Consider the following 57671-nt stretch of genomic DNA (forward strand, 5'->3'; position numbering starts at 1 on the left):
GGTGAACGGCTTCAGCAAATGGCCGCAAACGTGGGATTGTGGCCGTGCCGTAGCCGTGATGGCCACAGAGGTTATTCGCCGCACCGATTGTGGCGCCTCGATGAATGATTTTAGTGCGCAAGACCTTGCGAGCCTCATGAATGGTTTCAGCAAATGGCCACAAACAGTAGAATGTCACCGCGCTGCAGCTGCAATCGCCAAGGAGCTCACCGGCCGACGAGGCCGACTGTCTCAGTTCAGTCCCCAGGGGCTCGCGATCCTGGTGAACGGCTTCAGCAAGTGGCCCGACAGCTGCCGCGGTGGTATCGTCAGCATCGCCACCGAAGTCTCTCACCGTGCCGACCGGCTCTCTGGGTTTGATCCGCAGGGCCTTGCAAACCTCGCGAATGGTTTCAGCAAATGGCCTGACGAGACGTGCTGTGGCGAAGCCCTCCTTGTGATCGCTGACGAGATTTTTCGCCGCGCCGAGCAGCTCACTGGGTTTGATCAGCAGGGGCTGGCGAACCTCGCGAACGGTTTCAGCAAATGGCCCGAACAAGCGGGCTGCGGCGAAGCCATCGTCGCGATCGCCGGTGAAGTCCTTCGCCGGCCAGAAGGACTGGCTGACTTCAGCTCGCAGCATCTGGCGAACCTGGTGAACGGCTTCAGCAAATGGCCACAAGAGGAGGACACTCGCCGCGCCTCGATCGCGATTGTCGGTGAGGTGCTTCGCCGCGCCGACCGCATCGCTGATTTTACTCCGCAGCACCTGGCGAACCTGGTGAACGGCTTCAGCAAATGGCCGGAGGAAGCGGCGTGCCACCAGGCGATAGTGGAAATTGCGCGCCAACTCGGCGCCGGAGGCCAGCGATTCGGGGCCTTCACCACTCCTCAGCTCTGCGTTATTGCCAATGTTCTGGCGCGACATATCACGAAGGGGGAGGACTTCGGAGAGATTGCTGAGACCGGTCTGGTGAAGGATCGGTTACACCAGCTAGCCCACTACCTTCAGTATGCCGATGATAGACTGGGGCAGGCAGACGCTCTCAGCGTCGCCACCCTGTTGAAGGCGCTTGCCAAGGCCCAGCTATTTGATGACCTGAGTTTCCTAGCGCGAGCAGGGCTAGAGCGGCTCACCGTGCTGCTCCGTGCCGCTGATTTTGTCATCAACAATAACCTCGAAACCATGGGTAATCTTTGCGCCGCTTTGTTGCCGCTGGCGCGCAGCCCGCAGAAGCAACTGCACTGGCACCGGAGGCAGGCTCTAAACTTGCTGAACGACATTCAGCCGGTCGTCGAGCAAAAGATCGAGGCCCATCTCAGAGCAAGTAATGCCGAGCGCATCCGTGGACCGGCCTCCAGTCGTTGTCCCGCCTTGTCGATCTATCAAGTACTCAAAGTCCGTGTGAGCCTGGAGGCATTATACCGGCGACCGCATGTCGAAGGCGTGAAGTCCGATTTGCGGTTGAGGCAGCAAGAGCTGCGGCGCAAGACCAAGGAGATCCTAGTCAGCACGCGGGACCTCATCGAAGGCGATCTTTCCAACATGAGCTGGAACGTGATCGCGGAAATCGAAGCGGAGAGCCCAGTCGATGCGCTGGACACCTTCATGGCGCGGAACGCGGCGGTAGTCCAGGCCCAACATCCCGCGTCGGTCTTCGATGTCCATCAGGTGCTTCGAGCCATGGACCACGAGCCCAGACCGCCCGAAGGTGAGGCGGGACTCATGCGGTTGCCGGTGGTAGACATGCAGGGCCGGCGAATAGCCACAGAACCGGAGATACGCTATTCGATTTTTCATCGCCTGACCTCGGGCGCTTTGCCAGTGGTTGCGGTGCAGCTACCGGGAAAGCCGAGCGCCTTCATGCTGGCACGTACGCTCACCGTCGAGGGTGTGCCGTACCGCATGGATCTGTTCGGCGGCAGCAAGCTAAAACCGCCAAATCAGACCGTGTCGCAGGTCGCCGCCCGCCCTCCGGGTGCGGCGGCAGCCACGCCCGGCGGGGGAAAGTTGCTGGCGATTCCGTACGCCGAAACCGCACCGGGCACGGCGTTCGAGCAGCTATCGCGCGCTTGGGCCCCCTTCAAAGAGGCATATTACTACACGCAGCGCCGGGGCTTTGCGGCGCCTCCGGCAATCAACGGCCTGGGACCTCACGACTACGCGCTGGAAGGCGCCTTCAAACTGTCGCTGCTGCCGGACCGCCGGGCCATCGAGGCGCACCCCTTCAGGTTGACCGGCCCGCAAGGCTCGATTGCCTTGCGACCGCATGACGGCTGCGGCTTCATCAAGGCTTCCCTGGCCGAGCGTATGCAGGCTGTTCGCCGGGCCGGTCCACAGCAAGGTCCTGACCGGCTGCCTGCCTTTGGTGAGCGAAGGAGATCCTCCATTCCTGCATCGGCGCTGCAACATTATCCGCGCAGCGAACTGGTGGCCGATGAGGTGCGAAAGACGGCCACCAAGTGGCTCGAGAGCAGACAAGGGCGCGAGTTGACGTCCGAAGAGCTGTTTCGCACCGTAACGGCCGGACACATCGACGGTCCCGGCGCAGTTGCCGTACCGTCCAGTGATAACTGCCTCCATGTGCCGACGCTCAAAAGCGAGACGTTGACCGGGACGAGCGGTGTGCTGATCGGGCGAGCCCCCTATGACAAGCCCAACCTGCGCCCGTTCGCGGCCGAGCAAGTCAGGTCGGCGGTCGATCGCGACCCGACCGCCCTGTTTCTCGATAGCTGCACGGCCATCCAATACAGCTTTAATGTCGCCGAGAAGTCGGGACAGGAGCTGACTGCCGACGATCCGATATTTTTTGCCAAAGGCATTCTGATCGTGGTCCCAGATAAGATGTGGCCGGCCGAGTTCGCCGAGCGGGGGCTGGTGATGTCTGCGGAAGACGTCAAGTGCCATTCGAACTGGACGCAGAGCAAGGACCGCGTCAAGGTGGACACACCGGTCGACTGCGTCGGCATCCTGCAGGCGACCGAGGTGTTCGCTCCGGGGTCTTTGGTTGCTGTCCCGACCGGCGAACAGAATAAGCTTGATGGTGACTTTGACGGGGATACCGTCGTTATCGTCGGGGACCGGCCACAGCTCTATGAGCATGTGCGTGCCTTCGATCAAAAGGAGCAAGCTCGCGGACGTCGCTCACTCAAGCCGCCCAAGTCGCATAGCCCGGCGATCGCGGCGGATGGCTACCAATTCAGTCGTGGCCGCCAGATCCTCTCCGCCACGCAGAACACCCTGGAAACCTATAGCTGCCTGCAGCGAAGCTTTCTGGCTCAATCCCATGAAGGACGCCGTTGGTTTGCCGAGCGTGCAATCTTCGGCACATATGAGGGCATTCACCACGAGCTCGGGCGAGAGATCGGTCGGCTGTTGGGTCAGGAACAAGTAAGTAGCGGGGACATCCTCAACACGATCGCGAGAGCTAGGGACGAGGTTGAGGTCGCCAAAAATCCGGTCGCCCGCGAATTGGCCGAGTTGCTCGTCGCCGACCTCATGGCATGGGCAGCGAGGCCTGACCCGCAGCTCCAGCCCGACACAGTAGGCGTGAGCGGCGCAAAGCTCACTGTGAGCCCACCGTTCTGCGAGCTTTTCCCGGAGCTGGCGGAGACCTATACGGCAACTCCTCAGCCGCGAGACCGCGTCCAGCTCTTGCTCGACCATTATCCTGCGCGCATTCATCCCCGCCCGGATGGCTACAATCCCGACGACCTCGTACAAAGTGCAAACAACCTCCTGAGCCTCGGCATCAAGGTCGCCACCGACGCATATAAATCCGACACTGGCGCCCGTCTCTTCATGAGGAAGAGCGGGACACTTATGCAGTTGCTTTCACAGGCGCCGGGGCTGAGATCCGTCCCCTACGTCAAGAACATGGCGGCGCACCTCAAACACGGAACGCTCCGTGTCGATTCGGCCTTGGAAGACCTGAAGAACAATCCCACGCTGGCAGCTTCAGTCATGGAAGCCTCGCTCAAACTCGCAACAGAGGAGGGGATTCTGCCCCCACCCTCTGGCCGCCGGTCTGCCCTCGAGGATTCCGCCATGATGATCACGCTCAGCCGCGAGGAGGCCTTAGAGCGCGCCACGATTGAAGTTACCCGCGCTCAGGCCGAAGAAAGCAAAATCACCGAGGCGGCACTTAGGGTTGCCACAAGCCTGAGGACAGCGGACATCCAGGTGAATATGCCTCATCTGGAGCACCGCTTGCGATCGAAAGCCTCCATGACTGACCAACTCACAGGGATGAGCATCAGGCCATGCGACTCGCAGCTCATCAAAAACGCCGTACGCCATGTCTTCGAAGTCCCTGACAAGGATTTTACGCGCGCCTTCAAGAAAGCCATGCTTGCCTTCGACGAGCTGGGCTATGCCGAGATCAGCACGACCAATTGGTTCAGAGTACGGACCCCGACTTTCATCGGCATCAAGACCGTGCTCACCACGCCGGACAAATATCGCTTCGAGGTGGAGTTCCATACGCCAGGAAGCTATCGGGCCAAGCTTTTGAACCACGACGCCTACAAGAAGCAGGACGGGCTGCGGCAAGAAGCGGGCGCAGATGCTTTGCGGCGGGCGGAGGAACTCGCGCAGCATACTAGAAAGGTCTGCAGCAACGTCGCGATTCCCGATGACGCCGTGGGCATACCTCATTGGGGAATAGAAAAGATTCGCGGGGGAAGTGCCGCTATGGCACTTGAATTGCAAGCTGTCGCACAGCCAAGCATGCCTCAAATCGCCAGGTCCACGGAGGCAAGGGAGATTGTCGCGGCCATCGGCATGCGGCCGATCGTGCTCATCGGCATGCCATGCGCCGGTAAATCCACCATTGGCGAAGCCTTTGCGAAGCGGCTCAGGCTGCCCTTCGTCGATACAGACCAAAAAATCAAGGAAAAAACCGGTAAAAAGATATCCCAGATATTCGAGGTCGATGGCGAGGAGTATTTCAGGAAGTTGGAGGCGGATGTGATCGCTGATTTGCTCAAGACAGGGCCTGTGGTGATCGCGACCGGTGGCGGCGCGATCCTGCATGAGCAGAGCCGGCGCCTCATCGGCAAGAAAGCGCTTTCGATCTGGCTTAATACCGGGCTCGAAGTGATCGAGAAGCGCCTCAAGCATGATACGAGCCGCCCGCTGATGCAAGGTACCAATCGGAAGCAGAAGATTGCCCAACTATTCAGAGAGCGGAGGCCGTTTTATGAACAAGCCGACTTCACATTCGCCCCGTCCCACAAACGAGATAAAAAGAACGCGGATCTATGCTTGACGGCGCTGCACGCTCATATTCACGGCGAGGCGGTCGCCGCGGAGCAACCTTCCAGCACGACCGGTGTCAGGCACAACATAGTCTTTCCTTGATCGCGCCCCTCGATGAAAACTGCAGTCAGTACGGATCCATTTGCAATAAGGAAGGACCCGCGGAGCTCCCGCTAATAGCCGCTGAGGCGGGGGTTCTTGAAACTCAGGGACGAGATCGGAAATCATCGTCGCCTGCATTCGATCAATCGCGACACGCTGGCTGATCCCGGCGCTCAGCGTTCCCCTCGACGCATGCAGACATCACGGTCAGGGTGATTTATGCCTCGGCCGCCCAGCGCTTGCGCGAAACCAGCTGTGACGTTTTGGTGACCCTCGGCGCCGACACCTCGTACGGAATTCTATGCACGCGGCTCTTTTCCCGGGTCAACAAACCGGTCGCGAGCCCATGCTCTATCGAGAGTAAAGGTGAGCTTGCGAATGTTGAGCAGATCGCGGAAGCGGACCTTCTGCACGACGAGGCGACTGCTCATTGGCAGCAGTGGTTCACGAAGGCAGGCGTATCATCGTCTGGAGCGCCAAGAGGTCCGGTGTTTCAGGACTTCAATCTGCTTGCGACCGCCGCCATCGCCGGCCATGGCGTCGCGCTTTGCCCGATTGAGGTATGGAAGGCGGGAAATCACGAACGGCGATTTGGTCGTAGTCTCCGACAATCTCGGTTCTCGAAGAGGAAAGCGATCTTTTGATCAGCAAGGCGTCCCGTCAGAAGGCAGTGGCTGCCTTCTGATGGGTGGTTCCGGGATGTCGTTGATCCGGCAGAAGGCCAAGAGCACCTGCGCTCACGCGCCCCTTCCATCCGTGGCGCGGCCAGCGCTTCGTGCTATCGACACGCAAGCAGAACTGGGGCGAGGACCGCGTGATGTTCTACGACGCGGATGGGCGGCTTCGCTCGCTGCTTGCGTCATGGACGGACGTCGACGATCCCGATGTTTTCATTCAGGTCGCGGCCGGTAGGTCGTTCGTGCGTCCAGATGATCTGGCAACCCTGGCGGCATTGATCGAGCAAATCGAGCGCAGCCGTGGCGGCTGAATGCGTGTCGGGCAAATTATGCCGCCTATGTAAATCCAATTATGCCGCGATATGCGAGTGTTGATATTACCCCATGTTTCTGGACCACGGGATGCTAGAATTTGGGGCCTCGTTCAGGAGGCGGGCTGGTTGCCTGCCAGGTTCGTTGAGGAGATCGGCACGTCATTGCCGATCGCACCACGGCTCGGATTAAGTCATGGAAATTCAATTTGAGGCGAAGCGCACGAGAATGCATCCTCTATGTCGATGCGTTCTATAAAAACAATCAATTACTCAAATTGCCCAAAAAGGAATATGACTGAGTCCCGTGGCATAGCGGGCTGTTTCATAAGGAGGTTCGCGATGGGAAAGAAAATTCTGGGCGACCAGGGTAGCAACGGTTCCTTTGACAGCAATGGTGATGATATGATCCTCGATCCCACAGGAAATGACTGGATCGACGGTCGTGCCGGCAACGACTCCATCTCGGCCGGCGAGGGCAATGACCATGTCTTTGGCGACGAGGGTAACGACTACCTCTACGGCGGCCTCGGCGACGACACTGTCTTCGCGGGCGACGGTAGGGACTCTTTGACTGGAGGTGCCAGCCACGACACCTTTGTGTTCCAGTTCCACGACCCGCTTCCCGGGTCGACCGAGACTTTGGGCCGAACGTGGACCACACCGTGGATTTTGACCCAGCTCAAGATACTTTCGCCTTCGATGCGGCAGCGATGGTCTTGGAGCGAATTTCGTTAATCATGCGACGCGTGGCAATCAGGTGGACACCTTCTACAGCGGCCCCGCCAATGGCGCGAACGGCGAGCGCGCCGTAGTGATCACTGATCACAGTTTCGCCGATGGCTCGGCCGCAGCCAGGAGTATCTCGGGGGAGGCTGCAGGCGATATCACCATGACCGCGGAGTTGGGTTATGTTACCTCCGATAACCACGTGGACGACTTCGCGCATCTGGGCAACGCGCACAGTTTGCTACTCGGCCGGCTTGGGCTTGACCGCGTCGGATTTCATGTTCTGCTGATTCGGAAAACGATGCGGAGCCGCGTCACGCTCGCAAGCGCAGCGCTTTCCCTTTACGCTCACTGTCGTGACCGCTGGGCACCCCGGGAGCAGGCGCATTGTTGTTCAGCATGATGAAGCTCTGTACATCGCGTCGACTGCCGACTGAACCCTAATCGAGCCCAGTTCAAGACAAAGCATTGCCCGGCTGTTTCACAGTTCGTACGAGAAGCTGCACGAATAAGTCGTCATAAAGAACGCCACTCGTCAGTCCTCCGTCGGCAATAATTTTTGTTCCGAAAATGGAGAGACCCGCAAAATGGTTGAATCAAACTCGACAGACTTGCAGGAATTGCGCGCTGCCATCCCTGGCGGCAGGGTCCTGGAAATAACGACCACCACAGGCTGCGTCGTCGGTTGTTCTTATTGTCCCCAGGACAAGTTCGCCAGCCGGCAAAAAGCAGTATCTCGTGTGAAGCATCTTTGTCTCGAAGATTTCAAGCGATGTCTGGCGCGTGTGCCGACCCCTGTTGACATTAGCTTTGCCGGCTATTCTGAGCCCTGGCTCAATCCGGATTGCACTGAAATGGTCGAGCATGCTCACATGTCTGGCCACGGCATTCGGATCTTCACGACGCTTGCAGGAATGGACAGGAGCGATCTACGACGCTTGCAGGCGCTGCCCTTCAGGGTATTTGTGGTTCATGTTTTCGACGACGGCACGTACATGAATAGCCGCCTTGTCAGACAGAAATATCTCGACGTAGTTCGTCAACTGGTGGACTCTGATATCCCCTCAATTCGGTTCCTGGTGATGGGCGAGGTCCACCCCGATATCGTCGGAATTATTCCTGCCGGAGCGCTATGTCGCTCGCGGCCGCTGAGTAGCAGAGGTGGAAGCGTCGATGCTGAGATAGTTGAAACGCGACCGCCCATCGTCGGGGCACTGACATGTGCTGAACAACGGCAGTATCGGAATGTTCTTCTTCCGAATGGTGACGTTACTCTCTGCTGCATGGATTTCGAGCGGCGCCATGTGCTGGGCAATCTCCTGCGCGACGAATATCGAGAGCTCTTCGAGGGGCCAGTGTTCAGGGAGATCGTCGATCGCATGAACGGCAAGGATGGTTTTCTACTTTGTAGAAAGTGTGAATTTGCCGAACCGAAAACATCGGCATGCTGATGCCAATGGCGGCAAGGCGCTGTTACGTTAATAACCGGTGTCTCCCTAGGCAATGGCACCTTCAGTCGTCGCGTGCGGAATAGGGCCGGTGATCGAAGCGCTGATCGCCGGCTACGGTCTGGACGAGGCCCTGGCGCGCGCGGATGCTTACGCCAATGCCGGCGCCGACGCCATCCTGATCCATTCACGCAAGAGCGATGCGGACGAAATCCTCGCTTTCGCTAAGCAACGGCACAAGCTTCCGATTGTGATCGTGGCAACGAAATATTACCGCGCGCCGGTTTCGGCTTATCGAGATGCCGGCATCTCCACCGTGATTTGGGCCAACCATGCCATGCGGGCTGCAGTCGCCGGGATGCAGGCGGTGTGCGGCCGCATAGCCGCGGAAGAAAGCGTTGTCGGAATCGAGCCGGAAGTTGCCACACTCGACGAGGTCTTCAGCCTCTTGGGTTACGATGAATTGGCATTGTCTGAAGATCGCTGGTTGCCGAAGCATGATGACGGAACATGCTGCTGAAAGAAGCGGCACCATTCGATATCAACTTCGAGGAAGCGCACATGCTTGCGCAGCGGACAGGTTTGTTCGAATCATCGGCTGCGGCGCGCTGCGGCGAAGGCGGCTGCTGATCAAGGAACGGACATCGTCGATCTGACAGTCGGCGAGATCTGCGCCGATCTTGCTCCGACGATCCGGGACGGTGCGATGGGTGCGATCCGCAGGGGCATCAACCGCTACACCGACCCTATCGGGATGATGGAGCTTCGCGAGGCGCTCGCCCGTAAGGTCTCCGGCCATACTGGGCCAGGTCTGGCGCGCCGATGAGGTCGCCGTTACAACCGGCGCCAAACAGGTACTGTTCAACGTCGCCATGATGCTACTCAATCCTAGTGATGAAGTCATCATTCCTGCACCCTACTGGACGACATTTCCCGCCCAGGTGCTGATCGCCGGGGGAAAGCCCGTCCATGTCGAAACGCGCGTCAATGGCTATGTTCCCCGGATCGAAGATATCGAGGCCGCAATCACCGACCGCAGCCGCGCGATTGTGGTCAACACTCCGAACAATCCGACTGGCACCGTTTATGATATTGGAACTCCATTCGGCATCGGGAAGCTTCGCGTCCGCCGGAGGCCGGCGAGCGCCTTTTGGCCGTGCCTCTCGAGCACGCTGTCGGGGTGAAGTGCCCGCCTATCTGCTCCCGGCTTGCATGCAACGCAGCATTCGCATAGCTGCATTGTACAATAAGTGATTAGCCTTTGGTCAAAAATAGGCATCCTGCACGCACCAGTACCGCCGCATCGGCGGTTCCCCTCTGGAGGTTAAATGACCTTCACCTATAAGGGCCGCGGCCTTCCGCTGGCCCTCTTTTTTTGTCGCAGGGCCGCATCATAGGGCTTCGGCCATCAGGAGCCCAGCAGCCATTCGCCACCGCGCTCGACATAGGCGTCTCGCGCTTTGATGCCGTCAGGAACCTGCATTTCGAACGCGGTCAGAAGCTCGTCGATATTGTGCGCAATCAGGTCGCCAAACCGCTTGAGACCAATGCGATCGAGTCTCGGTAGTTTCGCTGCAAGCCCCGCTGAAATCCTTTGGGTCAGACTTGTCGTGAGGCGCGTTTGGGCCCGCGGCAATGCAATTCCCAAGGCATTCAAGAATGCTGCAAAATCCAGAAAGTCGAGTTCGGCCAGCCTTGTTGCTTCGCCAAGGCTGAAGGCAAAGAGATCCGTCAGATTGGGATCGAGCCGCGTGGGCATCAGGTCGTAGCGGGGCGAAACACGGATCCGGCCTGCTCTATCGTAGAGGAGCGCAAAATTCTTGGCATGAGCATCGACATTTCCGGTCATGAGGTCGAACAGGACCGCCCCGATGAACCGTTGCCTTTCCGCCGCAGGTTCGGTCGTCGCGTCGAGAATCCGGTTTATCGCGTGAGCATCGAAGCGACGGCCTTCTCGCCCGTGACGTTCGTATTTGAGGGACGGAGGAAGTCCAAGCGCCTGAGCGAAATCCTCCTGATGGACTCTCACGATCTTGTTCTCGGCGTTCAGCCGCCGGTCGAACCGTTCGATCACCAAGGCGTCGACGCCGTTGAAATTGACGACACTCGCCTCAGCGGTTGCAAAACCGAGATCTCGCGAGAGCCGAAGCGTTTCGAATTCGAGCTTGGGATCTTGCGGATGCTCCTGGTCCGGCACTTTGATGATGTGCGTGGTGGGGGCGCCCGAGCCAGTGACGGGTTCGGCATAGCTTCCGTCGGGCAGAATGGTGATTGCGATCTTGCTTTGAACGCCGGCGAGCGGTGAAGGATCTTCGGTGCCTTCGGGACGCCGCTGACGCCTGTGCAGCGAGCCAATGATGGCGTTCAGGCGATCGTCATCTATCCGTCTGTAGTCGACGTCGTGGTCGCCGGGCACTTTGACGGGGGGCTCCGAGCGGCAGGACCGAGATCGCGCCGGCGCAATCCTTCCCGAGGTAAAAAAGGAGGCCCGCAACATCGCTGCGGGCCAAGCCCTCGCGATCCATGACGCCCTGCAGGACGCCGTCTCGCTCCTGAAGCAGGTTATCGAAAAAGGGACGGGTTCTGCTGTCGTCGAAGGGCTCGTCTCCCAGCGGAAAGGACAGCGAAAGCGGAAAGGCATCGGGATCATCGAGATATGTGGCCGCATAGGCGAAGGCCAGGGCGCCACCTTCATCCCTTACGAGGTTGCCAATAGGGTCGGCAAACCCGTCAAGCCTGACATCGAGCGCAATGATATCCATGCGGTTATCGTGGCTGCGCGAATATTGAGATGCCGGCGGCGTGCGCGACCTTGAGAACCTTCTGGAACTCTAGCGTAGCCTTGCCATTCTCGAGCTCCGATAGAAAACGTCGTCCGACGCCTGCGAGATCGGCAAAATCCTGCTGCGAGAGGTTCCGCGCCTCCCTCGCTTCCCTGACAATACAGCCCAGGTCGCCGGGTATGGCAATTTCCGTTACTCGATATCGGTTCTCATCGGGCCTTGCCTTTGTCGCCTCGGTCTTTTCCTCGCTGGGCAAGCGCGCAAGGGGATTGGAAAATCGGAGATGCTGTGCCCCGGCACTCAAGGTTGGCATCGTGAGGTTTGGTGGCTTGACAGCGGTTGCGGCCTTTAGCGTCTCGCTTGCAAGCCTGACCGATGGAATGTCGATGCTCTTCAGCGTGTCCGTCAAGCTTTTGGACATTGTGGAAATATCGCGAAGCGATTTCGTGCCCGCGAGAAGGTTCGCCTTGCCAAACTGCTCCCGCAAAGCGTCGGAGAAAGGCGATTGCGCAATCATCCTGGCGAGATCAGTCGCTTTCGTCGGGTGTGGGTTTTTGTCGTCTCGATCGGCCATATCTGCTCCTGTACGGGAACATACATTAGCTCCACGACGACTTCAAAAGTGACTGACCCCGAACGGGAACACACTTTGCAGTGCACGTTCCCGAACGGGAGCACGGCGCCGAGTTTTGGATCGCAGTTGGGATTTTCGTTCCCGTTCGGGAGCAGCACTTGAACAGGGGGCAGCATCTCACGCCTCCCGTACGCAATCAAGGTCGATATCAAGCGTCGGCGCGCTGTGGGTGATCCAGCCTATGGACAAAAGATCGCCGCCGGTTTCGGCGGTCGCCGGCGTGATACTGCCCGAGACCTCGGTGATGGCACGGCCGTCGACGAGTGCCGATCCCTCCCTTAACTCGCCGGACGACATATTGTCGAGCAGCAAGACCTCGTCGAGGTCTTCGACGGATGCGACGGCGCCGAGCGTCCGCAGCGTCTGGCGGGCTCCGCCGATTTCACCGACGCCGCGCGAGGTGTCCGCCTGCACCTCCTTCAACTGTGCCGAGACCGTGGCTGCCGCGACACCGAGCGACGCTATCATTGCGGGATTGAGATCGACATGGACCTCGCGATCGATCCCGCCGACGCGGCTCAGCTGATTGGATGACGAGTTATGGGCGGCATCGAGCCAGCGGAGCGCAATATTACCTTCGGCCAACCAAGCCTGACCTGTTTTCACCGTTGCCGTCTCTTCGGTAGCGTAAACAAGAGATTGCATGCCAGTGCCCGTTGCCCCTCCCATGCATGCTGCTCCGCGTTCGGATGACGTCTATCTTCATGCAACACGCCGAGGCGTAATCACAATCGGTTGTTTGGAGCCATCGGCCCGCCGCATGGCGTTCTTCTCGCCGTAGCCAGCACCGGTCGCACTCAAAGCCGATCATCTCCCGCGACAAATGGGCATCGGCACTCTTCTCAACAAGCGAGCGCACGTTCATCATATCGTCGGTCATCGGTGGTCTTTCCATCAGGTTGGTCTTGAACAACCCGACCCTGCCGGAAAAACACTGATGGCCACCTAACCCTCAGGACCTACACCACCTGACGGGACACGATCAACGCGGAGCAGCGCTACAACTTCGGATGGGAGTATTGGCGGGTCTGTAAGGACGTCAAAGATATAGCGGGCCGCCTATGCACAAACGATTGCCACTGCGCACCACAGCCTGCCGGTGGACCGTGTGCATGCGAAAATTCAACTCGTCTGTGGCATTCGGAATGCCGAAAACTACGACCGGTCCGCGCGCCTCCTAGTGTCTGATGGTTTTTCCCCGTAGATTGCCTTGTACGCTGCTGAGAACCTTCCAAAATGAAAGAAGCCCCATTTCAGGCAAGTTTCCCTCACCGCTTGATTATTGTCGGGATCAAGCAGGTCCCGCCGCACTGCCTGCATACGAAGCGTCCTCAGATAGGCAGCAGGTGTTGTTTCCCTGAAGGCGCGAAAGCCCAGTTGTAATGTTCGACTGGTCACACCAGCCGCTTCTGCCACCATCGCAATGGTGATCGGCTGATTGATATTGGCCTGCATGTATTCGATCGCGCGATGGACATGTCGGGGAGCGATCAAGCAAGGCTTCTTATCGAGCAAATGCGATAACCTATGGGGAATGTGGTGCACCACCAGGTCGGCCAGCGCCTGCGTTAGATGCGTCATTGCTATTGGAGAGCACATGAGCGGGCCGTTGCCCCGCATGCCGTTCATTATTGTTGATGCCAGGTTGCCGATCATCTGGCCAGTTGGTGTGGCTAGCTCCAACTCCGGTAACAGATCCAGAGAGCCGTTCAACGGCACCTCAAGTGTTTGGCCGACAGTTTGCTGTATGACAGACCAATTCAGCAACAATTCGTCTATTACGTTTGATTGCCCATGCATTATAACTCCGTCAGGTTCAAAGTTATTATAGAGCACTAGCTTCCCCCTGCCGGCCTCGGCCGTGCAATCGCCATACGTCAGCCCCATCCCGCCACTTCGAGGAATGACAATCGACAAAGACTCTGCTGTTTCGGAAGTCGGCGCGATGCTGAACTGGAATTCGTTTTGGTGATATCCACTGATCAAAACTGCGTTGTCGCATGCCGCAAGATCAATTCCCCAAAGAAAATCACCAATTTGCCCGATCGGCTCGGCACTAAATGTCCCGAAAGCTCCAGCGAGAGTTTCAATCATCCCGTCGAAGGATGAACCACGAAATGAGAACTGTGGAGAGCTATTTTCTGGCAACGTCGATCCCCCAATCCTTGAAGTGCTTTTCTGGGTCACGCGAATACAGGAAGCTGTGTTTCGGCTAACGTCTCGACGTCATGATTCATTTTTCTGGTTTGCGGCCCTTTCCGACGTTCTGATGGCCAGAGTTGCTGTCCGCACCCCAACCCTGTCCAGCGAGATCCAACGCTGTTCCTGGTGGCCTCGCTTCCGCTTCGCGCTTTGCGCTCGGATGACCGGCATGTTTTGGCCGTGTATACGCTGTGACCGTCGTCTGAAGTATAACGAGCCCTCGATGAGCCGCGGATCGTCACCAGACCGCAATGCCGGTCGCGCAGGGAGCTGGAAGGCTATACCTCTTGAGCGGCGCGGAGATCCGCCTGGCTCAGCTGATGTTTGGCTTCAACGGTGTTGAGCACGTTCAAAACTGTATAGAGCCAATTGTATCGCGTCATACCACTTTGGAATTTGCGAAATTTGCGTGCTGAAGCGCAGGCATCTTTCGCGCGCCCTTCTCGCCATCTCCTCGAAATCCCTGTCATCGGCCACAAGGCGATGCATCATTTCTGCAGCTTTGACCTCGATGTCCGGCTCGTCCAGGACAACGCCGTTTAGGCCGTTTACGACCTGCCTTTTCAGACCAAAGGCGGAAGACACTATGACGGGTCTGCCCCGGAACAGAGCCTCGGTTACTGTCAGGCCGAAGCCCTCTTCGCGAGAGAGCTGAAATACCCCATGAGCATTCTGTTGCAGCCGGCCGACAATTTCCGCATTTGCCTCACTGTGCTTCATTGAGATACAGGTGAGATATACGCGCCGCCGCACTTCTTTGGGCAAGTTAGAGCACAGGGCTACGCATTTTTCGAAATACTCGCGGCCTTCCGGATCATCTGCAACACCCGAAGGATCCGGTCCCGCGATCACCAGGCGTGTATGGGAGGCTTCCTCGGACGCCGTTGCCGCAAAGCGAGCAAAGGCAGCAATGATGCGGTCGATGCCTTTCAGGCCGTCCCACCTGGACACATGCAGGAAATACCGCGAGTGAAGAATGTCCTGAAGCGTTGTGTTGGGCTCCAGTTGATGGCCGCTGAACGATACCGAATTCTCCAGCGCCCGGCCTGGTGGCCCTTCATAGTTGCGGTTCTTGGTCGAGAAGGGGCTGATCGATGGCTGTATGAAATCGATTGGGCGACCGGCATCAAACGCATATGCCTCGTCGCTCAGGACGATGCGCTGGAAGGGACGGAGGTACTCCTTCAGCAGTCCCCAGGTTCGCTCAACTGTTGGGGTGCGCTTCGGATAGCCGATGTGGCATCGCCAGATAGCCGGGTGTGGGCAAGAGTCCAGGAATTGTGCGGCTGCACACAGCGGCTGCGGATCATGAATAACCAGGAAGTCATCTCGTCCGATGATCCTTTCTAGCTCCGCGGCGCCTTGCTGCGATGCCTCCAAATAATGCGGCAGCAGCTCAATCACGTCTGCTGGGATGGTGTCGTGAAGAGAATTGTGAAGTCCTTTGGTGAACTGAAAAAAGAGCTCGCTGTTCGGTTTGAAGATGAGCCAGCGCACATGGAAACCAAGCTCCCGAAGGAGGCATATGTGGTGGGGAAGCATTTCGGCCACCCCACCACCGAACGCGGTGGAATTTATATGCCAAATACAGCGGGCGCCAATATTGTCACGAGTTGCGCTGGAGGAACGAAAGAGTTCATCGAGAAGTCCCCCATAGTCCTCCCGCTCCTCCGCGTAGTGCTCAAGTACCGAGCCTTCTACCAGAACCTCATCAAATAATGGTGTGCACGGTGTCGTGGTTACTTTCAAATTTGTGGCCCTCCTTATGGTTGGGGAAGCAGGTTCAGCGCGGCCGGTTAGCTAGGACCTCGCGAAAATTCTCGATCCAGCCCTTGGTTTCAGTGTGACCTCTGGCACTGGGGCCGACCCCCACGCAGTCGCAGCCTGCAGCGGTTGCCGCTTTGATTCCGGTTTGGGAATCCTCAAATACCAAGCATCTTTCGGGGGAGATGCGCAGCATCCGCAATAGTGCTCGATAGGGTTGCGGATGCGGTTTTCCGTGACTGACGTCCTCAGCTGCAATCATGATCCTCGGGCGGGAGATTCCCGCTGCATCGAGGCGGGCGAGGGCCGAAATCCTTGTCGAAGAGGTGACAATGGACCTCTTTTCGGCAGGGATCGAGCAATAGAACTTCGCGGCCCCCTCGATTGGTTGCAACAGCCCCATCGCTTGGATCTCATAATCGGCAATGCGAGCCGCTTCGCGTTCGGGCGAGAGACTGGGCGCAATCGCCTCCACCAGTTCAACATCCCGGCGAGCGGCCGACATCCGCATTGCGTAATCAGGACATATCTGTCGCTCCAGCGCCCACCGGCGGAGTGCGCTTTCGACCACAGCCTTCGAATCTACAAGGGTTCCGTCCAGATCGAAGGCTACGTGATCATAGTCTTCAAGCTGAAGTTCGATCGTGACTCTCACGGCTTGCCTCCGTGTATCGGAACCAATATTTCCTACTGGAAAGACATGCTTCCTCTGTGGCGTGAAACGCTTCGGCGCAGTAGTCGACCATGGATGTGTCGGTGACCTGGGCGGTTATGTCCTCGTCCTTGCGATAGTCAGCGAGTGCGAGCTCCAGCGCCGCCTGCAGAGCTCTGAAAAATGCGCTATCCATGGACGCATTGCTCATGTATGTTCCCGGGTAGGCGGTGTAGATACCGTGCTTCAGACACCTCTGAGCGAAGGCCCTTCCATGCTTTTGCGAGGGCAGAACAATATCGAACATGGTATCGCTTCCAAGAACGCGTGCAGGTATCTCGCTGCGCTCGAAAGAGATTTGGAATAGCCCCTTGAGGGCCGAGCCCCTCTCGGCGAGGCGCTCAACAATTTTTGCTTCGGCAAAGATTTCCTGTGTCAGGTTGCCGGCCACAAAGGCGCGGTTCTCGCGTAGATACGTGTTGCCGAGATAGGCTCTGTCGGCTCCCGCCATGGCGTCGGTCGTGCCGGCGACCGCGGAAAGGCCGATGCCTTGTGCAATCCCCTTGGCCAAAGTGATGACGTCCGGTGCCACGCCGTGTTTTCGGCAGTAACCACCCTCGGCGTAACGAAGTCCGCATAGCACCTCATCAACAATCAGCAGGACGCCATGCTGTCTTGCCATCCTGGAGATTTCCTGGAGCAATTCCGGAGGAAAGACCGAGGGCTCAGGCGTGAAGAAGATGCCAGCGACTCTTCCCTCATTCGCGGTCAGCTGCTGTTCCAGAATATCGAGGTCATATTGATAATCCTGGATGTGTGGATCCTTGGCCGGCGGATCGTGCGACCAGGGTCGCTGTTGAAAGATGTCGTGCCATCCGTGGAAGCCAGCCGTCAGGATAACCGGCCGGCCAGTTCGGTGGCGCGCGATCCGAACGGCCGCTTCCGTTGCACAAGATCCGGTCCTCAAAAAGAACACTCTAGGAGTGTCCGGGAACATCTTCGAAATTTTCCCGGCAAGTATCTGGCGTTGCTCGCTTACCGGTGAGGGCAGAACGTCAGTTTCTCGCTCCATCGCCTGCGCAAGCCGGGCCTTGAATACCGTGTTATTGCTGCCCAACGGCGAAGCCCCGCTGCAGGAGGTCATATCCAGATAGATTTTTCCGTCGACATCCTGCGCAATTGCGCCATTGGCGGAGCGGAATATGATGGATGACGGGGTCTCACGTTCCCATTCAGCCAAATGTCCGCTAGTTCCATGATTGAGCATCTAAGTTACCCCTTTATTTCAGCGACAGGGCCATTCTCCTCGCGTTGGCCATGATTGTGTGTGTCGGATTGCTGTTCCCCGCGAAATTCATCACGGACCCATCCATGACATAGATGTTGGTGGACCCATGGACTCTGCCGCAGATGTCTACGACGGATCGCCTGGGATCACATCCGGCGCGCATTGTGCCGTGCAGGTGGGAACTGCCTTTTGCATGGGAAGAAGGTTCTCGTTCGATGCGGCGTGCGCCCAGGTGGAGCAGGATGTCATCAGCGCGATCGGCAAGAAAACCTATTCGCGCATGGTCATTTTCCGAATTCTTGTATTCGAAACGAACGTAGGGGATGCCGTATCGGTCAGCGACGTCGTCCAGCACCAGGCGATTGTGCGACCATGGCTCGTCCCCGGCTATATAGTGCAGGCGCACGCGGCCAATGTTCTCACTCGGCGATAGCAGGTTCGCTTCATAAATGAGGCCACCAAATCTGCACGGTACGTCACTATGTTCGTAGAACTCGTCTGTATAAACGGTCGCATGCGGTCCCCAGTGCGAAGCCAATGCGTCGGAGCCGCAATCAGCCGGATCCAGGTAGCCGACGGAGTAGCCGCTGATCTTGAACGAGAGGCCGCGCCCGACAAGGTCTGAATCGTTTCCTATTCCGTGCGGGGCATGCTTACTCTTCGACCGAAGCATCAATGCCGCTGACTGTATTGCGTTTGCGCAGATGACGACCCTTTCAACTGGGATCCGAATCAGTTCCGTTGAGAACGGCACATAGCACTCCAGGGCTTCGGCCCGGCCGTCGCTGCGGATCTCTATCCGGTTGACGAAACAGCCGTAGAGAACCGAAATCGCTCCTGGCAGTCCGGAGTCGTCCAAAATGTTTCTCGCAAGCACGGATGCTCTCGCTTCCGTAGGGCATACTAGCTCGTCGCAAGCAGAACACTTGATGCATCCGCTGCTGTTGCTGGGTGCCCGGATCGCCAATGGGATCTGCCTTGGCCGTATGCCGAGTTCCTGCATCGCATTGGATAAAATCACTCCACGGGGGCTAGCCGGGTAAGATGCGTGCCCGTTCGTGCCACCGATCTCCATGAGATGCTCGATCTGCGAATAGCAGGGTTCGAGATCTTGAATGGTTATGGGCCAATCAATCTCCATATCGGTCCCAAGATATTGGGAAGCAGATAGATCCGATTGGCGGTATCTAAACGTGATCGCATTGTAGAATTGCATTCCGCCGCCGACGCAACACGCCGTCCACGGATTACCGTCAGCAGCGCCAGTGGAGGTGAGCGCCTTGCTGTATGCCGCTTGATGAGGCCCGTGCATGGCACCAGGAGAAACCAGGCCTCCATATTCCAGGACGGCCACGCGACAGCCTTTCTCCGCAAGCGTTCGGGCGACGATCGATCCAGCTGCTCCGGAGCCCACGATAACCGCGTCGAAGGTCGTGTAATTACAAGAGGCCGCCGCAATGTGTCTGATGTCCGTCACTGGCAATGGTCTCCAATCCGATATGGAGTGGCTGGCCAACGAGCGGTGTTCGCGACGCAGGCCAGGATGTGCTTTGTGCGCGCCACATAGTCGGGGACCGCGATCCCTGCGGGCGCGGTGGCCGGGTGGCGGTAGTTGGCGACGAGGCCGTCAAAGGTCCGCACGATCCAGAGGCATACCTCGTCCGGATCGGTGCTGCGGCTACGCAGGGTGACAACTTGCCAGCTGTTCCACTCGCGCGCACCGGGGGTACGGCGAACGTCCATGTACGAGACCATGAAGGGATCGCGCAGTGGCTCCCCGAGAAGATCCGCCACTCGGGGTGTAGGTATCCTGGACAGGTTCTTCGACCAATCCAGGTTGGATGCCGCCCGACGCACCGCCTCGCAAAACGAGTCGGCTGCGCCGAGCGGGAACGCAACCGGGCCCATTCCTACGTACCAGCCAATGGAAGACCGGAAGGGGGCTGTACGGGTGTGAAAGGGGACCATCGTTCGAAATTCACCCGAGCCGGTGATTTCGTGACCGACCTTGGCAAGGCAGGCGAGCAGACCGGAGAAGGAGTCTCCCCCTGCCTTACGGCAGACCCTGTCGAAGGCGTGCGCCGCGGATGCGTTGAGAAGCTCGGTGTATCCGCTTGGCTGGGCGGCGGAGCTGCCACTCACGTCGCTAACCGGTACGGGGAACTCCGGCAGACGGCCGCCCGCCTCGGCGAGAAACTGCCGCCATTGGGCGATGGATTCGTCCTCAGGGGTCAGCGTATCGGCCTCGATCCTTTCTGCCTCCGCGAAATTGAGGTAGCTGGCGGTGGGGGGAAGGGGAGGTGGGACGGTCTTGCCGTCGCGGACCGCGAGTGCGGCGGCGTACAGCGTGTGAATCTCATAGGCAATTGTGAGAATGGAGTAACCGTCCATCAGGATGTGGTCGGCGGCGATACAGACGGTTGTCGTTTCCGGACGGCTGATGGTGGCACAAATATATGCGGGCCAGTCGAGTGGGCCGACTTCGGAGTCGAAGAGTTCCTCCAGGTAGCGCGACAGTTGCTGGCCGTCGGTGAATTCCCCCGCGCCACTGTGGTGGATACTCACGGCTCCGGCCGGTAGCGTCCTGCGGCGGAGACAATCGCCTTGCGTGGAGCCAGCGGGGGGGCTGAGATGGCTGCGCAGGATTTCGTGGCGGTCTGTCCACTCGCACAATGCCGCGGCGAAGGCGTTCGCATCGAGTTCGGCGGGCAGATCGAAGACAGAGGCCAGCCAGGAAGGCGGCAGGGAAGCCTCATCGGCCGTCTCAAGTGCATGTGCGACATGTGCTTCCTGCACGTGGGACGCCCGACGTAGATCGGCTGCCCAGATGGCCTCGGACATGCGCGGGGCGCCAGCCCGCCACACGGTGACACGGCCCGCAGGCAGATCGAGGGATGACAGGTCAGTGAGTCTCATGAAATGGCGCACCTATTTGCAAAGAAGGGGAGCAAGGGGAGCACGCTGGCCAAATTCACCGCCCGCGCGGTTCGAAGCGCGAGCAATGCGGCGACCGCGCATTTTAACGCGTTGGGTTCGGGCTCGGGTCGAGACGTTCCATTACGGTCAGCGCGGACGACGACCATCACCCCGGATCCGACGAGGGAGACCGTCTGTCCCGCGAGAAGAAGGGAGAAGTCGCGGGGCGGGCCGCGTCGGGGCGCTTCGTGTGCCTCTTGCATCACCCCACCCTCCCTGGATCCAGCATCGACAGGTCGTAGCCCAGGTCGTTCAATTCCTTCCCGGCGATCCGCTCAAACTCTTCGATTTCCGTGGGCGTGAGGTCCTGTAGGTACCGTCCACGACGCCCGGTATGCAGCGGTTTACCCGCCGCTTCCGCCGCGGGATGGCCCCATGGTTTGTCGAACAGCGCGTGCTCGTGCTCCGCATGGTGCAGGACTGCCTCGTCCCATGACAGACCGAGGTGTTCCAGCATCCGCTCGACAGTCTCGCGGGGGCGGGCGACTAGGTCCTCATATCGCACTTCCAGATAACGGCCGTCAGGAGCAGCCTGACGGGGGCGGTTGACGACCTCCAGCCAGCCGTTCGCTGCCTCCGCAATAGTCCCGTAGCCCCAGTCGGGGACGGTCTTGAGGTGTGAGGCAGCCAGGTCGCGGCCGTCGCGGATTATGTGGATGAAATGGGCGCGAGGCCAGATCGCGGCGTACGTGCCGATGTCCTTAATCCTACGCTGAAGCTTCAGGCCCCATCGTCCGGCTCCGGTCTGTTCACGTCGGAATTCGCCGATAGAGTCGATGAGCCGGCAACGGTCGTCGAGGGAGGACAGAACGGTGCCATGCTCCGCCATCAGGCCGGTCACAAGCTTCCGCACGTCATCACGCTTGAGTCCGAAACGCTCGCACTGCACAACAAAGTGCGCGCCGTCGAACCAATCAGGATCAACGGTCTCCTTCGTGGCACCGGCGAGCCGTGGGTCGCGGCGGTCCATCATGTCGCACACCGCGAGGATGTGCGGACCGAGGTCGACGGGATCGGTGAAATCGATCTCCGGACCGACGACCAGACCGGGGTGCGAGTCAAGCACGACGCTCAGAAGAGTGGTGCCGGAGCGGTTCTCGCCGCCGAGCAGGACGGGCTCGGAAGGCAGGGCAAGAGGAGAAGAAATGAGACCCGACATGATTTTCCTGCTGGCCATGTGGCATGCGCACAAAACTGTACTGATAAGGATCAAGTATTGCTATTTAAGGCAACCGTAATTGGTCAGTTTATTTCGACATGTGGATAGCAATTTCGCCAAATGTCCAATCTTTTTCTTCTCCCAACGCGGATGTGCGAAAGCGGGCGATGGTTGGTTGGTGGAAGACCATCGAGGATTATCGAACAAGCGCTGTTTCGCGACTGTCGGGCGGGGCTAAAAGATAGGAACGAGGAATGACAGAAGAACAGCGCGAAGGTGCGGAGAACCGGCACGCGGCGATGCGAGTATTCAACGAGACCGTTCGAAAAGCGGCGTACCGCGGCCTGCGTGTCAACCTGCAGGTGTTCGAGCTGCGTTGTAGTGAAGGGCCTACGCCAGTTCGATCGGTGAGCGTGGCGGCGCGTGAGGAGTCTTGCAAGGTTGCAGGGACACTCCGAACAAACAACGCGCGCACTCGCATTTGCGCAATTCAGCGTCGCCGGCCGGACCTAAGTCTTACGGCGCCGGCAAAGGTCCTGGGACCATTGTGGGTTATTCCTCCGAGCGCGCATACTCCTTCCACCAGCCCTTTCGTGTTCCTGACCACCGGTGTCTGACGAGGTTGGCGCTCCAGTTCCAGAACGAGCTGAACGCGATTTTGATACCGCCTGCTTCGCATTACCCTTCTCCTTCTTCCTCGAAGGACGGGATTTAGCGCCCGGTACCTGAGTCGCACCGAACGATGCCAAAACAGTCGCCAGCTCGTTAAGGCCCTCGATGCTGATCTGCCGTGGCCCCAGTGTCATACCGCTGCAGTAGCTCTCGTCGAACATCCAGTTCGGCCACTCGCGAGAAAGATCAGGCCGTTCATCGGTGTAGATGCATGTCAAACTCTTGCCACGCCGGAAGGGCGAGACTTGCACGGTGCACCCGAAGATCGGGTGCCAACGATAAGCGATCCTCGCAAAACGAAAACCGTATGCAGAATGTCGGTTGTTGGCTGCGTATATCGAGAAAGACAATCCGGATCCGGTGGCCCGCGTGGTGGCGCAGATCGTGACGGCCGTGGATATGTTGGCTGAGGTGCCTGCCAGGGGTCGGCCGGGTCGTGTCAAGGGCACCCGCGAATCGTATTGGCGGATATTCCCTACCTCATTCCCTACCGCGTCAGCCGGGACATTGAGATTCTCACCGTCATGCATGCGCTCCGGCGCTGGCCGGAGACGTTTTGACAAACGCTTCGTACATCAGTCCGTGTTTTTGACAAAATGCGCCCGGCACATCGACGTCACGTTTGCGCGCGACCTCTGGCTCGATCCGCCCGAGGAATGGCGGCAAGACATCGACCAGACGCTCTTGCCCGGCGGATATTTCAAGCAGTTCATCTTCTACCATGAGGGCGTCGAAGACCGTTCTCACGGATACGATATCAGCTGGACAAGATGTCGGAGCCTTGGCGAACGGCCACAAGAGCGAGCGGCATGTGTTATCCCGGCGGATAGATATTCTTCGGCATGCGGCTGTGGCTGCAGCGGCAAGAGGCGAAGGCAGCGTTTGTGAAAATCTACGCCTCGCGGCCGGAGCGTATCGTCCTCATTCCGCGCGCCATCCTGAAGTGCAGATCAGGTGAAGCCTATCAGCACGCCGCCGACCGCAGAGACGAAGATCCAGGGCGGGGGACCTCTAGGCCATGAGTACGATCTGGTCGACGGCTGCCGCCGTTTCTTCGAGCGACGCGGCTTGTCGCTCGGTGCGACCGGAAAGCGCCGTAGCGCCTGCCGCCATCTGGCGGCCGCTTCCCTCAATCGTTGATGATATCGTGCGGATCTCGACAAGGGTTTGCCTGAGTTCGGCGACGGTGGCGTTGAAATCGGTACGCAGCTTGTCGAGTTCAGGGGCAAAGGGTGTTTTGATCGTAGCGGTCAGTTGATCCTTCGCCATGGCGTCGAGCCCGCCCGCACCGCGAAGGCGATTTCGGAATCGCGGCGGGGTTTCTCCGCCTCGTTGCGGTCACGCTCGGCATCGGCTGCGGCGGCGTTCCTGTTCGGATTGCCGTTCGCGGACGATCTTCGCCTTCGCGCTGGTCTTTTGAAGACGTCGAGGGCGCGCGCCATCTCGCCGATCTCGTCGGCGCGGTTCTGATTGCCAACGGCCGTGTCGAGCAAGCCGCCGGCGAGGTTGCGCATCGCCTGGGTGAACTGGCCGATCGGTCCCTTCAGCGTCAGCACCAGAGCCGCACTGGAACGAGGGCGATGATCACGCCCAGCGCCATGGTGCCGATGGATGGGACGTTGATATCCTGGCTCTGGCGGCCGGCCGCACACTGCTGCAGATCGGCGAACAGCGAAAGCTTCCTGCCGATGTGGTCGATCTCAGCGGCGGCAGCCTGGAATTGCTGCGCCCGCTTGCCGGTGGCGGCGACGAGTTCGGTGGCGGCCTGCTCGATCCTGTCGAATGACGGCGCGGGTTTTGCCGACTGCTCGCAGGGAACGGCGAGGCCGCCCGCCGAGGAGCTCAGCGCAAAGAGTACTTTGCGGCATTCCGCGAGATGCGTCGCCAGCGTCGCCTGCTTTTCCGCCGCGCGGTCGCGCATGAACTCGGCAAGCGCGATGCGCGTCAGGTAGATCGCATCGGTGAGATGCCGCGATCCTGCATCACGAGCCCGGCCTTGGCGAGAGAGGCGCCGACCTCATCGAATGGCGGACACGTCCTGTATCTTCAGGGTGGCCGCCGCGTCGAGCGGCTGCTTGAGCGCCTTGAACTCAGCGAAGATATCAAGGAGATTCTGGATGTTTTCCGGCGGGCGCCCCTTATCATCGACGAGCGCATTCAGTGCTTAGCGTTAGCAGAGAAAGCCTTGCCGAGCGGCTTGGAATTCTTCGGCAATGCGACTGGCAGCACCTTCTGGTGGACCTTCAGCTCGTCCATCGCCGCGGCGAGCTGCCGAAAAATTTCACTGTCATTCTTGCGTGCAGCAAAGGCATCTCCCAGCGCAGCCACGAAGCGCGTCGCCGAGAGGATCTTTTGAGCCTCACGCAATCTCTTCTTGGCATCATCCTCCTCTGACGTGATCGATGTATCGAACGCGGTGGCGGCGGTCAGCAGATCAGTCTGGTTGTGGCGATGACGGCGAGGCATCCTCGATGCCCGCCTCGATCCGCGCCTCGTCGGCATGTAGTGCCCAAAGATCCTCCATCGGGCCGTTGATCTCAGCGAGTGCTATGGATGCGCTGTCGAGCTCCGCCCAGCCTCCGGACCGAGGCGTTAGCCGCCCGGGCCGCGTTGAGCGCGGCGCGCTGTTCCTCAAGCCTCTTAAAGATGAGCGCCCGGTCTTCCTCGGTCGTCTGATCGAGAAAGCCGATCATCGCGGCCTAGACGTCCTTGAAGCCACGCCGCGACGTCGTTTGATATCGCATACGGTTCTGCAGCAGTCCCGATGCCAGTATCCCCGTGACGCCGACCGCCGTGGTGCTCAAGATGAACGGCGATACCAACAGCATCACCTTGGTTCGGATTTTGAAGCGCGAGAGGAGACGATCGACCCAGCCCATGAGATGTCCCGAATTTTTATGCGTACACTGCAGCATGACGCGTATCGATAGGCAGGGAGAGATCACCATCTCTCGCACGCCGAATGGATCGGATTGCTGCTCCAACGGGAATGGAGCTCCGCCAACATCCGCGGATCCCGCTATTACCACGAGCAGGAACGAATCGATCGCCGCTTTGATGCTCCCCTCCTTACCGGGACCGCCGTGATCGGTCGCGAGGAATCCGACCCCCGCAACACCGCCATTGCGCCGCATAAGCGGTCCAGCGCGTCGCCGAACGCTTCTCGCCAAGCTTTGACGACATTGTCGCCTGGGGCCACTCTCGTCCCCCGGTTTTAGGAAGCGATCGGTGTAACGGCGGGCGACCGCGGCTGCGCGCTCTTCCTTCGTGGGGAAGTGGTGAAATGGACGCTGGAACCGCCGACCGGCAGTGAGGACCAGGCGATGGACACAATGCAGGATTGGAACGCCTATCGCCACGCATTGATTGGCCGTGTTGGCGACTTCGCCAAGCTCAGCCCGGACGTGCTGTCTGAACCAGATTGAGGGCAGCGGCAACAAGACCGGGAAGCTCGAGCCGAAGATGCACAAGATTATCGCACTCGCCGTTACGGTCACCACGCGTTGCGACGGCTGCATCGCCGTACATTCCAAAAAGGCGATCCAGTTGGGTGCGGCCGAGGGCGAGATCGCCGAGGCGGCGTCGCGATAGCGCTCAATGCGGATGCTACGCTGATCTATACGGCACGCGTGTTGCCATCACAAGGTGATGCTTCAAGACGGGCGCGTGCTGTTTGACCTCGCCCGTTGTGACAAGCCCTTTCTTTGACGAGACTGGCAACTAGTCGATATCTCTTGGCACACCGTTGAAATACGGTCAATTCGCAATGCGCTAAACTAACCCGGCATGGCGGTCGCGGATGAAGTACATAGCTTTCACCTCCGGTCGCCCTTGGACAGCGTCACAGCCAGATCGGAAAAAGGGAGGTCCCTATGCTCGAATCAATCGCTACCGACGAACCGGATCAGGCTGAGTCCCGCTTTCGTCCCCACACCTCGCATTGGGGCGTGTTTTCGGCCCGGATGAGCGGCGATCAGCTCGAGGTCAGGCCGCATCCGGGTGATCCTGACCCGAACGAGATCATCCAGAATTTTCCCGCGGCACTCCGCCATCGTGCCCGCATCGCGCAGCCGATGGTGCGCAAGGGCTGGCTGGAGCACGGCCCAGGTCCGGATGATCGACGCGGGCGCGACGAATTCGTGCCCGTAACGTGGGCAACGGCGCTCGACCTGCTCGGCAAAGAGCTCGTCCGCGTCCGCGATGGCTCCGGCCCCGGCGCTATCTTCGGCGGTTCCTATGGATGGTCAAGCGCCGGCCGTTTCCACCACGCCCAGAGTCAGATCCACCGCTTTCTCAATGTTGCCTGTGGCGGCTATGTGCGTTCGGTCACCAGCTATTCATCCGGCTCCTCGCAGGTTCTGATCCCGCATATCATCGGCGATCACGAGGGTCTGACCAAACGCAACGTCTCCTGGGAGCAGATTGCTGAGCATAGCGAAATCGTCGTCGCCTTCGGCGGCATGGCACTCAAGAATTCGATGGTTGCCGGCGGCAACGTCAGCAAACATGTCGAGCGCGGCGCCATGCAGCGCGCGGCCGATCGCGGCTGCAGTTTCGTGCTGGTCAGCCCTTTGCGGTCCGACCTGCCGGACGAGGCGCACGCCGAATGGATCTCTTGCGTGCCCGGCAGCGACACCGCATTGATGATGGCCATCGTCTACACGCTTGTTGTCGAAGGCAAGCACGACCACGCTTTCCTTGAACGTTACACCTCGGGCTGGCCGATCTTCGAGCGCTACTTGCTCGGAGAGGTGGACGGCCAGCCGAAGGATGCCGAGTGGGCGGCGGCCCTTACTGGAGTGCCGGCTGACGAGATCGTCGTGCTCGCCAGGCGCTTGGCAGGCAAACGCGCGCTGATCGTCATCTCGCATTCGCTGCAGCGCGCCGAACATGGTGAGCAACCGGTCTGGATGGGGATGGTGCTTGCCGCTGCGCTTGGTCAGATCGGACTGCCCGGTGGCGGCTACGGCTATGCGCTTGGCGCGATCGCGTATTACGGGCGCCGTTACAACGCCGTGCCGATCCCGACGCTGTCACAGGGGCGCAATGGTGTCAGCGACTTCATCCCTGTCGCGCGCATTGCGGACATGCTGCTTCATCCCGGTGAGACCTATCGCTTCAACGGCGAAACCCGGACCTATCCCGAGGTCAAGCTCGTCTATTGGGCCGGCGGCAACCCCTTCCATCATCACCAGGACCTCAACCGCCTGCGCAAGGCCTTCGCTCGCCTGGACACACTGGTCGTCCACGAACTTGCCTGGACGGCGACCGCGCGCCATGCCGATTTTGTCCTGCCGTGCACAATGACGCTCGAGCGCGAGGACATCGGCGCCAACTCCAACGATCCGCTGCTTGTGCCGATGCATCCTGTCGCGGCCCCTTATGGCGAAGCACGCGACGACTACGCCATCTTCGCCGATCTTGCCGAGCGGCTCGGCGCGCGCGATGCCTTCACGGAAGGCCGCAGCGTCCGGCAATGGCTGGAGCACCTCTATGAGCAGACCCGCGTGGGGCTCGCGGAGAAGGGTCTGCCGGCGCCAAGCTTCGCAGAATTCTGGGCAGGCGAGGGATGCCTCATTCCGCAGCAGCCGGATGATGGCGGTTATCTGCGGGCTTTTCGCAACGATCCCGACGCCAATCCGCTACCGACACCAAGCGGCAAGCTGCAGATCTATTCCGAAACGATCGCGAGCTTTGGAGAGGCCGATTGTCCAGGACATCCCACTTGGCTCGGCTCCGTCTATGTTCCGACGGAGACGACGCCCTTCGTGCTGATCTCCAACCAGCCGCGCACCCGGCTGCACAGCCAGCTCGATTTCGGCGGCCACAGCATTGCCTCGAAGCATCGTGGCCGCGAGGTGGCGACGATGCATCCCGAGGATGCGGCGGCGCGCGCTATCTGCGAGGGTGATATCATCACGTTGTCGAATGAGCGCGGCGCCTGCCTTGCCGCCGTTACCCTTTCGGACGGCGTCCGGCGCGGCGTCATCCAGCTTGCGACCGGCGCATGGTATGATCCGGCCGATCCAAATGAGGAGAAGCCGCTCTGCGTGCACGGCAATCCGAATGTGCTCACCCGGGATATTGGCACCTCGGCCCTGGCACAGGGCTGTTCGGGCCAACTGACGAATGTTCGGGTCGAGCGCTTCGACAGAAACCTCCCAGAAATCCGCGCCTTCGATCCGCCGGTCTGATTTGCGGCCATCGGCGAGCCCCATCCAGGCGTCGTCCCTAGTTACGAGCCTTGGGTACGGCGCCATCAGTCGGCGAGCCGTCCGCGGTGAGATGCCTGCGCATATAGGCCTGCGGGCTGCTGCCCATCTCCGTGCGGAAGGCAAAGACGAAGGCGGAAGTCGAGCCGTAACCAAGCTCCATCGCCACCTGGGTGACGCCGAGTCCACCGCCCAAGAGCTCGATCGACCGGAAGAGCCGCAGGCGCCGCCGCCACGAGCGCAGGCTCATGCCCAGTTCCGTGTTGAAGCGGCGCGCCAATGTTCGCGGCGACATATTCAGCACCTCGCCCCATTCTTCGGGGCTTCTGTCATGGGTCGGGTCGAGATAGAGCGCCTCGCACAACTTGGTCAAAGCTGCGCTTTTCGGCCAGGGCAATGCCGAGGGCAGGGGCTGTACCCGCACAAGCTGGTCGAGAATGAGTGTCGTTACCCGGCTCGAATAGCCGTCGTGGTCTTCCTGACCCTCGAGTTCCGTGGCCTCGATGATCAGAGCCTGCAGCAAGGGCGACATCATGAAGATCGTCGGGACCGTCGGGCGGTTGGCTCCGGCTTCATCGGCAATCCATAGACTGCGAAACACGGCGCCCAAGAGCGACCCGACCCGGTGCACGACGCCGGTCGGCAGCCAAACGGCCTGATCCGGCGTGATCACGAAAGATTCCGCTTCCGTATAGACCGTCAGCACGCCGGAGATTGCATAGACCAGCTGGTGCCAGGTGTGCGAGTGCTCCGGAAAGTAATGGCGCGCGGGGATTGATTGCGCGCGCACCGTGATGGGCTCAGGAGGACGAAGTCCCGAAGGCGTCGTAATCGGCTGCCAGTTCATGGTGATGCTCCACTTTGGCGGCTATTCTATACGGATTGTCAGTCCGTTGAAATACAGCCAAATGTCATTGCGCTAACTTGCCCTCACATCAACTGCCAGACGCCTTTCGACCGACGTGGACCCTTCACGCCGGATCCATGTCCTCATGCCCAGTGAAGCCGAATGTCAGAAGTCATCGCAGAAAAAGTGCTCGAAACGCCCTCATACTACGACGCCGCGCGCGCAAACCTTGCGAGGCTGACGATTGCGCAGGCACTGGGCGGCGCGAACTCGGCGGTGGTCTATTCCACCGGAGCGATCGTCGGCAACACGCTCGCGCCCACCCCGGCACTCGCCACCATGCCGATATCGATGTTCGTCGTCGGAATGGCGCTCTCGACACTGCCCGCGGGCGTGATCGCGCAACGTTACGGTCGCCGTACGGCTTTTCTGGTTGGAACGAGCTGTGGTGTGCTCGTCGGTATTCTGGCGGCGATCGCGGTGGTGATCGGTTCCTTCTGGCTCTACTGCGCCGCAACGCTCTTCGGCGGCGCCTATGCCGCGGTGGTACTTTCCTTCCGCTTCGCGGCGGCCGACTGCGTTCCGGCTGAACGGCGCCCGCGTGCATTGTCCCTCGTCATGGCCGGCGGTGTCCTGGCCGGTGTGATCGGGCCGCAACTCGTCAATCATACCATGTATCTCTGGACGCCACACCTGTTCGCGGCGAGCTACCTTGCCCAGGCGGCCGTGGCGGCGCTTTCGGCTCTGCTGCTGATCGGCGTTCGGCTTCCGACGCCGACCAAGGTAGAGGCTGCAGGCGGCCGCCCCCTTGGTGTGATTGCCCGCCAGCCGCGCTTCGTCACGGCTGTGATCTGCGGGGTCGTCTCCTACCTGCTCATGAACTTTCTGATGACCGCGGCACCCTTGGCGATGCAGCTCTGCGGTCTGAGCCAAGAGTCCTCCAACCTCGCCATTCAGTGGCATGTGGTTGCCATGTATGCCCCGAGTTTCTTCACCGGGCGTTTGATCACCCGTTTCGGTGCAGCCAGCGTGGTCATGACCGGCCTTGTGTTGACGGGCATCTCCGCAGCCGTCGGGCTGACGGGGGTCGATGTGGCGCATTTCTGGATCACCCTCATCGTACTCGGTGTCGGCTGGAACTTCGGTTTTCTCGGTGCGTCCGCCCTGGTGCTCGAATGCCACCGTCCCGAGGAGAAGGCGCGCGTGCAGTCGCTCAACGACTTTGCCGTGTTCGGAACGATGACCCTCGGCTCGTTCCTCTCCGGGGGGCTGCTGACGGCCTACGGCTGGAACACCATCCTCGCGCTGTCCTTCATTCCCCTCGTGCTGGCCCTTCTCGCACTCGGCGGGACCTATGTGCGCGGTGCGCCGGGGGCGCGATGACTGAGCAACCGGATGAAACCTGGCAGGAGTGGTCGCAATGAAAGTAACCAAAGTCGAGACGCTGGAAATCGACCTCTCCGGAGAAAACGGCATCGCGCTCTGGCGTCCCATTTTCGCGCGGATCCACACCGATGCGGGCATCACCGGACTCGGCGAGGCTTCGCTGGCGTTCGGCACGGCGTCCGAAGCGGTCGGGCCGATGATCCGCAAGCTCGCCGAGCGTTTCGTGTTAGGGCATGACCCGAACGACACCGAAACCGTGTGGGAGCAGATGCTGCGCCAATCGTTCTGGGCGCAAGGTGGCGGACCGGTGATCTTTGGCGCCATGAGCGCGCTCGATGCGGGCCTTTGGGACATTAAGGGAAAGGCCGCCGGGCTGCCGGTGCACCGCCTGCTGGGGGCGAAGACGCCAGACCCGCTTCGCTGCTATGCCAGCCAATTGCATTTCGGCTGGGAGGCGGAGCACAGGATGCACGATGATCCCGCCGAATATCGTGAAACCGCGCGACGAGTGCGGGAGGAAGGCTATGACTGCGTCAAGCTGTGCCCGGTCTATGTCGCGGCAGGTGGCGGACGTGCACGGCATCGCAGCCTTCTGACACCGCAAAACCGCAAGCTGGCGCAGGCGCGAATGGAAGCCGTCCGGGAGGGGATTGGGTCGGACGTCGATATCATCATCGAATTGAACGGGCTCACCTCGACCGCGTCCGCACTTCAGATCGCGAATATGTTCGCCGAATTCGGCGTCCTGTTCATCGAGGAACCAACCCATTACAACAGCCCCGAAGCCCACCTGAAGGTAGCGTCGCGCTCCCCGATCGCGATGGCGACCGGGGAGCGACTCTACACGCGTTGGGGCTTCCTGCCCTACCTGCAGGCCGGCGCCATCGACATGATCCAGCCCGATATCGGCCTCGTCGGTGGGATTTCCGAAGGCATGAAGATCGCGCATCTCGCGCATGCCTATGACGTCGGTGTCCAGGCGCATGTCTGCGGCTCACCGCTCTCGACGGCAATCGCGCTCCAGTTCGAAGCGGCCATCCCCAATTTCGAGATCCACGAGCACCACACCTTTGCGCTCAAATCCTGCAATCGCGACCTGTTCGAGGAAGACCTCCAGCCGGTCGATGGCCGGTTGGCGGTGCCGACGTTGCCGGGTTTCGGGATGACGCTGAGGAAGGATGCCGAGGCGCGCATGGAAATAGCCGCGGTCAGCCTGAAATAGGCGATGCGGCAAGAAAAAACAGGAAGAATGAACAGAACTCAGAAACAGCACTCAAATTCAGTTTAGGCAACAAAACCAATGGGGAACGAAAATGAAGAAATCTCTATTCCTGGCAACGCTCGGCGTAGTTGCTCTTCTGTCCGGTACCGCTACGGCGGGCACGCTCGATGAGGTGAAGGCGCGCGGCAAACTCAACTGCGGCGTCAGCTCGGGTACGGCGGGTTTTTCCACTCCCGATGCCAAGGGCGTCTGGCAGGGCTTCGACGTCGCATTCTGCCGGGCCGTCGCCGCAGCCGTGCTCGGCGATCCGATGAAGGTCGAGTTTGTGCCGACCACCGGACAGACCCGATTTACTGCCCTTGCCTCCGGCGAGATCGATGTGCTGTCGCGGGCGACCACCTGGACCTTTTCGCGCGACACCGACCTGAAGCTCACCTTCGCCGGCACCAACTTCTACGACGGGCAGGCCTTCCTGGTGAAGAAGGAACTTGGCGTGTCTTCCGCCAAGGATCTCAACGGCGCCACTGTCTGTATCCAGTCCGGCACCACCACCGAGCTCAATCTCGCGGAATATTTCCGCATCAACAAGATGAGCTATGAACCGGTACCGGTCGATTCTAGCGCCGAAGGCGAGCGCCAGTATCAGGCAGGGGCTTGTGACGTCTACACGAGCGACGGCTCCAACCTCGCCTCCGTCCGCGCCAGCTTCAAGAACCCGCCGGACCACGTCATCCTCCCCGAGATCATTTCCAAGGAACCGCTTGGACCGATCGTTCGCCAGGGGGACGAGCAGTGGGCGGATATCGTGCACTGGACGCTAAGCGCGCTGTTCGCCGCCGAGGAACTCGGCGTGACCAAGGCCAATGCCGACCAGCTTGCAGATGGCTCGGACAATCCGGAAATCAACCGGCTTCTCGGCAAGGAAGGTGACCTCGGCAAGATGCTGGGGCTTGATGCCGACTGGGCCAGGCGCGCCATCGCGGCCGGCGGAAACTACGGTGAGATCTTCGCTACCAACCTCGGAGACCAAACGCCGATCCGCCTGGAGCGCGGGCTCAACGCGCTCTGGACCAAGGGCGGCCTGATGTACGCGCAGCCGTTCCGGTGAGAACTCCTTGAGGCGCGCGGTTTGAAGACGGCGCGCCATTCCTGACAAAACGCATGACCGCGCTGCATCCCGCCGTCACCGGCATGGGGAATGCTGCAACGTACTTGCAGGGATTTCGCCAATGGCAAACGCACTCACATTTCCGACGCGGGAGCCGCACCAGGCTTTTCGTCTGAGCATGCTGCTCAACGATAGCCGGTATCGCTCCTATACGATCCAGATCTTCGTTCTGATGTGCCTCATGCTGGGGATCGCGTGGCTGGCGGACAACACGGTTCGTAACCTGGCGCTCCTGGGCAAGGATTTCTCCTTCTCCTTTCTGTGGAGCACCGCCGGCTACGACATCAACCAGCGGCTCATCGCTTACGACACGCAGATGACCCACGGCCGTGCCGCCCTCGTGGGGCTTTTGAATACCGTCGTCCTGGCTGTCCTGTCCTGCGTCCTGGCAACGATCATCGGCGTGATTGCAGGTGTGCTGCGGCTTTCAGGCAACCCGATCGTGGCGCGGCTGATGACCGTCTATGTCGAGCTCTTCCGCAATATTCCGCTGCTGCTCTGGATCCTCGTCTTCGGTGCGATCATGAGTGAAGCCGTGCCGGCGCCGAACGCCTTCAAGGGAGAGAATGCTACGGCAAGCATGATCTTCGGCGCGGTGGCAATTACCAATCGCGGTGTGTTCATTCCCGAGCCGCTGTTTGCCCGTGATCTCGGTACGCTCAATCTCGGAATCGTTGAGCCCAGCCTGAACGCTCTTGTAATCCTGTTAGTCGTCATCGGGTGTGTCCTCGTCAATCGGGCGCTGATGCGCCGTGCCAGCCAAGTGCAGAGCCAGACCGGCATCAGGCCCGCGACCTGGTGGAAGAGCGCCATCATCCTCGCCGCCCCACCACTTCTCTTGCTCTGGGCATTCGGCTTTTATCTTGGCTATCCCGAACTGCGTGGCTTCAATTTCCAGGGCGGATTGCAGCTTCGAAATTCGCTGATCGCAATGTGGCTCGGGCTCAGCATCTACACCGGCGCCTTCATTGCCGAGAATGTGCGTGCAGGCATCCTGGCCATCTCGAGAGGGCAAACCGAAGCCGCCCATGCACTCGGCCTTCGGCCCGGCAAGACGATGCGTCTGGTGATCCTGCCGCAGGCGCTGCGGGTCATCGTGCCCCCCTTGATCTCGCAATATCTCAATATCACCAAGAACACGTCGCTCGGCTTGGCGGTCGGTTACATGGACCTGCGATCGACGCTCGGCGGGATCACCATCAACCAGACCGGCCGCGAACTCGAAGGCATGCTGCTCATCATGCTGATCTACCTGTCGCTGAGCCTCATCATCTCCGGGTCGATGAACGTCTACAATGCCCGCGTCGGGCTGAAGGAGCGTTGATATGATTGACCGCAACCCTGCCTTTGTCCGCGGCGAAATGCTGCCCGCCCGTGAGCCGCCCGCCGGTGAGACAGGCCTGCTTAAGCTGCTGCGCGAGAGTTTTTTTAAAGACTGGCTGAGCGCGCTTCTGACGGTGACGTCACTGATCGTGCTGATCTGGATTGTACGATCCGTCTCGCCGTGGCTCATCGATTCTGTCTGGAACGCGAACTCGCTCAGCGAATGCCGCCAGATACTCGGCGGCGCGGAGGGCGCCTGCTTTGCGGTCATCCGTGATCGCTGGACGCAGCTTCTGTTTGGCTTCTACCCACCGACACAATATTGGCGGCCGGTGCTCGCCTTCGCGTTGATGCTGCTCGCGATGGCGCCAATTCTCTTCCCGCCCGTGCCGCGCAGGCTCCTCTGGTTCAGCGCCGCCTTCCCAGGCCTCGCCTATTGGCTGATCTGGGGCGGAACGCTCTGGCTTCCCGTCTCGGCGTATGCAGGACTTGCCGTCGGTGCAATCGTGTTGCGGCTCGCGACGCGGCTCGGAAGCGGCGTTGCTATCGGGCTGGCACTCGCCGGCGCGCTCGTCTGGTGGTTCTTCGCTTCTGGCGCAGTCACAACGGCGCTCGGCCAGCTTCTCCCCCTGTCGCTCGCCCCCGTCACCTCGCGCGAAATGGGAGGTTTTCTGCTGTCGATCGTCATCGGTGTCACCGGCATCTCCTTGTCGCTGCCGCTCGGTATCGTTCTGGCGCTGGGGCGACGCTCGAAAATGCCGCTCGTGAAAACCCTCAGCGTCGTGTTCATCGAGTTTATCCGCGGCGTGCCGCTGATCACGCTATTGTTCACGGCCTCGCTGCTACTCAACTATTTTCTGCCGCCGGGCACGACCTTCGACCTGATCTTGCGGGTGATCATCATGGTGACCCTGTTTGCCACCGCCTATATGGCCGAGGTGATCCGCGGCGGCCTGGCAGCCCTGCCGAGGGGACAGTACGAGGCGGCCGAAGCCTTGGGGCTGGACTACTGGAAGGCGCAGAGGCTCGTGATCATGCCGCAAGCGCTCAAGATATCGATCCCTGGGATAGTCAATTCCTTCATCGGCCTCTTCAAAGACACGACCCTCGTTGTGTTCATTGGCCTCCTGGACCCGATCGCGCTTTCCAATTCGATCCGGGCGACGACCGACTGGCAGGGGATCTATTGGGAGCTCTTCATCTTCATCGGGGGGCTGTTCTTCATCTTCTGCTTTTCCATGTCGCGCTATTCGATGCATCTCGAACGCCGCCTCAAAACCGAACACCGCTAAGGAGGCCATCACGATGGAACTCAACTATGAAACCGAGATCGACCGCAGCCGCATGCGGGTGTCGGACGAGGTCGCGATCCGGATCGCGGACATGAACAAGTGGTACGGGACCTATCACGCGCTGCGCGACATCAACCTCACTGTGCGGCGTGGCGAGCGCATCGTCATCGCCGGCCCCTCCGGGTCGGGGAAGTCGACGTTGATCCGCTGCATCAACCGCCTCGAGGAACATCAAGGCGGCAGAATCGTCGTTGACGGGATCGAACTGTCGTCGGACCTGAAGAACATCGACAAGGTGCGATCGGAAGTGGGCATGGTGTTCCAGCACTTCAATCTCTTCCCGCACTTGACCATTCTCGAGAACTGCACGCTCGCTCCCATTTGGGTACGCCAGATCGCGAGGAACGAAGCGATCGAAACGGCGATGCACTTCCTGGAGAAAGTAAGGATCCCGGAGCAGGCCCATAAATATCCGGGACAGTTGTCCGGCGGCCAGCAGCAGCGGGTGGCGATCGCCCGTTCGCTCTGCATGAAGCCGAAGATCATGCTCTTTGACGAGCCCACTTCGGCGCTCGACCCTGAGATGATCAAAGAGGTGTTGGACACGATGATTGAGCTGGCTGAAGAGGGCATGACGATGCTCTGCGTCACCCACGAGATGGGGTTTGCCCAGGCCGTGGCCAATCGCGTGATCTTCATGGACCAGGGCCAGATCGTCGAAGAGAACGATCCGCACGACTTCTTCAACAACCCGCAATCCGAGCGCACCAGGCTATTCCTCAGCCAGATTCTTCGGCACTGACTTTGTCGCTCTCTCGCGGCGGCCGGCGTCCGCTCGGCAGTCCCGGCGGCCCGTAGGAGAGTGCCTGCCCGTCGCCTTCCTCACGCCGCTGTCGGCCACGCCATTCATTCCACTACGAGGTTCCTATGAATTGCCATGCCCACGCAAACTGCCTTGATGAACTAGTCGACCGCCGCGGCTCGAATTCATTGAAATGGGACAGTGTCAAGGCGTTCCTGCCTGCGGAAGCGGCGGCTGCCGATCCCCTGCCGATGTGGGTCGCGGACATGGACTTCCGAGCCCCTCAGCCGGTCATCGATGCGCTCACGGAGGCAGCGCAGGCCGGGGTGTTCGGCTATTCCTTCGGCGCGCGTGAAAGCTACATCGCTGCCGTGACCGGCTGGCAACAGCGTCGCTTCGGCTGGAAGGTCGCGGCCGATTGGGTGGTGCCGGTCTCCGGCGTGATCACCGCGCTGAAAACCATCGTGCAGGCCTTTTCGGCGCCCGGCGACACGGTTCTGATCCAGCCACCCGTCTACGCGCACTTCCACGACGATGTGCTGATCAATGGGCGCTACCCGGTGAGCGCGCCGCTGATCCGGACCGAGACCGGCTATCGCTATGACGCGGCGGTGTTCGAGGCCGCGATCCGTCCGAACACGAAGATCTTCATTCTCTCCAATCCCCACAATCCGACCGGGAATGTCTGGACGGAAGACGAACTCAGCAGCATGGGCGAGATTTGCGCCCGCCATGGAGTTCTCGTTGTGTCCGACGAGATTCACCAGGACCTGATCATGAATCCCGCTTGCAGGCATGTGCCATTCGCCAGTCTGTCCGACACTTTTGCTGAGAACTCGATCACCTGCACCGCACCCTCCAAGACCTTCAATTTGCCGGGGCTGCAATGCGCCAATGCCTTCATTCCCAGCCCGCGTCTCAGGGCGGAATTCCAGCGTCAGTTGGAACGTAATCTCTATCCGAAAGTGAACGCGATGGGCATGGTTGCGGCCGAGGCGGCCTATACCCACGGCGAGGCGTGGCTTGAAAGCCTCATTGCTTACGTGCGGGCAAACCACGCGCGCTTCGCGGCCGAGGTCAACGGGCTGAACGCTGGTCTGAAGGTGCTCCCGGCGGATGCACTCTATTTGGCATGGATGGACTGCCAGGCTTTGGGAATGGATGCCGCGGCACTTGAGACCTTCATGCTGACCAGGGCGCGGCTCTGGCTCGACAGGGGGCAGAAGTTCGGCCTCGAGGGACACGGCTATATGCGCGTAAACCTCGGCTGCCCGCGCGCAACCGTCGATGAAGCGATTTCCCGCCTGAAAACCGCCCTCGCGACGATATGAACCGCGCCGCGAGAGGCTGGCCCGCGAGGGGCCCGATCAGTTCGGCATCGTGAGCACATCAGCGTGTTGAAGCGGTGCGTCCTTGATCCAGATCTCGCCGCCTTCTGGTCCGGCGGTTGCATTGAGCGGCTCGCCGGCGGGCAAGCGACCCCAGCTCTGCGCTTCCAGCTGATCGGAGCCGACTTTAAGCCTGCCGAAAAGCACCAGAAATTCGAGACCACGGCGATTTTCGACCGTGATCATGGCATTGGGTAGCCAGCGCTCGATCGAGACGCGTTCCTCGCCATCGTCGAAGAGGACGCGCGCGCTCTCGGCGCCTCGGCGCAAGGGCACGGTCTCGCCTTCGCCGGGCTGGTGGACGATCTGCGTGTCGTCACCCTCGCGGTATTGCCAGAGCCGCACGAAGATCGTGCAGCCGCTTTCCGACGCTGGCACATGTGAGGTGCCTGGAGGGTTGCGGAAATAGCACCCCGCCGGATAGTCGCCGTGTTCGTCCTGGAATGTGCCCTCGAGCACGAGGATTTCCTCGCCGCCTGAATGAACGTGACGCGGGAAAGCGCTTCCCGGTGCGTAGCGCACGATCGTGGTGGCGCGCGCAACTTCGCCGCCGACGCGGTAAAGCATACGGCGATCGACGCCGGCTGACGGGCTGGGGATCCAGTCGAGTTCAGCCGAATGGACGATCACCGGTTTTGTCAGGTCTTCATTGATCCGCATTGGTCTGGTCTCCTATCGTCAGCACGATCCGGAACTTCGCGTCACCGGACCTCATTTTCTGCACGGCCTCTTGGGCGCGCTCCAGCGGCATGATTTCGATCATCGGTCGCACGCCAGCCAGAACGCTGAAATCCAGCGCCTTCTCATTTTCGAACGGAGAGCCGGTGATCGAGCCGATAACGCCACGTTCGGCCCCCACCAGGTAGCCCGTCGAAACGGGGAGCGGATCCTTGCCGACGCCGAGCACGACGAGGCGACCCTCCGGTGGAAGGGCGGGCATCAGTGCCGAGACAGCCTCCGGATTGCCGGTCGTGGTCAGGATCGCCTTTGCGCCGCCCATGGCGTTCAGGATTTCTGCGGCATTCTCCTGTTCGGTGTCGATATAGCGATGGGCCCCGAGCCCCATCGCATCCATGGCGATGTCGGCGCCTCGACCGACCGCGACCACCCGGAAACCCATCTTGCTGGCATATTGCAGCGCCATGTGCCCGAGCCCGCCAATGCCAAGTATGGCAACGGTATCGCCGGCCTCGGCGCCAGACTTCTTCAGCGCATTGAAGGTCGCAATGCCGGCGCACAGGATCGGTGCGGCTTCCACGGACAAAAGCTCTTTCGGGATCGAGACGAGCCCTGTTGCGCGTGCGATCATCATCTCGGCATAGCCGCCGTCGCAGGACGACCCGACCACGGGCTGGTTTCGGCAGAGATTGAAGCGGCCTCGCCGGCACTCGCTGCATTCATTGCAATGGCCGCCGAGACGGCCGACGCCGACGCGGATCCCCACCTCCCAGATTGATGGCGTGTCTGGGCCGAGTGCCACGATGCGACCGACGACCTCATGACCTGGAACACGAGGCGGTTTCAGCGCCGGATCGGCCCGGTCGATGTCACTGGCATCGGCGCCGCAGATGCCGCAGGCCTCAACCGCGATCAGCACTTCGCCGGATCCAGGCGTTGGTGTCGGCCGTTCCACCAGCTCAAGCGTTCCGCCTGTGCCGATCTGCATAGCTCGATAGCTGCTCCTCAACGTACTGATCCTATGCTCTGAATGCTTCAGAGAGCGTCGTCAAATCGTGCGGTTCTGACTGGCTCAGCCGGGTGATGAGTTCATTGGTGATCCGACTCGCCGCTTCGACCGCGCCGGCCAGATAGCCCGGTTCGCTGATGCTGGTTTCGCTGCCCGCCAGCGAAATGTAATCACGCCACTTGCCGTTGACCCACGGCCGCGGGTCAGGCGTCGGATGGCCGCCCGCTTGCCTGTCGTCTGCCGTGGCCGTCAGCGGGTCGTCCGCCCAATCCTTGAAGAGGGTCGCGCGGGGGCTGGCGGCTTCAGGCCCGAACATCCGAGCCAGTTGCTGGACCGAAGCGGCGACGATGGCGTCACGTCCCGCGGCAGCGCGCTCGGCCGCGGGCACCCCGACGAAGCCAAACAGCGCGGCCCTGCTCGAAGCGGTCGTCGCGTCGTGGATCTCGACGAGCGGTCCCACCATGCTTTGTGCCGTGCCGGAGAGGCCCGCGTCGCGCCAGAAGGGGCGATCGTAAAGCGCGAAGAATTTCGCATGGGGCGCCATCCAGGTTGGGGTGCGCCGCCATCGCTCCAATGTTGCAAAGTCGAGCGCCGGCGAGAACAAGACTTTGGCTTCGAGCAGCCGAGGCGGGAGCGCGAAAAGCACATGCGACGCCCGCACCCTCTCGGCCAACCCGCTCGCATCGAGGTACTGCACAACGACGCTTTCGCCGTCCAGCGAGACATGCGTCACCTGTGCGCCGAGTTCAATGCTCCCCACCGGCAGGCCTTCGGCAAGCTGCGATATGATCGCTCCGGTGCCCCCGACGAGGCGCATCGACCGGGGCTCCTGGCGCATGCCGCGATAGCGCTGCGGATGTTCCTGGGACATCCGTTGAAAGATCACGTCGCCTTCGCTGTTCTGCTCGAAGGAGTGAAGCCCGAGATGATCGACGAGGTCTCCCATGGCAGGCTGCATCCCGGGCCAGAACCAGGAGGGCCCGAGGTCGAAGCCGTCGCCCGATGGTTCGCCGGTGGCGTCGACCGACAAAATTCGTCCGCCCAGGCGCTGCCGGGCCTCCAGGAGCTTGAAGCCGATGCCGGCGCGATAGAGGAGCCGGGCGGCGGTCAGGCCTGCAAGCCCACCACCAACGATCAGAATGGATTGTAACAAGGGACAGTTCCTCGTGAAGAGAAAGGGCCGGATATCCGGCCCCTCGTGTAAAGCCTGGCTCAAGCCACGGCGTAGATGCGGATCTCCGGAGCGGCGGCCAGAAGCGGCTTTAGCCCGGCCACGACGTCATCCGTGAACAGTTCGCTTTCGAGATAGGCCTTTGCGTCTTCGGCGCTGTTGAATCCGTGAAGGACCTGAACGTCGTCGTCGCGAACGAGAAGCTCCTTGGATGTCGCGCCCGCAACCTGCGAAAGGAACGGCTCCTTGTATTTCTGATAGACGCCTGCGGCGGCACGGCGGTTCTCGGCTGCGATCTGCAGAGTGATTTCAAGGTAAGCCATGATCATCCTTTCAAATGTCGCTCGGCATTGGTCCAATAGGGACAGTGGATTCGGCTATGGAGCGCCGTGCCGGGTGGAAGTTTCCAGTTCGGGACACGAGCGCCACGACACCTGAATGCCGCTCGAAGGCCGACTTGACAAATGAGAGTTTCTTGTCGGCGGCAAAGAAAAACTTTGCCGGACGGCCGTGTCGTTCGACCATGGGTTGAACCCACTTGCAAATCAGGATCGGGAGGGCGTCGCCTCGTCGATCAGCCAATCACGAAACGTCCGGAGTTTCGGCAGGGAGGCGTATTCCGCTCGATAAACGACATAATAGGCGAGCTTCGAGGGAACCCGGACCGCGGGAAAAAGCCGCAACAAGCGCCCGGCAGCCAGGTCGTCGCGTGCCAGGATGCTGCGCGCCAGCGCCACGCCACGTCCCTCGACCGCGGCTTGAAGCACGGCAGCTGAGTTGTCGATCCGCATGCCCCTTTGCGGTTGCGTTTCAGGCACACCGGCGGCACGGAGCCACATTTCCCAGGTGATGAAACCGATAGCAGGATCGACGGAGAGGTCATGGATGAGTGTGGTTCGAGCAAGATCGGCGGGTTCGCTCAGATCTCCGAGGTTCGAGAACTGCGGCGAGCAGACCGGGAACACCTCTTCGTCCATCAGCTTTTCGGCAACCAGTCCCGGCCAGTTGCCGTCCCCGTAGCGCACACCGATGTCGACGCCATGGGCCTTATAGTCGACAAGTTTCAGGCTCGTCTCGAGCCGGATGTCGGTTTCGGGGCATCTGGCCTGGAAACGGTCGATCCGGGGAAGCAGCCATTTAGCGGCGAAAGCGGGGCTGACGGTCACGTTGAGGATGCCGCCGGTTGCGGATTCACGAAGCCGGTCCAATCCGATCCCGAGGCGGTCGAGGCCCGCTCGAATGTCCGGCAAGGCCCGTTCGGCGTTTTCCGTCAACGTCAGTCTCGCCTTGCCGGTCGTGCTTCGATGGAACAACGGCATACCAAGCCAGTCCTCGAGCCCGCGAACCATTTGCCCGACCGCAGCCGCGGTGACACTCAGTTCTTCGGCCGCGCCGGAAAAGCTGCCGTGACGCGCACTGGCTTCAAAAGCCCGCAGCGCATTGAGGTAGACTGGCGATTTCCTGTTCATGAGATCATCCGCTCCGGAACGGTCGTAGGACCGGATTCATAGGTGACCACAAGACCATGCGCCAGCGCGATCCAACTCCTTCACCGGTTGGTGATGCCAAGGGCTTAGTTTATAGCGGCCCGAGATCAATGAGGATCGGTTCCCGTCCGCATGCGCCCTTAGACTCTGGCAAAGCGGCCCTCGTTTGGCCGTTATTCTTTCGGCAGGCTCGCAATAGTGTCAAAGACACGCGCCGTGTAGGTCAACGCCGCGCCGGCATTCAGAGCGATCGCAGTGCCCAATGCTTCGGCGATCTCCCCTTCGGTCGCCCCCAGCTCCACCGCCTTCTTGGCAGCCATCGCAACGGGTGGTGACCGCGACAGCCAGAGCAATCAGTTCATGGAACTTCGGTTCGAGTAGACCCGTCTTGCTGGCGCTGGTCTCGATCGTGTGCAGGCCGCGCAATACATCGGGGCTCTGCTTTCCAAACTCGCCGACACGGCCAAGCAGCGCATCGCGATAGGCGCTCCAGTCTTGCATGTGCATGTGAGATCTCACTTCCAGTGTCTATGGAGCTTTTAAGCCGCAGGATGTCGGTCATCGAAAATCGACCAGTTCACGCGCAACGAGATCGGAGCCTGTTCGGCTATCGTCTCCCGCAAGACCGCGCTGACACGCCCTTGTGCTCAATGGTTCTATTACTGGGGCGCTCGGGAGCGCCCCAGAGTCTTGATTTTACGAAGCCAGGCGCTCCGAAAGAGCTTCGGCGAGCGGTACGGCAGAAGCCGGGCTCTGACCCGTCATCAGGACGCCATCGACAACGACGTTTGGCTCCCAGTTCGCCTTGCTCTGGTAATTGGCGCCCCGGTTCTTGAGTTCGTCCTCGAGCGAGAACAGCAGGTGGTGGAGCAGTTCGATCTCGGTGTCTTCAGCGTTCTTGAAGCCGGTGAGGTTCAGGCCCTTCACGAGATACTGGCCATCGTCCTTCCTGACGTCGCGCAGGATTGCCGGCGCATGGCACACCATGGCGATCGGCCGGCCGGCCTTGTGGAAGTCACGGATCAGCTTGATTGCGAAGGAGTCGGAGGCCAGGTCCCAGAGCAGGCCGTAACCACCAGGGAAGAAGACGGCATCAAAGGTGCTGTAGTCGATGTTGCGCAGCTTGCGGGTATTGCGGGCGGCGAACATCGCAACCGGATCGGCGAGGAAGCGGTCTGTGTATTCGGTGGTAAACGGCGCCTTCATGCTGAGAAGGTCGATCGGGGCTTCGCCACCCCCGGGAGAGGCGAATACGACCTCGTGACCCGCGGACTTCAGAATGTAATAGGGCGCGGCCAGCTCGTGAAACCAGGTGCCGGTCTGCTTGCCACTGAGGCCCATCTCATCAACCGACGACATGATGAGGAGGATACGCTTTTGCTTGTTACCGGTGCTCATAGAATTGTTCCTTTCCGTTGGTCTGCGACCAGCTTATCGTTCGGCCTTCAACTATCTATCGATAGGTAGACGGCTATGTACCTAACGTCTCCCGTCGCGCTTTGCAATACCTATCTATCGATAGATTGAATTTTTGTCTGCCCATCCTCAGTGTTGCCATTTACGGGCAACTGGCCTATCTACTGATAGATTGAGAGAAAGGTTAAGGCAGTGAACGATACGACAGAGGCCATCATGGACGCTGCCGAGGAGGGAACCCGTGGGGCGGGCTCCGTGGTCGTCGGCTTTCGGGAGAATGCCGCCGACGTCGGTGTGAAGAGCGCCAGCGTTCACTATCATTTTCCGACCAAGGACAAGCTCGCGGCGGCCGTTGCCCGCCGATACACGGATCGTTTTCTCGAGGCGGTGGATCAGCAGATTGCCGGCGGCAAGGATATCGTCTCGGCGTGGCGGCAGGCGTTTCGTATAGCGCTGCAGCGCGACGGGCGAATGTGCCTGTGCGGTGCTTTGGGGGCGACGGCGCAAGATTTGTCCAGTGAAGTCAAGGACGAAGTCAAGCGTTTCTTCCTGCTCGGAATCGATAAACTGACGAAGGCAGGACTAACGCGAAACAGCGCGCTGCACGTGCTTGCCGCGCTGGAAGGCGCGATGCTAACGGCGAACGTTCTGGAGGATCCATCTCTGTTCGACAATGGAACTGCTGCGCTTGCGTGACCTGCGATGTTCGCGAAGGACGGCTTCGATGTTCTTGGCCGAACTGGGGCGCTCACGCTGGCTGGCTCAAGGTCAGCCAACGCTGCCGGTCTTGGGTTGTCTATAGCCCAAGACTGCACGCCTCGCTGGACAGGAGCGCGGACTGGTCAGTTTTAGCGATCGTATGTGACGAGCGGACCGTCAGGTTGCGAGCAAGCCTTGCCAGCGCGTGTCGCGCGGCGAAGGGCGGCGGTGCAGCCGACGGTCGAGCAGTTCGCGGGCCTTCACGGGTTCGCCGCTCCGCATGAGCGCGAGGAGGAGCATGTCCTCGATCATCTCGCGCTGGGCGCCACTGCCGCCGATGCGCACGACCTCGGCCGCAACCGGCTCCAGGACACGGGCGCAGCCGGCATAGTCTTCCTCTGCGAAGGACAGGGCGGCGCGGCAGATCGCCGGCACGACCGATCCTGCAGCGAGCGCACCCGCATCGACCAAACCCTTCAACGCCTCAGTCCGCCGCTCGACCGCCGCCTTGTCACCGACCGCCGCATCGATAATGGCCCTGTGGACATCCGCGAAGGCAAAGCCGGCCTTCTGGAAGTATTCACCGGAATAGGCAGCCGCCGCATCCCAAAGGCCCGCAGGCACCGCGTGTCCGTAAGCCTGCAGCCGCCACAGGAAAGAGGCGGTGTCGCTGACCACGTTGACGGGCATGCCGGCGGTCACCGAGGGCTGAATGTAATCGGCGTAGATCGCCAGCGCCCGCTCAGGATCCTCTCGTTCCAGGGCGCCCAGGGCCGAGTGCCAGGCGATATGGCCGTGGAGGATGCCGGTTCGGTCGTAGCGAGGCAGCCAGTCCGCGATCAATCTCTCGGCGTCCTCGCCAGCGCCGCCTTCGTACATGGCATGCGAGAGCGCGTGCGCTGCATTCGCGTTGTTGATCCTGAGATCGTAGCCGCGCTGAGTGAGCGCCCGGCCGTGCGCCACATTGCCGTTCTCGGCATGAGACCAGCCTCGGTAGGTAACGAACCACCAATCGTCATCGGCGAAGTGGCGGGCGTGGCGCTCACAGAGACCCACGCGCGCCTGGTCGTGATCAGCCATCCCCGAGAAGGCGAACAACCCGAAGGCGCCGAGGACCAACGACAGGATAAGGACGTCGCGCGGCCAGGTGTCGGCGTGCGCCAGTGCACGCTCCAGCGCTTTGGCCGACTGGCCGTTGATGGCAAGCGACACGATCTCCACATGGCTGCGTTCCCGCTCGGTCCCGCGCCGCGCGACAATCTTCTGTGCCGTCGCGATCCGCTCCTTGGCCTTGGCCACTTCCGTGCGGATCGCGTGCAGTCGCGCACGGGCCGCATGCGCAAGCGAAAAATCCGGATCAGCTGCGATGGCCTCCTCCAGAACCTCCGCGGCGCCGGGCCAGGTCGAAAGAAGCAGATCTACCCCCTCCCGGTAACGTTCGGCCGCGAGGTCCGATGACGTCGAGAGTGGCAGGCCGCGGCTGTCGAGTTGGGTCATGGCAGATTCCTCATCGCAGGATCGGCGCGTATTATTGCGCATTTCAGCGATTATAAGGGACTCGCTACTGACCGTATTTCGACAGACTGCCAAACCATGTAGATTAGATGACAACCCTCATGCCCGACCGACCAAGGAAGAACGACCCGGTCCCACCCGTTTGGCCATCCCCGTGACTGCGCGGGAAGGCGCGATGAGGGTTGCCTGCGTGATGATTGGGGGAGGCATGTCTATGCTTGGGTGGAGACGTGGTCGCCTGAAGAGTACGATTTCGGCAGCTTGGTATGTGCTGGTCGACCAATCGCAGGAATCGTTGGTTGCGCAGGATCGTGGCTGTTTCGGATGGCGGCGGGAAGCGGCAGAGGATTGCCGCCCGTAATCGGCAGGTCGTGCCCGCGGCACCGACCGGGGCTTCGAGCGGTGGTATGGTCACCGCTCGAAACGACGCGGGAGGCGGCTGATAGAGTATTTTTGCGGACTGGACGTGGCGATGGACGAGACGGCGGGCGGTGTCGTCGATGATGCGGGCGAGGTGCATCTGCGGGCGGTGGCGTTAACCGATCCGCAGGCGTTGCTCGCGCTCCTGAAACCCTTTGCGGCGGCTGCGCCGCGTCGGCCACGAGGCCGGCTCGCTGTCGCCGTGGCTGCATCCGGAGCTGACGAAACTCGGTCTGCCGGCGGTATGCCTGGAGACCCAGCACGTGCGCGCGGCGATGTCGGCGCAGCGCAACAAGACCGACGCGGCCGACGCACTCGGCATCGCCCACATCATGCGCACCGGCTGGTTCCGGCAGGCGCATATCAAGACCGAAAGTTGCTACCGGATGCGGCTGTTGCTGACGCACCGGCGCAACCTGAAGCGCAAGTTCCTCGATCTGGAGAACGCCATTCGCTGAAGGCGTTCGGCATCAAGCTCGGCAGCACCTCGCGCGGCGCGTTCGACACCGCCGTGCGCGCCGCGGTGGCGGACGATGCGCTGGACAGTTGGCCGCCTCCGCACCCCTGTCCTGCATGCCAAGAATCGATGTAAGCTGCAATTTCGACGCGTAGGAGGGGTGATGGCGCAATTTCCGGACCTGGTGATCTTCATTCCAGGCATTCTAGGATCCGTTCTCGCAAAGGACGGCAAGACGGTTTGGGATCTATCGGTCACTGGTCTTTATAGAGGCACCAGGCTTACGGAACTGCATCTCGATGCCCCAGGATCGTTGGACGATGATATAGGCGATGGGATCACGGCCGTCGGCGTTGTCGACAACATTGGTGGGATTCCTGGGCTTTGGAAACTTGGTGGCTATTCGCGTTTACGAGACAAGCTGATCGCTGACCTCGGGCTCCAGTTGGGTAGGAATTTTCGGGAGTTTCCTTATGACTGGCGTCGCGACAACAGGGTCGCGTCCTCTCGGCTGTCGGTCAAGAGCCGGGAATGGCTTTCACATTGGCGCGACGTGAGTGGGAACTCTGAAGCGAAAATATGGATCGTTGCTCATTCTATGGGAGGTCTCGTCGCCAGACATTTTATCGAATGCCTTGAAGGGTGGAAAATCGTCCGATCTCTGACGACAATCGGTACGCCGCATCGCGGGTCGGGTAAGGCCCTAGATTTTTTGAGTGCCGGTTCTTCGCCTGGTTTGGCCGACCGTCTGTTGCCGGGGCTGGACATCGCGCGAAACTTCGACTCCGTCTATCAACTCTTGCCAACGTACCCCTTCATCATCGACGGCAGCGAGAACTATCGGATTCATGAGATCTCAATTGCCGGAGTCGATCAGGGCAGGGCAACGAAAGCAGCAGACTTTCATGCTGAAATCGAGGCTGGACGCTTAGGCAATTTGCAAGACGGGGTTTATCAGATGTCTTCGCCACGTCTGAGTGTGGTCATCGGGACGGACCAGTCTACATACCAATGTGCGATAGTCGGAGAGGCGGGGAGGCTGACGATGATGACGAACCGCGATTTCCAGGGCAACAACGTCAATGGCGATGGCACCGTGCCACGTGTCTCGGCGATGCCGCGGGGCTATGGCGAGGAAATTGCCACGTATGTCTGCAATTCACACGCGGCAATCGCAGCCGACAAGGTGAGTCTGCATCATCTACGCACCTATCTCTCTGGTGCCGCAATCAACCTTGATGCCTACCGAGACGAAAGTCGGGCCAAGTTTGGATTGGACCTCGAAGACTGCTACGACGCTGGTGACGTACTGATCAAAGCGCGTTCTTCAATCCGCGAGCAGAAGATCGGCGTCGTTGTCGAAGAATTAACCAATAAGGTTGGTCCGCGTAAAGTCACGCTTTATCGTAACGGCGAAGAATATATTGGTCAGGTAAAGTTGCAGTCTGGCTTTTATCAGGCAACGATTGAATTGTTGGGACGAACTGTCTCTGACGTATTTTGGGTTTCTGATACTTAAGCTTCAGGGTCGACGTAGTATGCCACAGGGCCTCGAAATCACTGTACCTTCAGGAGCGCCGTGGGACGCCCTTCGCCTTGCGCTCGCTGAACGATTTGCAGGCGAGTTCTTTTGGATTCGTGTATCCGAAAAGGGTGCAAAGGTGCTTTTGGAGGGAGATGTCGTATCTGAGGATGCGAAAGCCCACCTCTCTCAGTTCGTCCGAGAATTCCTTGATGGTAGACCGGTCGTTGACGCGCTTTTGGCGACATCACCGCTGTATCCCGCGAGCCAAAGCCACTTCGATTTTGATACGGCGGAGGACGATCAGGCTTCGAACGGCAACATTGTCAGGCACCCTCGAATCTCTTGCGACCAAGAGCTTCAGGCAGGGAAATCATGCGTGATCGAAGTGGATCTCGCCGTTGAGCCGCATGACGACACGAAAGGTGACCCTTTTGAGGTGGAGATCTCCGATCCAAACTGGGAGAGGCTGCCCGTTTCGGTCGAACTGACCTCATACCAGCTGGATATCGAGCCCGAAGACGCACGCCGAAATGTTACTCTGTTCAGAAACGGCACGTCGAAATCGGCGCGCTTTGCAGCAAAGGTCGTCGGAGAGCTTCCGGATGACCTTGTACAGGTCACCGCGTCGTTCTCAGTTGAAGGGCGCGTGCGTGGATTCGCGACAAGGGAGTTCGCCGTTATCGCCGCGCCGGGTAAGACGCCGCCAGCGAGTGACCGCGGCTCGTTGACTTCTGGCGATTTTGCCTATGATTCCTCTGCAGCGCCGAGCCTCACGATTAAGATTAGCCACAATCCGAACTCCCTCGGGCAATGTACCTGGTCTTTTGAAGCGCCCGGGTTCCGCTATCTCGAAGAAGTCTCCGCAATGCCGCGCATCGAGCTGGGCTCGTCCGCAAAATCTTATTTCCAGGACAAATTCGAACAGGTCAAAACGCTGGATGAAGGCAGGCATCTGGGGACATTGCGGGGTATCGGGGAGCATATCTGGGAAGCTTCGCCGGTCGAATTCCGGCGATTGTACCTAAAGATGCAAAAGGAGCTGGGCCGCGATTTTCCGATCCAGATTTTCACAAACGAGCCCCATGTGCCTTGGGAACTCATGCACCCGACAGAGGCAGATGGAGAGGATCTGGGCCACCTGTGCATGACGCATCCGATTGGTCGCTGGACTATGGCAAGTCGATTGGTAGCATCCATCCCAAGGGGAGGGATCGCCTCATTCGTTCCTGATTATGACGATGGACCATTACCTGCGGCGGTTCAGGAGGGGGCGTGGCTTTGCAAGGACTTGGGAGCCGTGGCGCTTGAGCCGACTTACCGCATTTTTACAGACTGCCTAAATACTCCAGGTGACGACCCGATTGCGCTGCTCCATTTCGCGGGACATGGCGCGGGCGACGAGGCCGCTCCCCAGGAACGAGGTCTAAGGATGGAGGATGGCTGGGTCCCCATCGAAGAGATCAATTCCGGCGTCAAGCTCGGAAAGAGAGACCGGAGCCTCGTGCTCTTGAACGCCTGCCATGCCGGAAATCAGAACAACGTGCTTGGCGCGCTCCATGGATGGCCCTCCGCGTTCATAAAAGTGGGATTCGGGGGCGTTGTTGCGCCTCTTTGGGCGGTTCAGGACGAGACTGCGTGCGCCGTGATGAAAAGAGCAGTGACATCTCTCTATTGCGAAGGGAAATCGATAGGTTCAGCGCTCATGGTAGCACGTAAGGAGCACCAGAGCCAATCGGCAGCAGCCTACTCGTATGTTCTCTACGGCGATGTAATGGCGACCGTCGCCTCATAGACACTACAGCGGCACCGGCGTCGGCTGTTCCACGAGGACATTTACGGCGTTTTGCGCTGCTTCGGCAAACAGGTCGTTGCCCGCCGGCGCTTTTACGCTGACGATGAGCGAGAAGTTCACGGCTCGATCGAACCGCCCCGCTCGCGTGATATCTGCCCACCATCCCTTCATGGGCGATACCGATATGCCATCTCGGTCAGCCAGTTGGTAGGCCGGGCCTCGCCAGATATCCTGTTGGAGGGTGCCTCTTGAGGAAAGTTTGCTGCCGACAGTCCAACCGGAGTCCGGGGACGATCGCTGCGAAATACCGTTCGCATTATAACTGGCCTGGGCGCTATCGTCACTTTCGTCGTAGCGCTTTACGTCAAAGCGCAAGCCGAAAGATCGGTAACGATCATAGCGGTCTCGCGAAACCGCCAGCGGGTCAGGCTCAAGGAAGTAGGAGAGGGTGCATCGCATCTCTACCTCGGTTTGGTTCAACGCTTTGAGCGTGTTCTTCGGCCAGGGTAACTTGAAATACTTCATCTCCTTGATGCGCGAATACCCTGCGGTTCTCTCGAACGGAGTGATTACATCCTCAATCACCATACTGAATGCGTTATCCGTGCTGTAATAGGCGCGGCCGTCATCCGGAACACCCCAGCCATAGCGCGAAAGCATCAGGCCCCAGGCCTCAGTACTCCCCATCCGAGCGCTGAGAATGCGGTGCTGCGCCAGCATGGTAGGTGTCCACTCGGCCGAGTGCACAAGCAGACCTCGGAGTGTTTCGGCGCGCATGTTCGGATACGCAACGTGGAGCCTGCCGAGAAGGCCGGATGCACGGGCAGTTGCTGCACTGGTTTCCCCAGTCAGGCCAAATGGCTTCGTTGCTGATTTGCCCGACGTTGTCAGCACGAGATCATTGTGGGAAGGACTGGCGTAAATCCCGTCGGGATCTATTACGAAGTTCCCGCCCTCCATCACGATGTCTGGCTTATTCGGATGATCATCAGTCCACTTTTCTGATGATCGTGACGTGGGAGCCATATCTCCATTAGGAGCCACAAGCCCGGCTTTCGATGTCTTGAACGTTACCGCGCCTACGGTGATTACGTTTGCCGCTTGCCCCGGGGCCTCAAGCTCAAAGCGACTGTTGCGATCTCTATAGTCATCGACCTGGTAGGGTTCAGAAGCTGAGGTTGGAACGTTGCCTGCGGCTACGCAGAAGAGGCGTGGCTTCGAACCGTCGCCATAGGCAAGAAGGTCCAGGGCCGCGGAGGTGGCGGTCACCTTGCCACTTCGGCCTTCACCGCTTGCGGTCTGGGCCAGGCAGAAGACGCGCTTTGCTTCCTGCTTTTCGAGAAGAGACACAGCTCTCTGTATCGCCTCTCTAGCGGCGACCTTCGGTTGGCCTGGTGGTGCTGTCACAACGACCGATTCCAAAGCGGTCCAGAGCTGAACTGGTCCGGTGGTCTCCAAAACGGATCCTAGATCGTAAAACTGGGCGACACCGGCCATCTTGGTTCCATGATCGGAATGATCAGTCACCGGCCATTTTGAAGTGGAGGACAAGCATCGAGCCTGGTCAATCGATGAAATCAAGAGCGGATGTGCGGGATTCACGCCCGTGTCTAGCAGGGCGATACGCGGCGCGCCTGCTTGCGGCCCAATTATTCGTGATGCGAGTGCCGCAGTTTGAGTGGCGCGCGCATCGGGAGCTTGGCTGAGAAAGTCGATGTTGAGCGAAGACGCGCTTCGAAGTTCGATTACCGCTGGGCTTGCCTGGACGAGCTTCGCCATATCTCCCGGCGAAGCTCTGACATTGCGAATGGATACTTCGACGAATTCTGTCGACAGCCCTTCTACCTCGATATTGAGATCAATGGCAGCGGAAAGGAATTCCTTGGTGAGATCTTTGCGGAGCCACACTTCCCAAATCGCGCTCTTATTCTTTTGAGGAAAGCGGTCGACTGGGTCAGTCCAGAAGTCCCGCAATCGGGCAGGCCGGATCGTGTTGACGCTTTCGAACAGCCAGAAATTACGGGGCCGCTTTCCATCGTCGTCCTCGTCATCGTCGGAATTCCGTCCTGCGAACGAGAACGCGTCATCTGGCCCGGTGAAGCCGCGATATTCTTCGAGGTTGCTAGCGAGAGTATCGACCGCTTTCGCCGAGACGAAGAAGGTAGCTAGGTCCGCCGTTTCCTCTACCGTGTCGCCGTCCAGATCTCGCTGCAACGTATACAGTTTGAGGCCTGGACTTGAAGCGCGGCTGCCTCCCGGCCGGAGCCTGACGTTCGGGCGACTCTCCATCGCGAGAACCATGCCGCGCTTGTTCTCGGGAATACCGTGCTTGGCCTGCTCCTCGGCAAAGCGCGAAAGGTCTGTAGTTGCTGCATTCAGGCTTTTGAGTAGCCGGGCGGCATGCCTTGCCCGATTGTCGACCAAAGGAGTCTTTTCAGAGGACCGCCCAGTTTTCGCTCGAAAAGACTTAGGTGTCTTGCCGAGGCCTCGAATATGGAGGTGTCTGTAGGTAGTCATCGGGAATCAACGTCTGATTGAGCAACAGGCAAAGAGATCAATGCTTTGGGGGCGAATGTCAATCTGGGTGGATAGTATTACGGTCGTTAATTGCCTGTATCAAAATATCACTAGTCAACAAGCCGTCGTTGTCGAGCACCGCGTCCCTAGCGGCGTCCGCAGCAGCGGCCACCAAGTCCGCTTGGCTTAGTCCGTCACCACCAGCTGAGACGCTGTCCCAATCGATGTGATCAAGCTTGAACTGGGAGAGATTGAACTTCAGCACGCGCTGCGCCTCCTCGGCCGAGGGCTTGGAATAAGTGAACGCGGCATCAAAGCGCCGGAAAATTGCCGGATCGAGCAGGACCTTATGATTGGTCGCGGCGATAATCACGCTAGACGACTGATCATCCTCCAGGAACTGAAGAAAGGAATTCAGCATCCGGCGGGCTTCACCGATGTCGTTGTCTGCATCTCGACGAGAGGCCAGGGCATCCACCTCGTCGAAAAAATAAACCCCACGATGGTTCTTCATCGAATCGAACACCAGCCGTAGCTTCGAAGCGGTCTCGCCCATGAACTTGGTGATGACGCCGTCCAAGAGGATCGTAAACAGGGGAAGACTGAGTTCTCCTGCTACGGCTGCGGCTGTCATACCTTTGCCAGTGCCGGGCGGACCCGAAAACAGGTACTTTCGGCGGGGGGTAAGACCATTCTTCTGCAACACGTCACGCTCGCGGTGTTCACGAACGGCGCGATGGATCCGACGAGCGAGATCGTTGTTTAGCACAAGATCGGAGAGGTGAGTTTCGGGATATGATGCTCGTACGAGCCCAGCAAGCTCTCCCCGAGGGGCAGTTATGGGTACCGGAGTGGACGTGTGTCGAGGCTCTGGTGACTGGCGCGCGTCAGTTATGACCGAGCGGATGTCGTCTGCCATCTTCGACTTGCCGGATTTGCCAGCGTCCGCGGCAATTGTCTCCGCGATGGCGAGAAACTTTTCGTTGTCTCCCGCCGCGTGACTACGAATCATAGCGATAATTTGTCGAGCGCTTGTCATAGTCTAACTTCTTATAGTTATGCATCTTCGGCGTCGAGCCAGAACGTGGAGGGCGCATCCCGACACAGCATATGCTTAGCACGATTCTTCCGGCGCAACTCCTGATATGAGCTGGCGGGGGCATTCGTGCTAGTGCCTTGCCATTCGCCATCTCATCTCCAGGACGAGAGCACATGCGGGTTTGGAAGATTTTCGTGCCGACAGATTGCATCGGCTTTCCAGCCTCCTCCCGAGGCCCCTTGGCCGCCATAGAACAGGTGTCGGCGACAGCCCTTTTTTTCAGCGATGCTCAGCAGCGTTTCTCGACCTAGCCGGCGGGAATCCATGCTGACCGTCGGCCGCTTCGGAGGGAGAAACCACATGCACCATTTTCGGGACCTCCCGGTCCACCAATCGCAGGAATCGTTGGTTGCGAGCCCCAGAAACCAACACCGGTCCCGCTAGAACAGGTCAGTGGCCTGAACAGTGCTCCATATTCACATGTGTCCGCTGTTGAACAGAGGGCAGGGCTGAAAGCGCCGCGCGTTCGATCGTCTCGCGTGACGTCGGCTGACCCCCACGAGCGACCATTTGCCGGGCTGGATTGAATTCGATCGGTGAACCGCTCGCCGCGAGTGCCCCACACCCCCTCGTCATCGCGATCGCGTTAGCCGCCTGGTCGATCGCAATCTGTCGACTTGGATATCGACGATAGCGATGGTACAGCCCACTGACGATGACAGATGATCCCCTCATTGCACGGCGGCAAAGTGAATATGTACAACTATTCGCCTCCCACCCCCAAGCAATGTGGGTATATGACGTCGAGACGCTGCAGTTCTTGATAGTAAACAACGCTGCCGTTGGCCTCTATGGCTACTCTCGGCAGGATTTTTTGAAGATGACCATCATGGACATTCGTCCCCAAGACGATGCACCTGCCTTGTTGGAAAGTGTGGTTAAGAGGCCCGCTGGCCACGAGGAGTCAGGTGTTTGGCGGCATCGACGGAAAGAGGGCCAAATCATATTTACTGAAATATCGTCCCATGCCTTCGATCTTGAAGGTCGAAGTGCAAGGCTGATGATGGCACTTCATGTGACCGAGCGTCTTGCTGCTGAACAGACATCATCTACGATCACCAGGGAAATCAGGTCTCGCGGTTAATCTGGTGCTTCGCAATCGTTAGAAAAGGTAAACGAGGCAGGCCGCCTCGACAGCGTCGCCACGGCAAATTATCTATAAAGTATGACTATGAGCATCGAAGACACGATCGCGAACCGCATAAGCCGAATTCTCGCCGAACGTATCATCACCGGCGCGTTGGAGCCTGGTAGCAAGCTTAGGCAGGATCACATCGCCGAGGAGTTCGGCGCAAGTCATGTGCCGGTGCGGGAGGCCTTTCGCAGGCTCGAGGCGCAAGGTCTGGCGGTGAGCGAGGCGCGCAGAGGCGTGCGGGTCGCATCGTTTTCGCTCGCTGAGGTCCAGGAGGTGGCGCTTATGCGCTCCGTTCTGGAGGGACTGGCCCTTCGCCATGCCGCACCGCATTTGACATCCTTTCTGTTGGATCAGGCGGACGCGGCCGCACAAGCCGGCGACGCAGCGACGAACATCCGGGAATGGGATGAGGCAAATCGACGGTTCCACAAGCTGTTGCTCTCTCCTTGCAGTATGCCGCGGCTGCTTGCCGAGATCGATGACTTGCATGCGGCCGGCTCGCGATTTTTATTTGCAACGAGCCGCGCCGCTCGGGCGCCGCGTGTCGACGCCGACCACAAGGCAATTCTCGATGACCTCCGGAAGGGCAGGATCGACCAGGCCGTCATCACACTCGAGCGGCACGTGAAAAGGATTGGCCAACAGCCCATCCATTATGCGTCGGGCCAGACAGGCGCCGCGTTCGCGCTCGAAGGCTGAACATATCGATCGTTCATTTCTCGCTGGAAATCGACTGAGCACAACGCGGACTCTTGCCCGCGACATCTACAGTTCAATTCATTTCTGAAACTGCGGAGCCTTGATCTCCTTCAGAAGGGGTTGCCAGACTCAACCGGTTTCTGATTATAGATAAAATGATGATGTTATCTATGTAATCAGCACCGGGAGGAAGCTTGATGGCTGAGAAGACTGCGATTTCAAAGGAGGCGTTGCCGGGAGCGGTCACCGATTCAGCACGGTTGTTTGATGAATCACAAATTATCTATAATCTGCCATTCAACGATCTTCTCTTTCGTGCCCAACAGGTTCATCGTGAGCATTTCGATCCGAATGCCATTCAGATGAGCCGCCTGTTGTCCATTAAGACCGGCGGCTGCGCCGAGGATTGCGGCTATTGCAGCCAGTCCGCCCATTACCCGACGGGGCTGAAAGCCTCAAAGCTGATGGAGGTCGAGCGCGTGCTGGCGGAGGCGAAGAAGGCCAGGGAAGGTGGCGCGACGCGTTATTGCATGGGGGCGGCCTGGCGCAATCCGAAGGATCGCGACATGGAGGCGCTGGTGACCATGGTCGAAGGCGTCAGAGCACTCGGGATGGAAACCTGCATGACGCTCGGCATGTTGACGACGGCGCAATCCGCTAGGCTCGCCGAGGCCGGCCTCGACTACTACAATCACAACATCGATACCTCGGAGCGCTACTATTCCGAGATCATCACCACGCGCATCTTCGCGGACCGGCTCGAAACGCTCGCCAATGTCCGTGCTGCCGGCATCAAGGTCTGCGCCGGCGGCATTCTCGGGATGGGGGAAACGACCGAAGACCGCATCTCGATGCTGGTGACACTGGCCAATCTGCCCACCCCGCCGGACAGTGTGCCGATCAACATGCTGATTCCGATTTCCGGCTCCAAGCTCGCCGATGCGGCGCCGGTCGACCCGATCGATTTTGTGCGAACCATCGCGCTGGCGCGCATCCTGATGCCGCGTTCGAATGTACGGCTCTCGGCGGGCCGGACCGACATGAGCGACGAGATGCAGGCCCTTTGCTTCTTTGCCGGCGCCAATTCCATCTTTGTCGGGGACACGCTGCTGACGGCGGACAATCCCGGAGAAGATCAGGACGCGACACTCTTCCGGCGGCTCGGCCTCAAGCCGATTGCGCTGGAGCCGACGCCTTGAGCTCGACGGCACTTGCTCGTTATCAGGCAACACTTGCCGGCCTCGAACGGCGGTCGCGAATGCGCACGCTCGGACCGCTGCAAGGAATTGATTTCACCTCCAACGACTATCTTGGCCTATCGAACTCCCCGCGTCTGAAGAGCGCCATATCGGCGGCGATCGACCGCGGCGTACCCGCCGGCGCCGGCGGCTCGCGGCTGTTGCGCGGCAATCATCCCGAACACGAGACGCTCGAAGCGGAAGCGGCGACGTTCTTCGGGGTGGAAAGAGTTCTCTATTTCGGCAGCGGATTTGCCGCCAATGCCGCGCTCTTCTCGACTCTGCCGCAGCGCGACGACCTGATTGTCCACGACGCGCTGATCCATGCCAGCGCGCATGATGGGATAGCGGCCAGCAAGGCCGAAGCGGTGGCCGTCACACACAATAACGTCGAAGCCTTCGATCTGGCTATCCGCCGCTGGCGCGCGAAAGGTGGTAAGGGGCATCCGTGGATTGCGGTCGAAAGCCTCTATTCGATGGATGGCGATCAGGCGCCGCTCCTGGAGCTCGCAGACCTTGCCGATCGGCATGACGGTTT

Annotated in this window: 53 protein-coding genes and 6 pseudogenes (2 of these 59 cut by a window edge); 28 read left to right on the forward strand and 31 right to left on the reverse strand. The window is 59.9% G+C overall.

From position 1 onward, the window contains the following. From QN219_RS23580 to QN219_RS34245, 9 genes and pseudogenes are all read left to right on the forward strand, one after another. Positions 1-5341: the 3' portion of a shikimate kinase gene (locus tag QN219_RS23580; RefSeq protein WP_284002507.1), read on the forward strand. 836 nt of this gene lie to the left of the window's left edge; the window shows 5341 of its 6177 coding nt (coding positions 837-6177); its start codon lies off the left edge, out of view; it ends in the stop codon at positions 5339-5341. Positions 5342-5553: 212 nt separating this feature from the next. Continuing rightward, the gene (locus QN219_RS23585) at positions 5554-5985 is read left to right on the forward strand and encodes a LysR substrate-binding domain-containing protein (RefSeq protein WP_309486614.1); all 432 of its coding nucleotides are present in this window, start codon (positions 5554-5556) and stop codon (positions 5983-5985) included. A gap of 131 nt (positions 5986-6116) precedes the next feature. Continuing rightward, entirely contained in the window at positions 6117-6329 is a 213-nt protein-coding gene (locus QN219_RS23590; RefSeq protein WP_405052191.1) for a DUF5372 family protein, read from the forward strand. 342 nt (positions 6330-6671) lie between these two features. Beyond that, complete coding sequence (locus tag QN219_RS23595; RefSeq protein ID WP_284002508.1) at positions 6672-7067, forward strand: hypothetical protein; 396 nt, start codon at positions 6672-6674, stop codon at positions 7065-7067. 22 nt (positions 7068-7089) lie between these two features. Further along, positions 7090-7461 (forward strand): hypothetical protein, encoded by a 372-nt coding sequence (locus tag QN219_RS23600; RefSeq protein ID WP_284002509.1) that lies wholly within the window; start codon positions 7090-7092, stop codon positions 7459-7461. 184 nt (positions 7462-7645) lie between these two features. After that, complete coding sequence (locus QN219_RS23605; RefSeq protein WP_284002510.1) at positions 7646-8509, forward strand: radical SAM/SPASM domain-containing protein; 864 nt, start codon at positions 7646-7648, stop codon at positions 8507-8509. A 91-nt stretch (positions 8510-8600) separates the two neighbouring features. Continuing rightward, a pseudogene (locus QN219_RS23610) lies at positions 8601-9026 on the forward strand (isocitrate lyase/phosphoenolpyruvate mutase family protein); the annotation flags it as partial. A 45-nt stretch (positions 9027-9071) separates the two neighbouring features. Beyond that, on the forward strand, positions 9072-9332 hold the full coding sequence (locus tag QN219_RS34240; RefSeq protein ID WP_405052193.1) for a hypothetical protein: 261 nt from the start codon (positions 9072-9074) through the stop codon (positions 9330-9332). A 46-nt stretch (positions 9333-9378) separates the two neighbouring features. Continuing rightward, entirely contained in the window at positions 9379-9690 is a 312-nt protein-coding gene (locus tag QN219_RS34245; protein WP_405052195.1) for an aminotransferase class I/II-fold pyridoxal phosphate-dependent enzyme, read from the forward strand. A gap of 224 nt (positions 9691-9914) precedes the next feature. Here QN219_RS34245 and QN219_RS23620 read toward each other — a convergent pair whose 3' ends face one another. From QN219_RS23620 to QN219_RS23670, 13 genes and pseudogenes are all read right to left on the reverse strand, one after another. Further along, a complete protein-coding gene (locus tag QN219_RS23620) occupies positions 9915-10922 on the reverse strand; it encodes a HipA domain-containing protein (protein ID WP_284002511.1) in 1008 nt (335 codons plus the stop codon). Then, positions 10882-11268 carry a HipA N-terminal domain-containing protein gene (locus tag QN219_RS23625; protein WP_284002512.1) on the reverse strand — a complete coding sequence of 129 codons (387 nt, stop codon included), beginning with the start codon at positions 11266-11268 and terminating at the stop codon, positions 10882-10884. Before QN219_RS23625 ends, QN219_RS23620 begins: the two co-directional genes overlap by 41 nt. 4 nt (positions 11269-11272) lie before the next feature. Beyond that, the gene (locus QN219_RS23630) at positions 11273-11863 is read right to left on the reverse strand and encodes a helix-turn-helix transcriptional regulator (protein ID WP_284002513.1); all 591 of its coding nucleotides are present in this window, start codon (positions 11861-11863) and stop codon (positions 11273-11275) included. Between the two features lie 177 nt (positions 11864-12040). Next, a complete protein-coding gene (locus QN219_RS34250) occupies positions 12041-12220 on the reverse strand; it encodes a hypothetical protein (protein WP_405052208.1) in 180 nt (59 codons plus the stop codon). 27 nt (positions 12221-12247) lie between these two features. After that, positions 12248-12448, reverse strand: a pseudogene (locus tag QN219_RS34255) (hypothetical protein); the annotation flags it as partial. Between the two features lie 225 nt (positions 12449-12673). Next, positions 12674-12803 (reverse strand): annotated as a pseudogene (locus tag QN219_RS34260) (IS256 family transposase); the annotation flags it as partial. Positions 12804-13078: 275 nt separating this feature from the next. Then, the gene (locus QN219_RS23640; protein ID WP_283979408.1) at positions 13079-14071 is read right to left on the reverse strand and encodes a helix-turn-helix transcriptional regulator; all 993 of its coding nucleotides are present in this window, start codon (positions 14069-14071) and stop codon (positions 13079-13081) included. A gap of 384 nt (positions 14072-14455) precedes the next feature. After that, positions 14456-15874 (reverse strand): glycosyltransferase, encoded by a 1419-nt coding sequence (locus QN219_RS23645; protein ID WP_283979409.1) that lies wholly within the window; start codon positions 15872-15874, stop codon positions 14456-14458. A 34-nt stretch (positions 15875-15908) separates the two neighbouring features. Next, the gene (locus QN219_RS23650) at positions 15909-16544 is read right to left on the reverse strand and encodes an HAD-IA family hydrolase (protein WP_283979410.1); all 636 of its coding nucleotides are present in this window, start codon (positions 16542-16544) and stop codon (positions 15909-15911) included. Then, on the reverse strand, positions 16516-17808 hold the full coding sequence (locus tag QN219_RS23655) for an aminotransferase class III-fold pyridoxal phosphate-dependent enzyme (RefSeq protein WP_284002514.1): 1293 nt from the start codon (positions 17806-17808) through the stop codon (positions 16516-16518). Before QN219_RS23655 ends, QN219_RS23650 begins: the two co-directional genes overlap by 29 nt. Positions 17809-17821: 13 nt before the next feature. After that, on the reverse strand, positions 17822-19306 hold the full coding sequence (locus QN219_RS23660) for a GMC family oxidoreductase (protein ID WP_284002515.1): 1485 nt from the start codon (positions 19304-19306) through the stop codon (positions 17822-17824). Further along, complete coding sequence (locus tag QN219_RS23665) at positions 19303-20670, reverse strand: condensation domain-containing protein (protein ID WP_284002516.1); 1368 nt, start codon at positions 20668-20670, stop codon at positions 19303-19305. Before QN219_RS23665 ends, QN219_RS23660 begins: the two co-directional genes overlap by 4 nt. Before the next feature lie 337 nt (positions 20671-21007). Continuing rightward, positions 21008-21964 carry a sulfotransferase gene (locus QN219_RS23670; protein ID WP_283979414.1) on the reverse strand — a complete coding sequence of 319 codons (957 nt, stop codon included), beginning with the start codon at positions 21962-21964 and terminating at the stop codon, positions 21008-21010. A 957-nt stretch (positions 21965-22921) separates the two neighbouring features. On the opposite strand from QN219_RS23670, the pseudogene QN219_RS23675 reads away from it, so the two are divergent. Continuing rightward, positions 22922-23196 (forward strand): annotated as a pseudogene (locus QN219_RS23675) (type II toxin-antitoxin system RelE/ParE family toxin). On the opposite strand, the gene QN219_RS23680 reads toward QN219_RS23675, so the two are convergent. From QN219_RS23680 to QN219_RS23705, 6 genes are all read right to left on the reverse strand, one after another. After that, positions 23159-23359: a hypothetical protein gene (locus QN219_RS23680; protein WP_284002517.1), complete on the reverse strand. Its 201-nt coding sequence runs from the start codon at positions 23357-23359 to the stop codon at positions 23159-23161. The pseudogene QN219_RS23675 and the gene QN219_RS23680 overlap by 38 nt on opposite strands. A gap of 288 nt (positions 23360-23647) precedes the next feature. Further along, positions 23648-23905: a methyl-accepting chemotaxis protein gene (locus QN219_RS23685; protein ID WP_284002518.1), complete on the reverse strand. Its 258-nt coding sequence runs from the start codon at positions 23903-23905 to the stop codon at positions 23648-23650. Further along, positions 23887-24192, reverse strand: a complete 306-nt coding sequence (locus QN219_RS23690) for a HAMP domain-containing protein (protein ID WP_284002519.1) — start codon at positions 24190-24192, stop codon at positions 23887-23889. Before QN219_RS23690 ends, QN219_RS23685 begins: the two co-directional genes overlap by 19 nt. Continuing rightward, positions 24186-24557, reverse strand: coding sequence for a hypothetical protein (locus QN219_RS23695; RefSeq protein WP_284002520.1), 372 nt, complete (start codon positions 24555-24557; stop codon positions 24186-24188). The genes QN219_RS23690 and QN219_RS23695 overlap by 7 nt, the downstream gene beginning before the upstream one ends. A gap of 236 nt (positions 24558-24793) precedes the next feature. Continuing rightward, complete coding sequence (locus QN219_RS23700) at positions 24794-25102, reverse strand: hypothetical protein (protein ID WP_284002521.1); 309 nt, start codon at positions 25100-25102, stop codon at positions 24794-24796. Positions 25103-25335: 233 nt separating this feature from the next. Next, a complete protein-coding gene (locus QN219_RS23705) occupies positions 25336-25515 on the reverse strand; it encodes a hypothetical protein (protein ID WP_284002522.1) in 180 nt (59 codons plus the stop codon). Between the two features lie 399 nt (positions 25516-25914). Between QN219_RS23705 and QN219_RS34040 the strand changes: the two genes are divergently transcribed. The 3 genes from QN219_RS34040 to QN219_RS23715 all read left to right on the forward strand — a co-directional run bounded on the left by QN219_RS34040 (position 25915) and on the right by QN219_RS23715 (position 28830). Further along, a complete protein-coding gene (locus tag QN219_RS34040; protein WP_309486615.1) occupies positions 25915-26061 on the forward strand; it encodes a hypothetical protein in 147 nt (48 codons plus the stop codon). A 37-nt stretch (positions 26062-26098) separates the two neighbouring features. Continuing rightward, positions 26099-26227: a carboxymuconolactone decarboxylase family protein gene (locus QN219_RS34045; protein ID WP_309486616.1), complete on the forward strand. Its 129-nt coding sequence runs from the start codon at positions 26099-26101 to the stop codon at positions 26225-26227. A gap of 281 nt (positions 26228-26508) precedes the next feature. Next, entirely contained in the window at positions 26509-28830 is a 2322-nt protein-coding gene (locus QN219_RS23715) for a molybdopterin guanine dinucleotide-containing S/N-oxide reductase (protein ID WP_284002523.1), read from the forward strand. A 37-nt stretch (positions 28831-28867) separates the two neighbouring features. Here QN219_RS23715 and QN219_RS23720 read toward each other — a convergent pair whose 3' ends face one another. Further along, positions 28868-29695 (reverse strand): helix-turn-helix transcriptional regulator, encoded by an 828-nt coding sequence (locus QN219_RS23720; protein ID WP_284002524.1) that lies wholly within the window; start codon positions 29693-29695, stop codon positions 28868-28870. Positions 29696-29857: 162 nt separating this feature from the next. Here QN219_RS23720 and QN219_RS23725 point away from each other — a divergent pair, with 162 nt between their 5' ends. The 7 genes from QN219_RS23725 (at position 29858) to QN219_RS23755 (ending at position 38219) form a co-directional block, all read left to right on the forward strand. Continuing rightward, positions 29858-31078: an MFS transporter gene (locus QN219_RS23725; RefSeq protein ID WP_284002525.1), complete on the forward strand. Its 1221-nt coding sequence runs from the start codon at positions 29858-29860 to the stop codon at positions 31076-31078. Between the two features lie 37 nt (positions 31079-31115). Then, positions 31116-32303 carry a mandelate racemase/muconate lactonizing enzyme family protein gene (locus QN219_RS23730; RefSeq protein WP_284002526.1) on the forward strand — a complete coding sequence of 396 codons (1188 nt, stop codon included), beginning with the start codon at positions 31116-31118 and terminating at the stop codon, positions 32301-32303. Between the two features lie 91 nt (positions 32304-32394). Next, positions 32395-33411 carry an amino acid ABC transporter substrate-binding protein gene (locus QN219_RS23735; RefSeq protein WP_284002527.1) on the forward strand — a complete coding sequence of 339 codons (1017 nt, stop codon included), beginning with the start codon at positions 32395-32397 and terminating at the stop codon, positions 33409-33411. A gap of 121 nt (positions 33412-33532) precedes the next feature. Beyond that, positions 33533-34795 carry an ABC transporter permease subunit gene (locus tag QN219_RS23740; RefSeq protein WP_284002528.1) on the forward strand — a complete coding sequence of 421 codons (1263 nt, stop codon included), beginning with the start codon at positions 33533-33535 and terminating at the stop codon, positions 34793-34795. 1 nt (position 34796) lies between these two features. Further along, positions 34797-36086 carry an ABC transporter permease subunit gene (locus QN219_RS23745; RefSeq protein ID WP_284002529.1) on the forward strand — a complete coding sequence of 430 codons (1290 nt, stop codon included), beginning with the start codon at positions 34797-34799 and terminating at the stop codon, positions 36084-36086. Positions 36087-36099: 13 nt separating this feature from the next. Then, a complete protein-coding gene (locus QN219_RS23750) occupies positions 36100-36888 on the forward strand; it encodes an amino acid ABC transporter ATP-binding protein (RefSeq protein ID WP_284002530.1) in 789 nt (262 codons plus the stop codon). Between the two features lie 125 nt (positions 36889-37013). Beyond that, on the forward strand, positions 37014-38219 hold the full coding sequence (locus QN219_RS23755; RefSeq protein ID WP_405052202.1) for a MalY/PatB family protein: 1206 nt from the start codon (positions 37014-37016) through the stop codon (positions 38217-38219). A 36-nt stretch (positions 38220-38255) separates the two neighbouring features. Here QN219_RS23755 and QN219_RS23760 read toward each other — a convergent pair whose 3' ends face one another. The 8 genes and pseudogenes from QN219_RS23760 to QN219_RS23790 form a co-directional block, all read right to left on the reverse strand. Then, positions 38256-38936, reverse strand: coding sequence for a cupin domain-containing protein (locus tag QN219_RS23760; protein ID WP_284002532.1), 681 nt, complete (start codon positions 38934-38936; stop codon positions 38256-38258). Next, positions 38923-39942, reverse strand: coding sequence for an alcohol dehydrogenase catalytic domain-containing protein (locus tag QN219_RS23765; RefSeq protein WP_284002533.1), 1020 nt, complete (start codon positions 39940-39942; stop codon positions 38923-38925). The genes QN219_RS23760 and QN219_RS23765 overlap by 14 nt, the downstream gene beginning before the upstream one ends. 31 nt (positions 39943-39973) lie before the next feature. Further along, complete coding sequence (locus tag QN219_RS23770; RefSeq protein WP_284002534.1) at positions 39974-41116, reverse strand: FAD-dependent oxidoreductase; 1143 nt, start codon at positions 41114-41116, stop codon at positions 39974-39976. A gap of 59 nt (positions 41117-41175) precedes the next feature. Continuing rightward, entirely contained in the window at positions 41176-41457 is a 282-nt protein-coding gene (locus QN219_RS23775) for a hypothetical protein (protein WP_284002535.1), read from the reverse strand. 222 nt (positions 41458-41679) lie between these two features. Then, complete coding sequence (gene gcvA / locus QN219_RS23780) at positions 41680-42603, reverse strand: transcriptional regulator GcvA (protein ID WP_284002536.1); 924 nt, start codon at positions 42601-42603, stop codon at positions 41680-41682. A gap of 191 nt (positions 42604-42794) precedes the next feature. Next, positions 42795-42941: a hypothetical protein gene (locus tag QN219_RS34265; protein WP_405052209.1), complete on the reverse strand. Its 147-nt coding sequence runs from the start codon at positions 42939-42941 to the stop codon at positions 42795-42797. A 46-nt stretch (positions 42942-42987) separates the two neighbouring features. Then, positions 42988-43128, reverse strand: a pseudogene (locus tag QN219_RS34270) (carboxymuconolactone decarboxylase family protein); the annotation flags it as partial. Positions 43129-43317: 189 nt separating this feature from the next. Further along, the gene (locus QN219_RS23790) at positions 43318-44019 is read right to left on the reverse strand and encodes a type 1 glutamine amidotransferase domain-containing protein (RefSeq protein ID WP_284002537.1); all 702 of its coding nucleotides are present in this window, start codon (positions 44017-44019) and stop codon (positions 43318-43320) included. Positions 44020-44229: 210 nt separating this feature from the next. On the opposite strand from QN219_RS23790, the gene QN219_RS23795 reads away from it, so the two are divergent. Further along, the gene (locus QN219_RS23795) at positions 44230-44733 is read left to right on the forward strand and encodes a TetR/AcrR family transcriptional regulator (protein ID WP_284002538.1); all 504 of its coding nucleotides are present in this window, start codon (positions 44230-44232) and stop codon (positions 44731-44733) included. Between the two features lie 180 nt (positions 44734-44913). Here QN219_RS23795 and QN219_RS23800 read toward each other — a convergent pair whose 3' ends face one another. After that, a complete protein-coding gene (locus QN219_RS23800; RefSeq protein WP_284002539.1) occupies positions 44914-46233 on the reverse strand; it encodes a tetratricopeptide repeat protein in 1320 nt (439 codons plus the stop codon). 460 nt (positions 46234-46693) lie between these two features. Between QN219_RS23800 and QN219_RS23805 the strand changes: the two are divergent. The 3 genes and pseudogenes from QN219_RS23805 to QN219_RS23815 form a co-directional block, all read left to right on the forward strand. Further along, positions 46694-47212, forward strand: a pseudogene (locus QN219_RS23805) (transposase); the annotation flags it as partial. Between the two features lie 79 nt (positions 47213-47291). After that, entirely contained in the window at positions 47292-48647 is a 1356-nt protein-coding gene (locus QN219_RS23810) for a lipase/acyltransferase domain-containing protein (RefSeq protein WP_284002540.1), read from the forward strand. Positions 48648-48666: 19 nt separating this feature from the next. Further along, entirely contained in the window at positions 48667-50445 is a 1779-nt protein-coding gene (locus tag QN219_RS23815) for a CHAT domain-containing protein (protein WP_284002541.1), read from the forward strand. Between the two features lie 3 nt (positions 50446-50448). Here QN219_RS23815 and QN219_RS23820 read toward each other — a convergent pair whose 3' ends face one another. Together QN219_RS23820 and QN219_RS23825 are read right to left on the reverse strand one after the other, a co-directional pair. Then, positions 50449-52869 carry a S8 family peptidase gene (locus QN219_RS23820; RefSeq protein ID WP_284002542.1) on the reverse strand — a complete coding sequence of 807 codons (2421 nt, stop codon included), beginning with the start codon at positions 52867-52869 and terminating at the stop codon, positions 50449-50451. Between the two features lie 151 nt (positions 52870-53020). Further along, positions 53021-54001 carry an ATP-binding protein gene (locus QN219_RS23825; RefSeq protein WP_284002543.1) on the reverse strand — a complete coding sequence of 327 codons (981 nt, stop codon included), beginning with the start codon at positions 53999-54001 and terminating at the stop codon, positions 53021-53023. 715 nt (positions 54002-54716) lie between these two features. Here QN219_RS23825 and QN219_RS23830 point away from each other — a divergent pair. From QN219_RS23830 to QN219_RS23845, 4 genes are all read left to right on the forward strand, one after another. Beyond that, positions 54717-55145: a PAS domain-containing protein gene (locus tag QN219_RS23830; RefSeq protein ID WP_284002544.1), complete on the forward strand. Its 429-nt coding sequence runs from the start codon at positions 54717-54719 to the stop codon at positions 55143-55145. Positions 55146-55226: 81 nt separating this feature from the next. After that, positions 55227-55895, forward strand: a complete 669-nt coding sequence (locus QN219_RS23835; protein WP_284002545.1) for a GntR family transcriptional regulator — start codon at positions 55227-55229, stop codon at positions 55893-55895. A 194-nt stretch (positions 55896-56089) separates the two neighbouring features. Further along, positions 56090-57094 carry a biotin synthase BioB gene (gene bioB, locus QN219_RS23840; protein WP_405052206.1) on the forward strand — a complete coding sequence of 335 codons (1005 nt, stop codon included), beginning with the start codon at positions 56090-56092 and terminating at the stop codon, positions 57092-57094. Beyond that, a protein-coding gene (locus tag QN219_RS23845; RefSeq protein ID WP_284002547.1) for an 8-amino-7-oxononanoate synthase crosses the window boundary here: on the forward strand, positions 57091-57671 show its 5' portion. 568 nt of this gene lie beyond the right edge of the window; 581 of the gene's 1149 nt are visible here — the first part of the coding sequence; its start codon is at positions 57091-57093; its stop codon lies off the right edge, out of view. The genes bioB and QN219_RS23845 overlap by 4 nt, the downstream gene beginning before the upstream one ends.

This window comes from Sinorhizobium sp. 8-89 (assembly GCF_030124325.1).
Classification (GTDB): domain Bacteria; phylum Pseudomonadota; class Alphaproteobacteria; order Rhizobiales; family Rhizobiaceae; genus Sinorhizobium.

Excerpts from the sequence above, each read along its gene's own strand:
- QN219_RS23835 (WP_284002545.1), top strand. The coding sequence starts at position 55,227 with ATGACTATGAGCATCGAAGACACGATCGCGAACCGCATAAGCCGAATT.
- QN219_RS23735 (WP_284002527.1), top strand. The coding sequence starts at position 32,395 with ATGAAGAAATCTCTATTCCTGGCAACGCTCGGCGTAGTTGCTCTTCTG.
- QN219_RS23630 (WP_284002513.1), bottom strand. The coding sequence starts at position 11,863 with ATGGCCGATCGAGACGACAAAAACCCACACCCGACGAAAGCGACTGAT.
- QN219_RS23755 (WP_405052202.1), top strand. The coding sequence starts at position 37,014 with ATGAATTGCCATGCCCACGCAAACTGCCTTGATGAACTAGTCGACCGC.
- QN219_RS23670 (WP_283979414.1), bottom strand. The coding sequence starts at position 21,964 with ATGTCGGGTCTCATTTCTTCTCCTCTTGCCCTGCCTTCCGAGCCCGTC.
- QN219_RS23680 (WP_284002517.1), bottom strand. The coding sequence starts at position 23,359 with ATGGTAGAAGATGAACTGCTTGAAATATCCGCCGGGCAAGAGCGTCTG.
- QN219_RS23750 (WP_284002530.1), top strand. The coding sequence starts at position 36,100 with ATGGAACTCAACTATGAAACCGAGATCGACCGCAGCCGCATGCGGGTG.
- QN219_RS23665 (WP_284002516.1), bottom strand. The coding sequence starts at position 20,670 with ATGTCCGAGGCCATCTGGGCAGCCGATCTACGTCGGGCGTCCCACGTG.
- QN219_RS23700 (WP_284002521.1), bottom strand. The coding sequence starts at position 25,102 with ATGCCTCGCCGTCATCGCCACAACCAGACTGATCTGCTGACCGCCGCC.
- QN219_RS23730 (WP_284002526.1), top strand. The coding sequence starts at position 31,116 with ATGAAAGTAACCAAAGTCGAGACGCTGGAAATCGACCTCTCCGGAGAA.
- QN219_RS23790 (WP_284002537.1), bottom strand. The coding sequence starts at position 44,019 with ATGAGCACCGGTAACAAGCAAAAGCGTATCCTCCTCATCATGTCGTCG.
- QN219_RS23725 (WP_284002525.1), top strand. The coding sequence starts at position 29,858 with ATGTCAGAAGTCATCGCAGAAAAAGTGCTCGAAACGCCCTCATACTAC.
- QN219_RS23705 (WP_284002522.1), bottom strand. The coding sequence starts at position 25,515 with ATGGGCTGGGTCGATCGTCTCCTCTCGCGCTTCAAAATCCGAACCAAG.
- QN219_RS23815 (WP_284002541.1), top strand. The coding sequence starts at position 48,667 with ATGCCACAGGGCCTCGAAATCACTGTACCTTCAGGAGCGCCGTGGGAC.
- QN219_RS34250 (WP_405052208.1), bottom strand. The coding sequence starts at position 12,220 with ATGTCGTCCGGCGAGTTAAGGGAGGGATCGGCACTCGTCGACGGCCGT.
- QN219_RS23765 (WP_284002533.1), bottom strand. The coding sequence starts at position 39,942 with ATGCAGATCGGCACAGGCGGAACGCTTGAGCTGGTGGAACGGCCGACA.
- QN219_RS23595 (WP_284002508.1), top strand. The coding sequence starts at position 6,672 with ATGGGAAAGAAAATTCTGGGCGACCAGGGTAGCAACGGTTCCTTTGAC.
- QN219_RS23720 (WP_284002524.1), bottom strand. The coding sequence starts at position 29,695 with ATGAACTGGCAGCCGATTACGACGCCTTCGGGACTTCGTCCTCCTGAG.
- QN219_RS23800 (WP_284002539.1), bottom strand. The coding sequence starts at position 46,233 with ATGACCCAACTCGACAGCCGCGGCCTGCCACTCTCGACGTCATCGGAC.
- QN219_RS23695 (WP_284002520.1), bottom strand. The coding sequence starts at position 24,557 with ATGCGCGACCGCGCGGCGGAAAAGCAGGCGACGCTGGCGACGCATCTC.
- QN219_RS23740 (WP_284002528.1), top strand. The coding sequence starts at position 33,533 with ATGGCAAACGCACTCACATTTCCGACGCGGGAGCCGCACCAGGCTTTT.
- QN219_RS23760 (WP_284002532.1), bottom strand. The coding sequence starts at position 38,936 with ATGCGGATCAATGAAGACCTGACAAAACCGGTGATCGTCCATTCGGCT.
- QN219_RS34245 (WP_405052195.1), top strand. The coding sequence starts at position 9,379 with ATGATGCTACTCAATCCTAGTGATGAAGTCATCATTCCTGCACCCTAC.
- QN219_RS34045 (WP_309486616.1), top strand. The coding sequence starts at position 26,099 with ATGCACAAGATTATCGCACTCGCCGTTACGGTCACCACGCGTTGCGAC.
- QN219_RS23685 (WP_284002518.1), bottom strand. The coding sequence starts at position 23,905 with ATGGCGAAGGATCAACTGACCGCTACGATCAAAACACCCTTTGCCCCT.
- QN219_RS23830 (WP_284002544.1), top strand. The coding sequence starts at position 54,717 with ATGACAGATGATCCCCTCATTGCACGGCGGCAAAGTGAATATGTACAA.
- QN219_RS34265 (WP_405052209.1), bottom strand. The coding sequence starts at position 42,941 with ATGGCTGCCAAGAAGGCGGTGGAGCTGGGGGCGACCGAAGGGGAGATC.
- QN219_RS23715 (WP_284002523.1), top strand. The coding sequence starts at position 26,509 with ATGCTCGAATCAATCGCTACCGACGAACCGGATCAGGCTGAGTCCCGC.
- QN219_RS23655 (WP_284002514.1), bottom strand. The coding sequence starts at position 17,808 with ATGCTCAATCATGGAACTAGCGGACATTTGGCTGAATGGGAACGTGAG.
- QN219_RS23825 (WP_284002543.1), bottom strand. The coding sequence starts at position 54,001 with ATGACAAGCGCTCGACAAATTATCGCTATGATTCGTAGTCACGCGGCG.
- QN219_RS23775 (WP_284002535.1), bottom strand. The coding sequence starts at position 41,457 with ATGGCTTACCTTGAAATCACTCTGCAGATCGCAGCCGAGAACCGCCGT.
- QN219_RS23810 (WP_284002540.1), top strand. The coding sequence starts at position 47,292 with ATGGCGCAATTTCCGGACCTGGTGATCTTCATTCCAGGCATTCTAGGA.
- QN219_RS23625 (WP_284002512.1), bottom strand. The coding sequence starts at position 11,268 with ATGGATATCATTGCGCTCGATGTCAGGCTTGACGGGTTTGCCGACCCT.
- QN219_RS23605 (WP_284002510.1), top strand. The coding sequence starts at position 7,646 with ATGGTTGAATCAAACTCGACAGACTTGCAGGAATTGCGCGCTGCCATC.
- QN219_RS23745 (WP_284002529.1), top strand. The coding sequence starts at position 34,797 with ATGATTGACCGCAACCCTGCCTTTGTCCGCGGCGAAATGCTGCCCGCC.
- gcvA (WP_284002536.1), bottom strand. The coding sequence starts at position 42,603 with ATGAACAGGAAATCGCCAGTCTACCTCAATGCGCTGCGGGCTTTTGAA.